This window comes from Pseudomonas lactis (genome assembly GCF_001439845.1).
GTDB lineage: Bacteria > Pseudomonadota > Gammaproteobacteria > Pseudomonadales > Pseudomonadaceae > Aquipseudomonas > Aquipseudomonas lactis.
This window is the reverse complement of sequence record NZ_JYLO01000005.1, coordinates 340,846-398,516: the sequence shown is the minus strand read 5'-3', so window position 1 is coordinate 398,516 and position 57,671 is coordinate 340,846. Positions and strand designations below refer to the sequence as shown.

Here is a 57,671-nt window from a genome sequence, read left to right as displayed (position 1 = left end):
GCCCCTTTCCATTACCCAGACGGCCGCCGCCAAGCCCTAGGAGCCCGCCATGACCGAATTCAAACGTATCCCTCCCCAAGAAGCCCAGGCCCTGCGTGAGCAAGGTGCTGTAGTCGTCGACATCCGCGACCAGCCTACTTATGCCGCCGCTCACATCACCGGCGCCCAGCATTTGGACAACGTCAACATCGCCGACTTCATCCGCGCCGCTGACCTCGATGCGCCGCTGATCGTCGCCTGCTACCACGGCAATTCCAGCCAGAGCGCAGCCGCGTATCTGATCAGCCAGGGTTTCTCCGACGTCTATAGCCTGGACGGCGGGTTTGAGCTGTGGCGTGCGACCTTTCCTGCGGAAATTTCTTCAGGCGATTCGCAATAATTTTTTTCACACCCCGCTACCCCGCGTGACGCTTGGGCTTGCGCCGTTTCTGACGAACGGCGCAGCCAAACTAATTGCGCATCGCGCCTTGACCTCCCGGATTCCGAACTATCCTTAAGCGCAGGCCATCCGAATCAGGGGAGAGCCGGTACACCGGCGTACGGGTCATCGGTAGCGTTTCAGGGTGTTCTGGGGGGAAAACAGCCATTGGCGTGCGTCAATGACTGCCAGCATCGACTGATTGATCCGGCGTCGGCTCCACGTATCGAGCGAGGTGACGACGTCATGAGTATCTTTAGCCACTTCCAACAACGCTTCGCGTCCACACAGCAGGAAGAACTCACGCTTCAGGAGTATCTCGAGCTGTGCAAACAGGACCGCAGCACCTACGCCTCTGCCGCCGAACGCCTGCTACTGGCGATTGGCGAGCCAGAACTGGTGGAAACCGCCAATAATTCGCGCCTGTCGCGGATATTTTCCAACAAGGTGATCCGCCGCTATCCGGCCTTTGAAGACTTCCATGGGATGGAAGAATGCATCGACCAGATCGTTTCCTACTTCCGCCATGCCGCCCAAGGCCTGGAAGAGAAGAAGCAGATCCTCTATCTGCTCGGCCCGGTCGGCGGCGGCAAGTCGTCCCTGGCGGAAAAGCTCAAGCAATTGATCGAGAAGGTGCCCTTCTATGCGATCAAGGGCTCGCCCGTCTTCGAGTCGCCCCTGGGCCTGTTCAACGCCACGGAAGATGGCGCAATCCTGGAGGAAGACTTTGGCATACCGCGGCGCTACCTCAACACCATCATGTCGCCCTGGGCCACCAAGCGCCTGGCCGAGTTCGGTGGTGATATCAGCCAGTTCCGCGTGGTGAAACTCTACCCGTCGATCCTCAACCAGATCGGCGTGGCCAAGACCGAACCCGGCGATGAAAACAACCAGGACATTTCGGCACTGGTGGGTAAGGTCGATATCCGCAAACTGGAAGAATTCCCGCAGAACGATGCCGATGCCTACAGCTATTCGGGCGCATTGTGCCGGGCCAACCAGGGCCTGATGGAGTTCGTGGAGATGTTCAAGGCACCGATCAAGGTGCTGCACCCACTGCTCACCGCTACCCAGGAAGGCAACTACAACAGTACTGAAGGCCTGGGGGCGATTCCGTTCACCGGGATCCTGCTGGCCCACTCCAACGAATCGGAATGGCATACCTTCCGCAACAACAAGAACAACGAAGCCTTCATCGACCGGATCTATATCGTCAAGGTGCCGTACTGCCTGCGGGTCAGCGACGAAATCAAGATCTACGACAAACTGCTGTTCAACAGTTCCCTGGCCAAGGCCCATTGCGCGCCCGACACCTTGAAGATGCTTGCCCAGTTCACCGTGCTGTCGCGCCTCAAGGAGCCGGAGAACTCCAATATCTATTCGAAGATGCGCGTCTACGATGGCGAAAACCTCAAGGACACCGATCCCAAGGCCAAGTCGATCCAGGAGTACCGTGACACAGCCGGTGTGGACGAGGGCATGAACGGTCTGTCGACGCGCTTTGCGTTCAAGATCCTGTCCAAAGTTTTCAACTTCGACCCTCACGAGATCGCCGCCAACCCGGTGCACTTGCTCTATGTGCTTGAGCAGCAGATTGAACAGGAGCAGTTCCAAGCCGAAACCCGTGAGCGCTACCTGCGCTTCCTCAAGGAATACCTGGCGCCGCGCTACATCGAGTTCATCGGCAAGGAAATCCAGACCGCTTACCTGGAGTCGTACAGCGAGTACGGCCAGAACATCTTCGACCGCTACGTGCTGTACGCCGACTTCTGGATCCAGGACCAGGAATACCGCGACCCGGAAACCGGCGAAATCCTCAACCGCGTGGCCCTCAACGAAGAACTGGAAAAGATCGAGAAACCCGCCGGCATCAGCAATCCGAAGGATTTCCGCAACGAGATCGTCAATTTCGTACTGCGTGCCCGTGCCAACAACAACGGCAAGAACCCCACTTGGCTCAGCTACGAGAAGCTGCGGGTGGTCATCGAGAAGAAAATGTTCTCCAACACCGAGGACCTGCTGCCCGTCATCAGCTTCAACGCCAAAGCCAGCAAGGAGGATCAGCAAAAACACAACGACTTCGTCACACGCATGGTCGAGCGAGGCTACACCGACAAACAGGTACGGCTGCTCTCCGAGTGGTACCTGCGGGTTCGCAAATCGCAGTAAGGCAGCGGCAAGCGCGCACTGCCAGGCATCCGGCCTGGCATGCGACCGCTTGTCCCTAAGCTTCCAGCTCGCGGCTTGAAGCTTGTAACGTGAAGCTGCCCGGAGGGCTCCCCATGAGCTATGTGATCGACCGACGCCTCAATGGCAAGAACAAGAGCACGGTAAACCGTCAGCGTTTCCTGCGGCGCTACCGTGACCACATCAAAAAGGCGGTAGAAGAGGCCGTCAGCCGCCGTTCCATCACCGACATGGAGCATGGCGAACAAATCAGCATTCCCGGCAGGGACATCGATGAACCGGTGCTTCACCATGGTCGCGGCGGCAAACAGACCGTGGTACACCCCGGCAACAAGGAATTCACCACCGGCGAACATATCCAGCGCCCACAAGGCGGCGGCGGTGGCAAAGGCCCGGGCAAGGCCGGCAACTCTGGCGAAGGCATGGATGAATTCGTGTTCCAGATCACCCAGGAAGAATTCCTCGAATTCATGTTCGAAGACCTGGAACTGCCCAACCTGGTCAAGCGCAACCTCACCGGCACCGACACCTTCAAGACCGTACGCGCAGGCATCAGCAACGAGGGCAACCCTTCGCGCATCAATATCATCCGTACCCTGCGTTCAGCCCATGCACGGCGCATCGCCCTGTCCGGTAGCAGCCGCGCCAAACTCAAGCAGGCCAAGGAAGAGTTAGCACGCTTGAAGCGCGAAGAACCGGACAACTTCGGCGATATCCAGGAAATCGAGGCGGAAATCGAAAAACTCAGCGCACGCATTCACCGCGTGCCGTTCCTCGATACCTTTGACTTGAAGTACAACCTGCTGGTCAAGCAACCCAACCCCAGCTCCAAGGCGGTGATGTTCTGCCTGATGGACGTTTCCGGCTCCATGACCCAGGCCACCAAGGACATCGCCAAGCGCTTCTTTATCCTGCTTTACCTGTTTCTGAAACGGAACTACGACAAGATTGACGTCGTGTTCATCCGCCATCACACCAGCGCCCGGGAAGTGGACGAAGAGGAGTTTTTCTACTCGCGGGAAACCGGCGGCACCATCGTTTCCAGTGCACTGAAGCTGATGCAGGAGATCATGGCCGAGCGCTACCCCGCCAACGAGTGGAACATCTACGCCGCCCAAGCCTCCGACGGCGATAACTGGAACGACGACTCGCCGATCTGCCGGGATATTTTGATCAACCAGATCATGCCGTTCGTGCAGTACTACACTTACGTCGAAATCACCCCCCGTGAGCACCAGGCCCTGTGGTTCGAATACGAGCGCATCGGCGAAGCCTTTGCCGATACGTTCGCCCAGCAGCAACTGGTCTCGGCCGGCGATATCTACCCGGTCTTCCGTGAACTCTTCCAGCGCAGGTTAGTGACATGACCGCCAAAAAAGAGAACAAGCGCCAACCCATTTCCACCGGCTCCGAGTGGACCTTTGAACTGATCCAGGCCTATGACCGGGAAATCAGCCGTATCGCGGCGGGTTATGCCCTGGACACCTACCCCAACCAGATAGAAGTCATCACCGCTGAACAGATGATGGATGCCTATGCCTCGGTGGGCATGCCCCTGGGCTATCACCATTGGTCCTACGGGAAACACTTCCTCAGTACCGAGAAGTCCTACACCCGGGGCCAGATGGGCCTGGCCTACGAGATCGTGATCAACTCCGACCCGTGCATCGCGTACCTGATGGAAGAAAACACCATCTGCATGCAGGCGCTGGTAGTGGCCCATGCCTGCTATGGGCATAACAGTTTCTTCAAGGGCAATTACCTGTTTCGCACCTGGACCGATGCCAGTTCGATCATCGATTACCTGGTGTTCGCCAAGCAATACATCATGCAGTGCGAGGAGCGCCACGGTATCGATGCGGTGGAAGACCTGTTGGACTCCTGCCATGCGCTGATGAATTACGGGGTCGATCGCTATAAGCGCCCCTATCCTATTTCTGCCGAAGAGGAGCGCCTGCGCCAGAAGGAACGCGAGGAGCACCTGCAGAAACAGATCAACGACCTGTGGCGCACCATCCCCAAGCGCGCCGACAAGAACAGCGACAAGGACAATGCACGCTTCCCCGCCGAACCGCAGGAAAACATCCTGTACTTCCTGGAAAAACACGCACCGCTGCTGGAACCCTGGCAGCGTGAAATCGTGCGCATCGTACGCAAGATCGCGCAATATTTTTATCCCCAGCGCCAAACCCAGGTGATGAACGAAGGCTGGGCTACCTTCTGGCATTACACCCTGATGAACGACCTGTACGACGAAGGCCTGGTCACTGACGGCTTTATGATGGAGTTCCTCACGTCCCACACCAGCGTGGTCTTCCAACCAGGCTTCGATAGCCCGTATTACAACGGCATCAACCCCTATGCGCTGGGTTTTGCCATGTATCGCGATATTCGCCGTATGTGCGAGCACCCCACAGAGGAAGACCGCCGCTGGTTCCCGGAAATCGCCGGCAGCGACTGGCTATCGACCATCAAGTTCGCGATGAGCAGCTTCAAGGATGAGAGTTTTATCCTGCAGTACCTGTCGCCCCAGGTGATTCGCGACCTCAAGCTGTTCAGCATCCTGGACGACGACCTCAAGGATGACCTGGTGGTGCCTGCCATCCACGACGAACCCGGCTACCGCATCATTCGCGAAACCCTGGCCGCGCAATACAACCTGGGTAACCGCGAGCCTAACGTGCAGATCTACAGCATCGACGTGCGTGGCGACCGTTCGCTGACCCTGCGTCACCAGCAGCACGACCGCAAACCCTTGGGCGAATCCACCGAGGAAGTGCTCAAGCACCTGCATCGGCTCTGGGGTTTTGATATTCATCTGGAAACCCTGCAGGGCGACCAGGTGATGAAAACCCACCATGTGCCACCGCGCAGCGATCATAACGACAACGACTACGGCCGCTTGGACATGGCCGTCGTTCATCTCTGAAACAGCAAAGCCTCCATTGGCCAGGCTCAGGCGTTATCCTGTGCCGCTAATGGAGGCTTTTTCATGAAAATCTACAAAGTCGGCGGCGCCGTACGTGATCGCCTTCTGGGCATCGAGGTCACCGATATAGACCGCGTCGTCGTTGGCGCGACGGCCGAAGAGATGCTCGCCAAAGGTTATAAACCGGTGGGCGCTGATTTCCCGGTATTTCTCGACCCGAAGAACGGTGACGAATACGCCCTCGCTCGCACCGAACGCAAGAATGGCCGGGGTTACGGCGGCTTTATATTCCATGCGAGCCCCGACGTTACGCTGGAAGAAGACCTGATCCGGCGTGACCTGACCATCAATGCCATGGCGGAGGACGACGAAGGTAATCTGACTGACCCTTACCACGGCCAACGCGACCTTGAAGCGCGTATTTTGCGGCATGTTTCTCCCGCGTTCGCCGAAGATCCCCTCCGCGTCTTGCGCGTTGCACGCTTCGCCGCGCGCTATGCGCCTCTGGGCTTCACAGTCGCCCCTGAGACCCTGGCGTTAATGCGCCAACTCAGTGAGTCCGGCGAGCTGGAGGCCCTTACCCCCGAGCGCAGCTGGAAGGAAATCTCACGGGCGCTGATGGAAGCTCAACCCCAGGTATTCATCCAAGTGCTGCGTGACTGCGACGCGCTGAAAACCTTGATGCCGGAAGTGAATGCGCTGTTCGGCGTGCCGCAGCCCGCAGCGCATCACCCGGAAATAGACACCGGCGTGCACACCTTGAGCGTGCTGGAGCAGGCCGCCCTGCACAAGCAACCGCTGAGCGTGCGCTGGGCCTGCCTGCTGCATGATTTGGGCAAAGGCCTGACGCCTGTGGATAAGTTGCCGCAGCATATTGCCCACGAGCAACGCGGCCTGAAGCTGATCAAAGCGGTGAACGAGCGTTTCAAGGTGCCGAAGGATTGCCAGGAGTTGGCCCTGCTGGTGGGGCAATATCATACCCATGGGCATCGTGCGCTGGAGCTCAAGGCCTCGACATTGCTGGAGTTGCTGCAAAGCTTCGACGTGTACCGTCGGCCGCAACGCTTTGAAGAGTTCGTGGCGGCCTGCGAAATGGACGCTCGGGGCCGCCAGGGTTTTGAGCAACGCAGTTATCCACAGGCCGATTATTTGCGCGCAGCGGCAAAGGCCGCACGCGAAGTGCCGGTAGCGCCACTGCTGGAAAAAGGCTTCAAAGGCCCCGAACTGGGCGAGGCGCTCAAGCGCGAACGACTAAACGCATTGAAAGCCTACAAGGAACAGCAAAAGCCCCCGTAGGAGCGAGCTTGCTCGCGAAGAACCTCAACGATGACGCAGCGCCCTCAGGTTTTTCGCGAGCAAGCTCGGCGCCTACAAAAGAGCTAGCGGCGTGAGTGGCTGCCCCTGCCACTCGAACGCCACAGGTGCCAGCACCTGATCAATCTGCGCGTCTCGCCACAACTGGGCCATCGTCTTGCCGGCCTCAGGATGCATACGCTGCGGCGCCATCATCGACAGCGGCCACAACACAAAGGCGTTTTTCAGAATTTCGGCTCGCGGCAGGACCAAGCCATCAAAATCGCCCACCAGATCGCCATACAACAACACATCGATATCCAGCGGCAGGCCTTTGCGGTCGGGCGCGTAGCGGCCATTGTCGGCCTCGATGGATTTCAAGCGGCGATCCAATTCCATCAACGGCAGGTCGGTATAAGCCGACACCACCAGATTGAAAAACGGCCCGCTCTTGATACCCACCGGCTGGCTTTCGAACACCGCTGAACAGCGCATATCCGTCAAAAAGCCCGCCAACGCATCCAAGCCGGCGCATAAACGAGCCTCGCGCTCGATATTGCTGCCAAGCCCGAGGTAAACCTGAGTCAACGACATCCGCGCTCGATCTCCACGCCCACGCCCTTGGCAGCCGGTACCGCGCCGGGCTTGGTCAACTTGAGGTGCAGCCAGGGAATCTGGAATTCACTCATCAGCGCTTCGGCCAGGCGCTCGGCAAAGGTTTCCACCAACTGGTACTGGGACTGCTCGGCAAAGGCCTGGATACGCGCAGACACCCTGGCGTAATCCAGTGCCAGGGTCAGGTCATCACCGGCCGCGGCTGGGCGATTATCCCAGGCGAAGCTCAGGTCCAGGCGCAGGCATTGCCGGATTCCGCGCTCCCAGTCGTAAGCCCCGATCACGGTGTCGACTTCCAGGCCTTCGATAAACACTCTGTCCAAGCACTTTTCTCCGCAGCACGACAAGGGCGCGATGCCCCGTTAGAATCAGGGCGTCCTCGCCCGGAATAGTTAGCATGTTTTGGTCACTGGCGATTTTCGCCTACCTGCTCGGCTCGCTGTCCTTCGCCATTTTGCTCAGCCGCTTGACGGGAAATCCCGACCCGCGAATGAGTGGCTCAGGCAATGCCGGCGCCACCAATATGTTGCGCCTGGCCGGCAAGAAACTCGCCGTCCTGACCTTGCTGGGCGACCTGTGCAAGGGCCTGCTGCCCGTGCTGATCGCCAGCCTCGTCGGCCTTAGCTTGCAACAGCAAGCCTGGGTGGGCCTATGTGCCGTCTTGGGCCACCTGTTCCCGTTGTACTTCCGCTTTCGCGGCGGCAAGGGCGTCGCCACGGCGGCCGGCATGCTGCTGGGCATTTACCCCCCTGCGGCGTTACTGGCCATGCTCGCCTGGCTACTGACGTTCTACCTGACCCGCACCAGCTCGCTGGCCGCGCTGATTGCTACGCCACTGACCCTACCGCTGCTGGCCTGGCAGGAACCGCAAGCACTGGTGCCGATGAGCGTACTGACACTGCTGATCGTCTGGCGTCACCGCGGCAATCTACGCGACCTGTTTGCCGGGCGCGAACGGCATTTTTAAATACCCCGCCTGGGCCCGGCGCCCTTGAACCTTACAACGGCGGCAATTGTTCCATCGGCCAGCGCGCCTGCACGCTGATCGCCAGGCTTTCGTGCTGCCCGGCCTGCAAGCGCTGGCAACCGGCGTAGGCGATCATCGCGCCGTTGTCAGTGCAGAACTCAGGGCGTGCGTAGAACACATTGCCATTCATGTCGCCGAGCATCTTTTCCAGGGAACTGCGCAACGCCTTGTTGGCACTGACGCCACCTGCGATCACCAGCCGCTTCATGCCCGCCTGTTTCAGGGCGCGCTTGCACTTGATGGTCAAAGTCTCCACCACAGCCTGCTGGAACGCCAGCGCGATGTCGCAACGGGCTTGTTGGCCGTCGTCCCCGGCGCTGACGCTCTGCTGCCAGGTGTTCAAGGCAGAGGTTTTCAAGCCGCTGAAACTGAACATCAAGCCAGGACGATCACACATCGGCCGCGGGAAGGTGTAGCGACCGGCAACGCCGTTCTCAGCCAGGCGAGCGATTTCCGGACCGCCAGGATAATTAAGCCCCATCATCTTCGCGGTTTTGTCGAACGCTTCGCCGGCAGCATCGTCCAGCGACTCGCCCAACAGCGTGTATTGGCCGATCCCATCCACCTGAACCAGCTGCGTATGCCCCCCCGAAACCAACAAAGCGACGAACGGGAACTCTGGCGGTGTTTTTTCCAGCATGGGCGCCAATAAATGGCCTTCCATATGGTGCACGCCGAGGGCAGGAATGCCCCAGGCAAAGGCCAGCGCCTGGGCGCAAGAGGCCCCAACCAGCAGGGCTCCGACCAATCCGGGCCCTGCCGTGTAGGCGATGGCATCGATCTCGGTTGCCACACAGCCGGCCTCATCCAGCACTTGGCGGATCAGCGGCAGCATGCGCTTGACGTGATCGCGGCTGGCAAGCTCCGGCACCACGCCGCCATAGGCGCGATGCAGGTCGATCTGACTGAACAGTGCATCGGCCAAAAGCCCGCGTTCACTGTCGTATAGTGCGACTCCGGTTTCGTCGCAGGAGGTTTCAAGTCCCAGTACTAGCATGGGTTTGCGCCTTGTAGAGGCTGAATTCGAAGGCGCGCATAATAGTCGCCACTCCCCCTCCCGACTAGCGGTTTTCGATCAGAGGCTTTGCATTCCGGGCAATGAGGGGTTAACATCCGCAACCCTTAAAAACCGACGACCTCAGCCGCGAATTTTTTGCGACGAGAACGTTGATTCCCGGTAATGAAAGAAGGTAGCTCTGGATGCCAGCCGTCAAAGTAAAAGAGAACGAACCCTTCGACGTAGCTCTGCGTCGTTTCAAGCGCTCCTGCGAAAAAGCCGGTGTTCTGGCTGAAGTTCGTAGCCGCGAATTTTATGAGAAGCCAACTTCTGAGCGTAAGCGCAAAGCAGCAGCCGCTGTTAAGCGTCACGCTAAGAAAGTTCAGCGCGAACAGCGCCGCGCCGTTCGTCTGTACTAATACACAGACGTTCGTAGCAAGCTTCTGCCAAGCCCGGCCCTCAGCCGGGCTGTTGGCATTTGCGGATATCGCTTGATGCTTCACCGTCGACGCCGCACACGCGACCGAGACACTGCTTCACACGTCAGGGCTGGCTCTTTTGCCAGCGGTGCACGTCTCTTCTGACGAGCCTAACAAGGCTACTGACGAGCACACCTATTCTTCAAACAGACGATCAACCGTGTCGGCTGTGCCCATCGATGCGTTTCCGAGGCCGCCATTGGCCAAGACCGGACGCCCGGGCAACATTTCCATGCCGAAGACTGATCAGAAACTACCCTCAGTGAATATTCGGCAGATACACTTCCTGATGACCCATGCAGACGATGATGATCAAGCACGCCATACGTGCGCTTGAACACGTCACGGGCCCTCATTTACACGCAGTGATGACGAGAACGCCATGGCCGGGCTGATTCCCCAGAGCTTTATTGACGACCTTCTGAACCGCACCGACATCGTCGATGTTGTCAGCTCACGCGTACAGCTGAAAAAAGCCGGCAAAAACTACACCGCCTGCTGCCCTTTCCATAAAGAAAAAACCCCATCGTTCAGCGTCAGCCCCGACAAACAGTTTTATTACTGCTTCGGTTGCGGCGCAGGCGGGAACGCCCTGGGCTTCCTGATGGACCACGACAACCTGGACTTCCCCCAGGCTGTCGAGGACCTGGCGAAAGCCGCCGGCATGGAAGTGCCCCGCGAAGAAAGTGGTCGCCCGCACAAACCCCGGCAACCCACCGATTCGCCGCTGTACCCGCTACTGACCGCCGCTGCCGACTTTTACCGCCAGGCACTCAAGAGCCATCCGCAGCGCAAGGCCGCTGTCGATTACCTCAAAGGGCGCGGCCTCACCGGCGAAATCGCTCGGGATTTTGGTCTCGGCTTCGCCCCGCCGGGCTGGGACAACCTGTATAAGCACCTGAGCAGCGACACCCTCCAGCAAAAGGCCATGATCGATGCCGGCCTGCTGGTGGAAAACGCCGAGACCGGCAAGCGCTATGACCGCTTCCGCGACCGCGTGATGTTCCCGATACGCGACAGCCGTGGCCGTATCATCGCCTTTGGCGGCCGCGTACTCGGGGACGACAAGCCCAAGTACCTGAACTCTCCGGAGACCCCGGTGTTCCACAAGGGCCAGGAACTCTACGGCCTGTTCGAAGCGCGCAAGAACAACCGCAACCTCGACGAGATCATTGTGGTTGAAGGCTATATGGACGTGATCGCCCTCGCCCAACAAGGCCTGCGCAACGCGGTCGCCACCCTCGGCACCGCCACCAGCGAAGAACATTTGAAGCGCCTGTTTCGCGTCGTGCCCAGCGTGCTGTTTTGCTTCGACGGCGACCAGGCTGGCCGCAACGCCGCCTGGCGCGCGCTCGAAGCCACGCTGCCGAGCCTGCAGGATGGGCGTCGCGCTCGCTTCCTGTTCCTGCCCGAAGGCGAAGACCCGGACACCCTGGTGCGTTCGGAAGGTACCGACGCGTTCCGCGCACGCATCAATCAACATGCGCAGCCGCTGGCGGATTATTTTTTTCAGCAACTGACCGAAGAGGCCGACCCGCGCTCCCTCGAAGGCAAGGCCCATATGGCCACCCTCGCGGCGCCGCTGATCGATAAAGTCCCGGGCGCCAACTTGCGCACACTGATGCGTCAGCGCCTGCTGGAGATCACCGGTTTGAGCGGCGAAGCCGTAAGCCAGCTGGTGCACAGCGCCCCGCAGGATGCGCCGCCAGCCTACGACCCCGGCATGGATTACGACGCCATGCCGGACTACGCTGACTTTCATCAACCTCAGGAGGCCTTCGCGCCCCAGCAGGAATGGACGCCGAAGAAGCCGGGCGCCGGCGGCAAGAAGTGGGACAAAAAGCCCTGGAGCAAAAACGGCAAACGCGGTGATCGCGATGAAGCCTACGCGCCACGCACACCCGTAGCGGTGGAAGCCCCCACACTGATTGCACTGCGCACACTGATTCACCACCCGCAATTGGCCGGCAAGGTTGAAAGTGCCGACCACTTTGCCAACGAGAGCAACACCTACGCTCAGGTGCTTATCGCACTGATCGAAGCCGTGCAGAAAAACCCTAAGCTAAACTCAATTCAGTTGATGGCTCGCTGGCATGGCACGGAACAGGGCCGTTTATTGCGGGCACTGGCGGAAAAGGAGTGGCTAATTGACGGCGACAACCTTGAACAACAGTTTTTAGACACCATTAATAGGTTATCCGCGGGTCAACACACTCAGACCCTCGATGAACTTATCAAGAGAGCGAGGCAGCCGGGATTATCGGCTGAAGAGCAAATTCAGATAGCAAAACAGATGCGCGACCTCTTAAAACAGAATGTTTACGCATCAAACCCGACCTCAGCTGGCGTGTGAGGTCATAGCTCGGGTATAATCCTCGGCTTGTTTTTTGCCCGCCAAGACCTTCAGTGGATAGGGTGTTATGTCCGGAAAAGCGCAACAGCAGTCTCGTATCAAAGAGTTGATACTTCTTGGTCGTGAGCAGGGTTACCTGACTTACGCGGAGGTCAACGACCACCTGCCTGAGGATATTTCAGATCCTGAGCAGGTGGAAGACATCATCCGCATGATTAACGACATGGGGATCAACGTATTCGAAGTCGCGCCAGATAAGGATTCCCTTATGCTGGCCGACGCTGATACCGACGAGGCCGCCGCTGAGGAAGCTGCTGCCGCGCTGGCTGCAGTAGAGACCGATATCGGCCGCACGACAGACCCGGTGCGCATGTATATGCGCGAAATGGGTACCGTCGAGCTGCTGACACGCGAAGGCGAAATCGAAATCGCCAAGCGTATCGAAGAGGGCATCCGTGAAGTGATGGGCGCTATTGCGCACTTCCCTGGCACGGTTGACCACATTCTCTCCGAGTACACCCGCGTCACCACCGAAGGTGGCCGCCTGTCCGACGTCCTGAGCGGTTATATCGACCCGGACGACGGCATTGCGCCGCCTGCCGCCGAAGTGCCGCCGCCTGTTGATGCGAAAGCCGCAAAAGCGGACGACGACACCGACGACGACGAAGCTGAAAGCAGCGACGACGAAGAAGAAGCCGAAAGCGGTCCAGACCCGGTTATCGCTGCCCAGCGCTTCGGTGCGGTTTCCGATCAAATGGAAATCACCCGCAAGGCCCTGAAAAAGCACGGTCGTGGCAACAAGCAGGCGATTGCCGAGCTGGTGGCCCTGGCTGAGCTGTTCATGCCAATCAAGCTGGTGCCCAAGCAGTTCGAAGGCCTGGTTGAGCGTGTTCGCAGTGCTCTTGAGCGTCTGCGTGCCCAAGAGCGTGCAATCATGCAGCTCTGTGTGCGTGATGCGCGCATGCCGCGTACCGATTTCCTGCGCCAGTTCCCGGGCAACGAAGTTGACGAAAGCTGGAGCGACGCACTGGCCAAGGGCAAGGCGAAATACGCCGAGGCCATTGGTCGCCTGCAGCCCGATATCATCCGTTGCCAGCAGAAGCTGACCGCGCTTGAGACCGAAACCGGCCTGACGATTGCGGAAATCAAAGACATCAACCGTCGCATGTCGATCGGTGAGGCCAAGGCCCGCCGCGCGAAGAAAGAGATGGTTGAAGCGAACTTGCGTCTGGTGATCTCCATCGCCAAGAAGTACACCAACCGTGGCCTGCAATTCCTTGATCTGATCCAGGAAGGCAACATCGGCTTGATGAAGGCGGTGGACAAGTTCGAATACCGTCGCGGCTACAAGTTCTCGACTTATGCCACCTGGTGGATCCGTCAGGCGATCACTCGCTCGATCGCCGACCAGGCCCGCACCATCCGTATTCCGGTGCACATGATCGAGACCATCAACAAGCTCAACCGTATTTCCCGGCAGATGTTGCAGGAAATGGGTCGCGAACCGACCCCGGAAGAGCTGGGCGAACGCATGGAAATGCCTGAGGATAAAATCCGTAAGGTATTGAAGATCGCTAAAGAGCCGATCTCCATGGAAACGCCGATTGGTGATGACGAAGACTCCCATCTGGGTGACTTCATCGAAGACTCGACCATGCAGTCGCCAATCGATGTCGCCACTGTTGAGAGCTTGAAAGAAGCGACTCGCGACGTACTGTCCGGCCTCACTGCCCGTGAAGCCAAGGTACTGCGCATGCGTTTCGGCATCGACATGAATACCGACCACACCCTTGAGGAAGTCGGTAAGCAGTTTGACGTGACCCGCGAGCGGATCCGCCAGATCGAAGCCAAGGCGCTGCGCAAGTTGCGCCACCCGACGCGAAGCGAGCATCTGCGCTCCTTCCTCGACGAGTGATACCAGAACCCCCGGCCCAGGCCGGGGGTTTTGCTTTCTACCGACCGCTTTCCACAGATTTACTGCCCCGCATCACCCCGCCCCCGCAATGCCCGTCTACACTCGAGACATTCCCCGTGCCATAACGAGACCGTTATGCCCAGATTGCCGACCGTGATACTGCTGTCGCTGCTGACCTGGACCGCAACGGCTGGCGCGTTGACTCTTACGGATGATGAGCGTAGCTGGTTGGCGGACCATCAGGAGCTGCGCCTCGGCGTGGACGCGTCCTGGCCTCCGTTTGAATATCGCGATGAAAATGGCCGATATCAGGGCCTGGCTGCCGATTACGTACGCTTACTCCAAGACCGTCTGGGCGTTCGAATCAAACTGATCGAACCCGTTAACTGGACCGCGGTGCTTGAACAAGCCCGCAATAACCAGCTCGACCTGCTGCCTGGCATCATGTCCACCCCCGAACGCCAGAATTTCCTGGCCTTTACACGCCCCTATCTCGACTTCCCCATTGTCATCCTGGCCCATGAAGGCGGCGCAAAACCACGCAGCCTCAAGGATTTGTACGGGCTGAAAATTGCCGTAGTGGAAAACTACGCGCCCCATGAACTGCTGCGTACCCACCATCCGGACCTGAATCTGGTGGCGATGCCCAACGTCAGTTCGACGCTGCAAGCCCTGGCCACCGATGAAGTGGATGCCGTAGTCGGCGACCTGGCCTCCAGCGTCTGGAGCCTGCGCCAACTCAAGCTCGACGGCCTGTACGTCAGCGGCGAAACGCCCTACCGCTACCAACTGGCAATGGGCGTGCCGCGGGATGAAAAAATCCTGGTGGGCATCCTGGACAAAGTCCTCGCCGACCTCAGCTCAGCCGAAACTGATGCGATCCAACAACACTGGGTCGGTAGTTTCACCGATCACCGCACCTTCTGGGCTGACCTGCTCACGTACGGCCTGCCAGCGGTGCTGCTATTGAGTACGGTGCTGGCAATCGTCATTCGGATCAATCGCCGGCTCAGCTCGGAAATTTCCCGCCGGGTCGCCCTTGAGCAAGAACTGCGAAGCAGCGAGTACCACTATCGCGGCCTGGTGGAGAGCTTGTCCGCCATCGCCTGGGAAGCAAGCATCAGCGATTTCACCTACAGCTATGTGTCGCCCCATGCCGAAGACCTGCTCGGCTATCCCCGCGCTCATTGGCTGATTCCAGGTTTCTGGCGCAACATCATCCACCCCGCCGACCTGACTCGCGCCGAGGCCTATTGCTATCGGGAAACCCGTGCAAACCGCGATCACAGTATTGATTACCGAGTCATCACCGCTGATGGCCGCTGCCTGTGGGTACGTGACATTGTCAGCCTGATCGAACACGGCCATGAGCCGGTGCTGCGCGGCCTGATGATCGACATCAGCGAAGCCAAGCGCACCGAAGAAGCCCTGCAACTGTCCGAGCAGAAATTTGCCTCGGTGTTTCAGCAGTGCCCCGACATTCTGGTGATTGCCCGGTTGTCTGATGGCTGCTTGCTGGAGGTCAACAAGGCATTCGAGGACCAGATTGGTCTACGCGCCGACGAGGTGGTGGGCAAAACCGCCCCCGACCTGAATATATGGGGTATTCAAGGGGGCGGCCCGGATTTGCTGCAACGAGTACAGACCACCAGCATCCGCAACCTGGAAATGCCGTTTCTGCGCAGCAATGGCCAGGCCTTTACCGGTCTGATCTCAGCCGAGCCGTTCCAACTCGACACCACCGAAGCCTTAGTGGTGGTGGTGCGGGACATCACCCAGCTCAAGGAAACCCAACAGCGACTGCAAACCTCCGAAGAAAAGTTTGCCAAAGCCTTCCATGCCTCCCCCGATGGCTTGCTGCTGAGCCGCCAGAGCGACGGCCTGCTGATCGAAGTAAACGAGGGTTTCAGCCACCTGACCGGCTTCACCAGCGCCTCTTCACTCGACCAATCAGCCCTGGACCTGGGCATCTGGGTCGACCTCAACGAACGCAAGCACATGCTCGAATTGATGCAGCGCGACGGTTTTGTCCGCGATTTCATCTGCCATATCCGTCGTGCCGACGGCCAGATTCGCCTGTGCGAAGTGTCCAGCCGCCCGCTGCCGATTGGCGACGAAGATTGCATGCTGACCATCGCCCGGGACATCACCGAACGCCAGTTAATGCAGGAAAAACTGCAGCAGGCCGCCACGGTGTTCGAAAGCACCGCCGAAGGCGTCTTGATCACCGACACACGGCAGAACATCAGCGCCGTCAACCGCGCCTTCACTGAGATAACCGGCTATAGCGAGGGTGAAGCCCTTGGTCATACCCCGCGTCTGCTTGCCTCCGGCCTGCATGACAGCGCGTTCTATGCGGCGATGTGGCACCAGTTGACGACCCACGGCCACTGGCAAGGTGAGATTTCCAACCGCCGTAAGAACGGCGAGGTGTATCCGAGTTGGTTGACCATCAGCGCCGTGCGTAACCGCGAACAATTGGTCACGCACTTCGTTGCCGTGTTCGCCGACATCTCCAGCCTCAAGCTGGCCCAGGCACGCCTCGACTATCAGGCCCACCACGACCCATTGACCGGCCTGCCCAATCGCACGCTGTTCGAAAACCGGCTGCAAGCCGCCCTCAACGGCCAGCAGGAAAGTGGCAAGCAGGGCGCGGTGCTGTTTCTCGACCTCGACCGGTTCAAACACATCAACGACAGCCTCGGTCACCCGGTCGGCGACCTGCTGCTCAAAGACATCGCCGTACGCCTCAAGGAGCAGTTGCGGGACGTGGACACCGTTGCTCGCTTGGGCGGCGACGAATTCATCATCCTGCTGCCCGGTTTGCAACAGGCCAGCGACGCCCAGCACTTGGCGAACAAACTGCTCGACTGCTTTACCCCGCCCTTCCAGGCCGGCGAGCATGAGTTCTTTATCAGCGCCAGTATCGGCACCAGCCTGTATCCACAGGACGGCACCGACGTGGCGACCCTGGTCAAAAATGCCGACGCCGCGATGTATCGCTCCAAAGCCAAGGGGCGTAACCGGGTCGAGCGCTATACCCGCGACCTGACTGCCCAAGCCAATGAACGCGTAGCGCTGGAGCACGAACTGCGCCGCGCCATCGAACGTGAAGAGTTGAGTCTGTATTACCAACCCAAACGCAGCCTGATCACCCAACAACTGATCGGCGCCGAAGCCTTGATCCGCTGGCATCACCCGACGCTGGGCGAGGTCCCGCCCGAGCACTTTATCGCCCTGGCCGAAGAGAACGGCACGATCCTGCAAATCGGCGACTGGGTACTGGAACAGGCCTGCCGACAACTGCACGCCTGGCAAGCGGCTTTCGAGGACTTCGGCCCCCTGTCGGTCAACCTCGCAGGCGCGCAACTGCGTCACCCCAACCTGCTGTCACGTATAGAACAACTGCTGCGCGATTACCGCCTCGAACCCGGCTGCCTGCAACTGGAAATCACCGAAAACTTCATCATGAGCCAAGCCGAAGAAGCGCTCGCGGTGTTGCACCAACTCAAGCGCCTGGGCGTACAGCTGGCGATCGACGATTTCGGCACCGGCTACTCGTCCCTCAGCTACCTCAAACGCCTGCCCCTGGACTTCCTCAAGATCGACCAATCCTTCGTCCGCGGCTTGCCCGACGACCCTCACGATGCAGCCATCGTGCGCGCCATCATCGCCCTGGGCCACAGCATGCAATTCACCATCATCGCCGAAGGCGTGGAGACCCCGGCACAACAAGCATTCCTCGCAAGCGAGGGGTGTGAACAGATGCAAGGCTACATCGTCAGCCTGCCCCTGCCGCCGGAGCTTTTTGCCGCCAGCTTCCTTCGTACACGGCATGAGGATTTTTCGGATGGCACAGTGAACAAACCATCGTTATAATCCGCGACCTACTGAGGGCCTATAGCTCAGTTGGTTAGAGCAGGGGACTCATAATCCCTTGGTCGTAGGTTCGAGTCCTACTGGGCCCACCACACAAGAAAGCCGCGCATTGCGCGGCTTTTGCGTATCTGGCCGAGTGATTTTTTCCGCAGGGCCAAGCCTGTAACATGCCTGCTCACTGCCCTCTCGCACTGGAGCTCCCCCTTGCCCGCCCTAGACGAAATCGACCGCCAACTGATCGCCGCCCTACAGCTCAACGCCCGTGAAAGCGTGGCCATGCTCGCCCGGCAGTTGGGCATCGCGCGTACCACCGTCACGTCGCGTCTGGCCCGCCTGGAAAAAACCCAGGTCATCACGGGTTACGGCGTGCGCCTGGGCCAGCGCGTTGCGGATGGTGGGTTGCAGGCTTATGTGGGCATTACCGTGCAACCCCGTTCGGGCAAAGAGGTGTTGCGCAGGCTGAGCGCCATGGCCCAGGTGCAGCAGTTGTGCGCGGTAAGTGGGGAGTTTGATTACGTGGCTTGGCTGCGCACCGATTCGCCGGAGCAACTGGACCAATTGCTGGACCAGATCGGCAGTGTCGACGGTGTAGAGAAAACCACCACCTCGATCATCCTCAGTAACAAACTGGATCGCGGACAACCAATCTGATCACTATATTCGTCATATTGACTAAAACTAGTGCAATACGACGACACATTGCGTCTTATTAACGAGCGCAACGCTCCCTAAACTGGCTGCCATCTCTTCCTATACTCAACGGGCCCTCCTCCCGCCGAGCCGTCAGTAAGGTCAGCCATGAGCATTCCGTCCAGCACCCTCAGCAAGCCCAATCGCCACCCGGGCGACGGCAAGAAACCCATCACCATCTTCGGCCCGGATTTCCCGTTTGCCTTTGATGACTGGATCGAACACCCCGCCGGGCTGGGCAGTATTCCTGCGGTTAACCATGGCGCCGAAGTGGCGATCGTCGGTGCCGGGATCGCGGGCCTGGTTGCGGCCTACGAGCTGATGAAGCTGGGGCTCAAGCCAGTGGTGTATGAAGCCTCGAAGATGGGTGGCCGCTTGCGCTCGCAGGCCTTTGAAGGCGCCGAAGGCATCATCGCCGAGCTGGGCGGCATGCGGTTCCCGGTGTCCTCCACCGCGTTCTACCATTACGTGGACAAGCTGGGGCTGGAGACCAAGCCCTTTCCCAACCCGCTCACTCCGGCGTCCGGCAGCACCGTGATCGATCTGGAAGGCCAGACCCACTACGCGCAAAAACTCGCCGACTTGCCTGCACTGTTTCAGGAAGTGGCCGATGCCTGGGCCGACGCTCTGGAAGCCGGTTCACAGTTCGGCGATATCCAGCAGGCGATCCGCGACCGCGACGTGCCTAGGCTCAAGGAGCTATGGAACAAGCTCGTGCCGCTGTGGGATGACCGTACCTTCTACGACTTCGTCGCCACCTCCAAAGCCTTCGCCAAATTGTCGTTCCACCACCGCGAGGTGTTTGGCCAGGTCGGTTTCGGTACCGGCGGCTGGGACTCTGACTTCCCCAACTCCATGCTGGAAATCTTCCGTGTGGTGATGACCAACTGCGATGATCATCAACACCTGATCGTCGGTGGCGTGGCCCAAGTGCCCATGGGCATCTGGCGCCATGTGCCGGAACGCTGCGCCCACTGGCCGGCCGGTACCAGCCTGAGCTCGCTGCATAGAGGTGCGCCACGGGCCGGCGTGAAGCGCATCGCCCACGCCGCCGATGGCCGTTTCGCCGTTACCGACAACTACGGCGACACCCGCGAATACGCGGCAGTGCTGACCACCTGCCAAAGCTGGCTGCTGACCACCCAGATCGAATGCGATGAAACCCTGTTCTCACAAAAAATGTGGATGGCCCTGGATCGCACTCGCTACATGCAGTCCTCGAAAACCTTCGTGATGGTTGACCGCCCATTCTGGAAAGACAAAGACCCACAAACCGGTCGCGACCTGATGAGCATGACCCTCACCGACCGCCTGACCCGTGGCACCTACCTGTTCGATAACGGCGACGACAAGCCGGGGGTGATCTGCCTGTCCTACTCGTGGATGAGCGACGCGCTGAAGATGCTGCCCCAGCCTATCGACAAGCGGGTGAAACTGGCCCTCGATGCACTGAAGAAGATCTACCCCAAAGTCGACATCAAGGCGCGCATCATCGGCGACCCGATCACCGTATCCTGGGAGGCCGATCCGCATTTCCTCGGGGCTTTCAAAGGCGCCTTGCCCGGCCACTATCGCTACAACCAGCGGATGTATGCGCACTTCATGCAAAAGGATATGCCTGCCGAACAACGCGGGATCTTCATCGCCGGTGATGATGTATCGTGGACGCCTGCCTGGGTCGAAGGCGCGGTACAAACCTCGCTCAACGCGGTGTGGGGGATCATGAACCACTTCGGAGGCAGCACCCACCCGCAGAACCCAGGCCCGGGCGACGTGTTCGATGAAATAGGGCCCATCGCCCTGGCAGAATAAGGAGTTGAGCATGCGTGTCGCCTTGTACCAATGCCCGCCACTGCCGCTGGATGTGGCCGCTAACCTGCAGCGCCTGCACCGGTTGGCCCATGAGGCACACGGCGCCGATGTGCTGGTGCTGCCAGAGATGTTCCTCAGCGGCTATAACATTGGCGCCGAAGCCGTTGGCGCACTGGCCGAGGCACAGGATGGGCCGTCGGCGCAGGCAATTGCCGAACTGGCGCAAGGTGCCGGGCTGGCGATTCTGTATGGCTACCCGGAGCGGGCCGACGACGGCCAGATCTACAACGCCGTGCAGTTGATTGACGCCCACGGCAAGCGCCTGTGCAACTACCGTAAGACCCACCTGTTTGGCGATCTTGATCACTCGATGTTCAGCGCCGGCCCCGATGATTTCCCGGTGGTGGAATTGAACGGGTGGAAGGTGGGCATGCTGATTTGCTACGACTTGGAGTTTCCGGAAAACACCCGGCGCCTGGCCCTGGCCGGTGCCGAACTGATCCTGGTGCCCACCGCCAATATGGTGCCGTTCGACTTTGTTGCCGACGTCACCGTACGGGCGCGCGCCTTTGAAAACCAATGTTTCGTGGCCTATGCCAACTACTGCGGGCACGAAGGCGAGATTCACTACTGCGGGCAAAGCAGCATTGCCGCGCCGGACGGCCAGCGAATTGCCCAGGCCGGCCTGGATGAAGCCTTGATCGTCGGCACCCTGGAGCGCCAATCGATATTCGACGCCCGAGCCGCCAACCACTACCTGCAAGACCGTCGCGCCGAACTCTACGGCGCACTGCACAAGCCCTGACCCATTGGGTTTGCTAGCATAGGCACTTCCCACGCCTCGGAAGTGCCCATGCCTGCGCCGGTTCACCCTCATCCCGTTCACCTGACCCTCGCCAATGGCCTGCGGGTTTGCCTGCGCCATGCGCCACGCTTGAAGCGCTGCGCCGCCGTTTTACAGGTGGCTGCCGGCAGCCATGACGTGCCATTGGCTTGGCCTGGGCTGGCGCATTTTCTTGAGCACTTGTTGTTTCTCGGTACCGAGCGTTTTCCAGCCGGCGAAGGGCTGATGGCCTACGTGCAGCGACACGGCGGGCAGGTCAATGCCAGCACCCGTGAGCGCATCACCGAGTTTTTCTTTGAACTGCCGGTGCCGGTATTTGCAGACGGGCTGATGCGGTTGGCGGATATGCTGACGCACCCACGCCTGAACCTCGACGATCAACAGCGTGAGCGCGAAGTGCTCGACGCGGAGTTCATCGCCTGGTCCCAGGATGCCAAGGCCCAACAACAAGTGGCGCTGCTGCAAGGCTTGGCAGCGGATCATCCGTTGCGCGGTTTTCATGCCGGCAACCGCGACAGCCTGCCGGTGGAAAGCGAGGCCTTTCAGCAAGCCTTGCGCGGGTTCCACGCACACTTTTATCAAAGCGGGCAGATGACTTTGAGCCTTGCCGGCCCACAATCGCTGACAGACCTGCAGGCCATGGCCCAGCAGTTCAGTGACCAACTGACACCCGGGCCATTGCACCCGCAGGCCGCTCCACCGGCCTTGATGCAAGGCTCGGCACGCCGCTATCAACACGTCGCCGGCCAACACCTGCATCAAGTCATTACCTGTAACGCGCCGCGGGAAGCGCTGGCGTTTCTCTGCACCTGGCTCAACGCCTCGGCCCCCGGCGGGCTGTTCGCCGAACTGCAAGCACAACGACTGGCCATCGCGCTGCAGGCGTCCGTGCTGTACCAGTTTGCGGATCAAGCCGTGCTGGATATCCACTTCACTCTCGGCAGCGAGCGCGAACCGGCCACGCAGATCGAAGAGTTACTGCACGACTGGCTGAGTTTCTTCGCACACAGCGACTGGACAGCGTTACGCGAAGAATTCGCCTTGCTCAATGCTCGCCAGCAACAGGTCCAAGGCGCCCTAGTCTTGGCGCGCAACGACGCCCACGACTTGTCGGAACAAGGCGCCGCTGCCCTCAGGGCCATGCTCGATTCACTGCACCTGCCCGCCTCCCGGCACCCTTGGCAACTGCCGCCTAACAATCCTTTTCTTCGTGCGCCCGCCAAGGAAGAACGCGCCGGCCTGATTCGCGGCCAAACCAGCGCCCATCGTGGCTTGCGTACCTTTGCCCAGGATCGCTCACGGGGCCGACGGGAGCTGTCGGCGCTGACCTTCAGCCAGGCGTTGGCGGATGACACGGGCGAAGGTGCGCTGTACCTGCACTGGCGGTTTGACTCGGCGGTACCCACCGGGCTGGAAAGCCTGTTGCGGCCGTTGTGCGAACAGGCACGGCAGGCGGGCGTCGAGTTGTCTTGCGAAACGATCGCCACTGACTGGCAGGTGAAGATGCACGGCCTCCACGAGCCCATGCCGGCGGTGCTCGAAGCGTTGGCGCGGTGCCTGAGTGGCTCGGATGAACCGTCGCCCGCTCCCGCGCCGATGATCGCCATCCGGGAACTGCTCAAGGCGTTGCCTGCTTGCTGTGCCGGTGTTCAACCCGAGCCTCAGGGGACGACAGCGTCCTGGGCCACAGCACGCTGGCAGGGGCTGGGCGCAGGTCTGCCCGCCGCCTGTGAAGCGGCGATCAAAGCCGCAGCGGCCCGGTTGCCTGGGCAACCGGCAACTCAGCCTTTCACACCTCAGGCCCTTGACGGACAAAAGCGCTGGCACGCAGTCAACACCGAATCCAGCGAGGCGGCGCTACTGCTATTTTGCCCAGCACCGACGCGATCTCTCGCCGATGAAGCCAACTGGCGCTTGCTCGCGCATGTGCTCCAGGGGCCGTTCTACCAGCGCCTGAGAGTCGAATTGCAAATCGGCTACGCCGTGTTCAGCGGCATCCGACCAATCAACGGCCAAACCGGCCTGCTGTTTGGGGTGCAATCGCCCAGCACTTCCCTGGACGGCATCGTCGAACAGTTGCAGGCCTTCCTGAGGCAACTGCCGTCGTTGATCGAGCGCTGCCCCGACTTGGGTAACCAGGCCCTCGCGCAGCAGTTCTCGGCCCAGACGCTGCCCATCAACGAAGCTGCCGAGTTGCTCTGGCATGCGCACTTGGCAGGTCATTCGTCGGGTTATCTGGATCAGCTTCAACAGTTGATTCAACAGCGCACACGCGAGGATGTGCAGCACGCCGCGCACCAACTCAATGACGCAGCAGGCGGCTGGCGCTGCGTGGCCAACGGGCCGCGTATCAACGACGACTGGCAAGCAGCGCCGTGATCATTGCCAACCCTGCAACAGGCTTTCTCCACCGAGACAGCGCTAACTTGAATAAAATTGCGTAACATTGCGCAGCAATATCTGAACATCTCCAATGGGAGGTGGACTATATGTATTACTTGGTAGTGAACGTCCCATCCCTTGATAGGAGTAAGAATATGACCTGGTCCAAACCTGCTTACACTGATCTGCGTATTGGTTTCGAAGTCACCATGTACTTCGCCAGCCGTTGATTGGCTGAGTGATACAACGCCTCGGTTCGCCCGGGGCGTTTTTGTTTTGAGCTGTGCTTGATGGAGCGATCATGTTTGTCCAGATTCTAGGTTCCGCCGCCGGCGGTGGCTTCCCGCAGTGGAACTGCAACTGCGTGAACTGCGCAGGTTTTCGTGATGGCAGCCTGCGGGCCCACGCGCGTACCCAGTCGTCCATCGCGATCTCCGACGATGGCGTGAACTGGGTGCTCTGCAATGCCTCGCCGGATATCCGCGCGCAGCTCCAGGGCTTTGCGCCCATGCAACCGGGCCGCGCCCTGCGCGATACCGGCATCAGCGCAATCATCCTGATGGACAGTCAGATCGACCACACCACCGGCCTGCTGAGCCTGCGCGAAGGCTGCCCACACCAGGTGTGGTGCACCGACATGGTCCACGAAGACCTGAGCACAGGGTTCCCGTTGTTCACCATGCTGACCCACTGGAACGGTGGCCTGGCCTGGAACCGCATCGAGCTGGACGCCAGCTTCACCATCCCGGCCTGCCCCAACCTGCGCTTCACCCCGCTGCCGTTGCGCAGCGCCGCGCCGCCCTATTCGCCGCACCGCTTCGATCCGCACCCCGGTGACAACATCGGCCTGATCGTCGAAGACCTGCGCACCGGCGGCAAACTGTTCTACGCCCCTGGGCTGGGCAAGGTCGACGCGCCGCTGTTGGATATCATGGCCGGCAGTGACTGCCTGCTGGTCGACGGCACGATGTGGAACGACGATGAAATGCAGCGCCGTGGCGTCGGCACCCGCACCGGGCGTGAGATGGGCCACCTGGCCCAGAACGGCCCCGGCGGCATGCTTGAAGTGCTGGAGCAACTGCCCAAGCAGCGCAAAGTGCTTATCCACATCAACAACACTAACCCGATCCTCGATGAAGACTCTCCCGAGCGAGCGGAGCTGGTGCGGCGCAATGTCGAAGTGGCTTACGACGGCATGAGCATTGAATTGTAGGAGCGATCGAAATGACCGACACACCGTTGAGCAGGGCTGAGTTCGAAGCGGCCCTGCGCGCCAAGGGCGCCTACTACCATATCCATCACCCCTACCATGTGGCGATGTACGAAGGCCGCGCCAGCCGTGAGCAGATCCAGGGCTGGGTCGCCAATCGCTTCTACTATCAGGTGAATATCCCGCTGAAAGACGCGGCGATCCTGGCCAACTGCCCAGACCGTGAAATCCGTCGCGAATGGATTCAGCGTCTGCTCGACCATGACGGCGCGCCCGGTGAAGACGGCGGTATCGAAGCCTGGCTGCGCCTGGGCCAGGCTGTAGGTCTGGACCCCGACCAATTGCGCTCTCAAGAGCTGGTGCTACCCGGCGTGCGCTTCGCCGTGGACGCCTATGTCAACTTCGCCCGCCGCGCCAGTTGGCAAGAAGCCGCCAGCAGCTCGCTGACCGAGCTGTTCGCGCCGCAAATCCACCAGTCGCGCCTCGACAGTTGGCCCCAGCATTACCCGTGGATCGACCCGGCCGGTTACGAGTACTTCCGCACACGCCTGGGCCAGGCCCGTCGCGATGTGGAACACGGCTTGGCGATCACCCTGCAGCACTACACCACCCGCGAGGGGCAGGAGCGCATGCTGGAAATTCTCCAGTTCAAACTGGACATCCTGTGGAGCATGCTGGACGCCATGAGCATGGCCTACGAACTCAAACGCCCGCCCTATCACAGCGTGACCGAGCAGCGGGTATGGCATAAAGGGATCACCCTATGAGCTTTGATCGCAGCAACACCCCGAACTGGCGCCCGGGCTACCGCTTCCAATACGAGCCGGCGCAAAAAGGCCACGTGTTGCTCTACCCCGAAGGCATGATCAAGCTCAACGACAGCGCCGCATTGATCGGTGGCCTGATCGACGGCGAGCGCGATGTGGCGGCCATTATTGCCGAGCTGGACAAGCAGTTCCCCGGCGTGCCGGAGCTGGGTGACGACATCGAGCAATTCATGGAGGTCGCCCGTGCTGAGCACTGGATCACCCTTGCCTGAGAAGCCCGCCATCGGCCTGCCGCTGTGGCTGCTGGCCGAGCTGACCTATCGCTGCCCGTTGCAGTGCCCGTATTGCTCCAACCCGCTGGATTTCGCCGAGCAGGGCAAGGAGCTGAGCACCGAACAATGGATCAAGGTTTTTCGCGAAGCCCGTGAAATGGGCGCGGCGCAGCTGGGGTTTTCCGGCGGTGAGCCGCTGGTGCGCCAGGACCTGGCCGAACTGATCGGTGAGGCGCGCAAGCTGGGTTTCTACACCAACCTGATCACCTCTGGCATTGGCCTCACCGAGCAAAAAATCAGCGACTTCAAGAAAGCCGGCCTGGACCATATCCAGATCAGCTTCCAGGCCAGTGACGAGCAGGTAAACAACCTGCTGGCCGGCTCGAAAAAAGCCTTCGCGCAAAAACTGGAAATGGCCCGAGCGGTAAAAGCCCACGGCTACCCGATGGTGCTGAACTTCGTGACCCATCGGCACAATATCGACAAGATCGACCGCATCATCGAACTGTGCATTGCGCTGGAAGCGGATTTCGTCGAGCTCGCCACCTGCCAGTTCTACGGTTGGGCGCAGCTCAATCGCGTGGGCTTGCTGCCCACCCGCGAGCAGTTGGTGCGCGCCGAACGCATCACCAATGAATACCGCGCCAAGCTGGAAGCCGAAGGCCACCCGTGCAAGCTGATCTTCGTGACACCGGACTATTACGAAGAGCGCCCCAAAGCCTGCATGAACGGCTGGGGCAGCATCTTCCTGACCGTCACACCCGACGGCACCGCCCTGCCTTGTCACGGCGCAAGGCAGATGCCGGTGCAGTTTCCCAATGTGCGCGACCACAGCATGCAGCACATCTGGTACGACTCATTTGGCTTCAATCGCTTTCGTGGCTACGACTGGATGCCCGAGCCGTGCCGTTCATGCGACGAAAAAGAAAAGGACTTCGGCGGCTGCCGTTGCCAGGCCTTCATGCTCACCGGTGACGCCAGCAACGCCGACCCGGTATGCAGCAAATCCGAGCAGCACGGCATCATCCTTCAGGCGCGGGAAGAGGCCGAACAGGCCACCCAGACCATCGAGCAACTGGCCTTTCGCAATGAGCGCAACTCAAGGCTCATTGCAAAAGGCTGAGGACCTCAACGCTTGGCGATGATGTACACCGCGTGGATGATGCCAGGGAAGTAACCGCACAGGGTCAGCAGGATATTCAGCCAGAAGGCACCGCCGAAGCCTACTTGCAGGAACACACCCAATGGCGGCAGCAGAATGGCGATGATGATACGAATGATGTCCATGGGTCAGCTCCAGAAAATCGGCTCGTGTGAGCCGTGTAGCTAATCGACATTGGCGGTTCGTGAGGGTTCAGTGGATTCTGGCATTGGGCCATCTCAGGCCAGAATCTCCAGCCCATGTTTTTGCACGATGCTCAATAACTTGAGCGCCATGCCACTGGGCCGTTTCTCTCCCGACTCCCATTTTTTGACCGTGGACGCGCTGGTGTTCAGGTAGCGGGCGAATACAGGTTGGCTGACATGGCTGCTTTCCCGTAGTTGCTTGATCTGTTCGGCAGGGATTTGGTCTGGCATGGATAAACATGCCTCATCATATTCTCGCAGAGTGGTTTTGCTGATGGCGCCGACAGCATGAAGCGCTTTGGCTGACTCGTGAATGGACTCAAACGCCTCGCTTTTATACTTTTTGGTCATGATGTATCTCCACAAACTCCTTGAGTCTCATAAAAACATACCACCCAGTGGTATAGATTGAAAGTCGAGCACGTCGTACCCCATCGGCAGTCCTTGCCGACGCCCGCTAAAAAACCACTGTTTCCAGAGAGACTCAATCAACGTTTTCACACCAGAAATTACCCAGACAAAAAAACGCCCCCAGCCAAAAGAATCAGGCTGGAGGCGCCGCGTATGCCGCGAGACGGTTCAGGAAACTGGGGTCAAACGGCGATGCCCTTGCGGCATTGCACTTGAGCGGTGCGCACCCGAGAAAAGGCGCGGGCAAGCCGCAGCAGCATTTCGTCGATGTGGGTTTTGCTGATGTTCAGCGCAGGGGTAAAGCGCAGGCAGTCAGGTTGTGAGGCGGTGAGAATCAGACCTTCGTGCAGCGCGGCCTTGACCACTGCTGCGGCGCAATCGTCCGACAGTGTCAGGCCCCAAAGCAGCCCGTTGCCGCGCAAGGGCCCATGGTCGTAACGGTAGGCCAGGCGGGCAAGGCCTTCTGCCAGGTACAAGCCGGATTCGCGCAGATGCTCGAGAAAGCCGTTCGCCAATACAGCGTCGAGTACCGCGATACCCGCAGATGCCATCAGCGCATTGCCATGATGCGTACCGTCCAACTCGCCCGGTTCGAAGCAACAGGCAGTACCACGCGCCAGCAGCGCCGCCAGGGGCACGCCACCGCCGAGGCCTTTGCCCAGGGCAATGATGTCGGCGCGCACGCCGTATTGTTGTTCGGCCAGCAAGCTGCCACAGCGGCCCACACCGGTTTGCACTTCGTCGAAGATCAGCAGGATCCCCAGCTCACGACACAGGCGTTCGACGCCCTTGAGGTAATGTTCGGTCGCGGGGATGACACCGCCGCCGCTTTGTATCGGCTCCAGCATGATAGCGACGGTCTGCGCATCCACCGCTGCATGCAGGGCCGGCAGATCGTTGAACGGCACCTGGCTGAAACCTGGCAACTGCGGTTCGAAACGGTTTTCGCAGGCCACATCCGACGCCGACATCGCCCCCAAGCTACGGCCATGACAGCCGTTGCTTACGGTGATGATGTGGTAAGCGCCACCGCGATGCAGTTGGCCCCACTTGCGTGCCAACCTGATGGCCGCTTCACAGGCTTCGGCACCGCTGTTGAGCAAATAGGCCTGGTCGCTGCCGGTGTGGTGGCACAGACGGTCGACGAGGTCCAGTTGCGCGCGGTTGTGCAAGCCCAGGCCGGGGTTGATCACGGTGAGCATCTGTTCGGCAATGGCGTCGCGCACGGCCTGGGGACTGTGGCCCAGGCTGTTGGCGCCGCCGCCTTGACTGAAATCCAGATAGGCGCGGTCGTCAGCGTCCGAAAGCCAGGAGCCGTGCCCCTGCACAAATACTTGGGGCGGGCGCGCCACAGTGGGCATCAGGCACTGGCTGGAAACCTCTGCACGCGGGGCATGCACAACCAGGTCATCCAGACTCGGCGCAGAGCGACGGAACAAGTTCACACTTCACCCCCACTGGCAACCTGACCTTGGTCGATGCCGCCTGCCAATGAGGCCTTCAGATTTTTTGCCTTGCCTATGTAAACGCTATCAACAAAAACGCTGTTCATTGTCCGATCCGGCCCTGTAAGCCCTGCGAATAGGCGCTAGACTAGGCGCCTCGGGGGCCAGCGGCCATTTCGATTTTCCAGCTTTTTCGATAAGCAAACCTTATGGATTTCAAGCAACTGCGTTATTTCGTCGCGGTGTATGAGGAAGGCCACGTAGGCCGTGCCGCGGAGCGTCTGTCCATCTCCCAGCCAGCGCTGTCGCAACAGATTCGCCAACTGGAACAGAACCTCGACGTCAGCCTGTTCGAACGCAGCAGCAAGCGCCTGTTGCCGACCCTGGCGGCCCACACCTTATACAACCACGCATTGCCGCTGATTGATGGCATGCAGCAAGCCGTGGAGGCGCTGCGCAATTTCAAGGGCCAAGCCATGCGCACCCTGGCCATCGGCGTGCTGCAAACCGTGCACACCAGCCTGGTACCACAGATGCTTGAGCGCGTGCGCAAAGCCCAGCCCCATCTAGTGGTGCAGATCTACGAGCTGACCGGGCTTGAGATTGAGCGGCGGTTGCTCAATGGCTCACTCGATATTGGCATCAGCTACCTGCCACCCCGCCAGCCGGGCCTGCATGGCGTGCTGCTGTATGAAGACGAGTTGAAGGTAGTGATTCCTGAAGACCACCCCTTGCGCGAGTTCAAGAAAGTCTCGCTCAAACAAGCCGCCGAATTACCGATGTTGCTGCTGGGGGAAGAGTTTCAGGTTCGGCAGATCTGGCAAGGCCAACTGTCCAACCTCGGGCGGCGCCCGCAAGTGCAGGCGGAGCTCAATACCATGGTGGGCATTCTCGACAGCCTGCCTCACACCCGCTTGGCGACAGTGCTGCCTGGGCGCTCCCAGGACGAACACAACAGCAAGGCGCTGCTGTGGAAACCCTTGAGCGAGCCCAGGGTAGCGCTGAAAGTCGGGCTGGTATGCCGCGATGTGCAACGCCAGCAGGCGACGGTGGCGTTGCTGCGCACCCTGCTGGAAGACGTGATGAATGCCCCGCCGGCAAGCGCCTGACTTTTTCGCGGGCAAAAGAAAACCCCGCCGAAGCGGGGCTTTGCAGACTGTTTCCCTGACATCCATTTCACTCCGCCATCCTGGCAGAATCCTACGTGTCCGTGTTGTTGCTTTGCGCTTCCTGCGCGACGTCCATGTGAAGTAGATTAGCCGTGGATCCAATGTGGCGATAGAGGACGATTAGCAGCACGTCATGTAAGAGAATGCTTACACGCCCTCCGCGCCCTTAAAACAGGGCTTCATCCATCAGGAACAGTGATTCGCTACCGGCTTTTACCGACGCACTCAACGAGTGGATACGCGGCAACAGACGGGCAAAGTAGAAGCGTGCAGTTCCCAGTTTGCTGGCGTAGAAATCCTCCTCACCCTCTTTGCCCAACGCCGCCTTGGCCATGCGCGCCCACATATAGGCATAGGCCATGTAGCCGAACGCATGCAGGTATTCCACCGAGGCCGCGCCGATTTCATTGGCGTTGCTCTTGGCGCGGTCCAGCACCCAGGCCGTCAGCTCATCGAGGTTATCCACAGCCGCACTCAGCGGCGTGGTGAACTCGGCCAACTCAGGGCCCGATGCGGCGATGAACTGGCGGATCTCATCGGCGAACAAGGTATAGAACGCACCGCCGCTACCGACGATCTTGCGGCCCATCAGGTCCAGGGCCTGAATGCCGTTGGTGCCTTCGTAGATCTGGGTGATGCGCACGTCACGCACCAGTTGCTCCTGGCCCCACTCGCGGATGTAACCGTGGCCACCAAACACCTGCTGGCCGAGTACGGTGGTTTCCAGGCCCAGGTCGGTGAGGAACGCCTTGGCAACCGGGGTCAGCAACGCCACCAGGTTATCGGCACGCTCGCGGGCCTGGGCATCGTCACTGAACTTGGCAATGTCCAACTGCGTCGCCACGTAGGTGGAGAACGCCCGGCCGCCTTCGTTCGCCGCCTTCATGGTCAGCAACATGCGACGCACATCCGGATGCACGATGATCGGGTCTGCCGGCTTGTCCTTGGCCTGCGCGCCTAGCGGGGAACGGCTTTGCAGACGGTCGCGGGCATATTCAATCGCGTTCTGATAGGAGCGCTCGCCCGATGCCAAGCCCTGAATGCCAACACCCAGTCGCTCATAGTTCATCATGGTGAACATCGCCGCCAAGCCACGGTTGGGCTCACCAACCAAGTAGCCCACGGCTTCGTCGAAGTTCATCACACAGGTGGCGGAGGCCTGGATGCCCATCTTGTGCTCAATGGAACCGCAGTTCACCGGGTTACGCGCGCCCAGGCTGCCATCGGCATTCACCAAAAACTTCGGTACCAGGAACAGCGAGATGCCCTTGGGCCCGGCCGGTGCGTCCGGCAGTTTGGCCAGCACCAGGTGGATGATGTTGTCGGTGAGGTCGTGCTCGCCGCCGGTGATGAAGATCTTGGTGCCGCTGACCTTGTAGGAACCGTCCGCCTGAGGCTCGGCCTTGGTGCGGATCATCCCCAGGTCGGTACCGGCATGGGCTTCCGTCAGGCACATGGAACCGGCCCACTCACCGGAATACATCTTCGGCAGGTAGGTGGCCTTGAGTGCTTCACTGGCGTGGGTGTTGATGGAGACACAGGCGCCGGAGGTCAACATCGGGTACAGGCCGAAGGCCAGGCTCGACGAGTTGATCATTTCTTCAACCTGCGCCGACACCGCCTTGGGCATGCCCATGCCGCCGTAGGTCGGGTCGCCGCCCACACCCACCCAGCCGCCTTCGGCGTAGGTGCTGTAGGCCTGGGGGAAACCGTCGGGCGTCGTGACGGCGCCGCCTGCCCAATGGCAGCCTTGCTCATCGCCGCCGCGGCTGAGTGGGGCGATGGATTTGGCGGTGACTTTGCCGGCCTCCTCCAGGATCGCCTCGACAGTTTCGGCGTCAACGCTGTCTGCCAATGCCGGTAACTGGGCCCAAGTATTAGCGACCTCAAAAACTTCGTTGAGGACGAAGCGCATATCACGCAACGGCGCTTTGTAATCAGCCATGGCAAACCTCGTGAGAACGTGAAAAATGATTCGATAGGATCGGTTTTACAGGCGTCGAGTGTACCCGAACAACTTTTAAGACACATAGGGTCCGTTCGTGACCATTAAGTATTTATAAGTCACATACAAACCATTGTGGGAGCGGGCTTGCTCGCGAATGCGGCGTGTCAGTCGCTACATCTTTGACTGTACCAGCGCATTCGCGGGCAAGCCCGCTCCCGCATTTTGACCCCGAGCAATCAGTGACCTCTACAGTGCAAAGGCCTGCGCCGGTAAGCTCATCAGGCATTCGCTCCCCGCCTCCACCGCAGCACGGTGCATGGCCGTACGCGGCAACAGGCGCTTGAAATAAAAGTCGCAGGTCGCAAGCTTCGCCTGGGCAAACCCTGGGTCATCCTGGGCTTGCGCCGTGATCGCCATGCGCAACCACAAGTAGGCAAGGATGATGTAACCGCTGTACATCAGGTAATCCATCGCCGCAGCGCCCACTTCGTCAGGGTTTTTCATCGCCGCCGTGCCGACCTTCAGGGTCAGCTCGCCCCACTGCTGGTTCAGCTCATTGAGCTGCGTCACATGGGCCTTGAGTTGCGCATGCTCGGCATTGGCCGCGCAGAACTTATGCACAATTTTGGTAAACCCACGCAGCAACTTGCCCTGGCTGCCCAATACCTTGCGCCCGAGCAGGTCCAGAGCCTGGATGCCGTTGGTGCCTTCATAGATCGGCGCAATCCGTGCGTCACGGGCCAGTTGCTCCATGCCCCACTCACGAATATAGCCATGGCCACCGAATACCTGCATGCCGTGGTTGGTCACCTCCAGGCCGGTTTCGGTCATGAAGGCTTTGCAGATCGGCGTGAGGAAGGCCAACAGGTCCTCGGCTTCCTGGCGTTGGCCGGCGTCGCTGCCCAGGTGCGCGGTATCGAGCAGTTGCGCGGTGAAATAGGTCAAGGCGCGGTTGCCTTCGTTGAAGGCTTTCATGGTCAGCAACATGCGACGGACATCGGCGTGCACGATGATCGGGTCGGCGGCTTTCTCCGGGGCCTTGGCACCGGTCAGCGAGCGCATCTGCAAACGGTCGTTGGCGTACTTGATCGCGCCCTGGAAGCTCGCCTCGCCGTTGCACAGGCCCTGCATGCCGGTGCCCAGGCGCGCGTGGTTCATCATGGTGAACATGCAGTTGAGGCCCTTGTTCGCCTCGCCAATCAAAAAGCCCTTGGCGCCATCGAAGTTCAACACGCAGGTGGCCGAGGCCTTGATGCCCATCTTGTGTTCGATGGAGCCGCAGTGCACCGCATTGCGCTCGCCGGAGTCGGCATGGAACTTGGGCACGATAAACAATGAGATGCCCTTGGTGCCCGCCGGTGCGTCCGGCAGCTTGGCCAGCACCAGGTGGATGATATTGGCGCTCATGTCGTGCTCACCGGCCGAGATGAAGATCTTGCTGCCGGTGACCGCGTAACTGCCGTCCGCCTGTGGCACGGCGCGGGTCTTGATCAAGCCCAGGTCGGTGCCGCAGTGGGCTTCGGTCAGGCACATGGTGCCGGTCCATTCGCCGGCGGTGAGTTTGCTCAGGTAGGTGGCTTTCTGTTCGTCGGTGCCGTGAGCGTGGATGGCCGACATCGCGCCGTGGGTCAGGCCTGGGTACATGCCCCAGGAGGTGTTGCTGGAGCCGATCATCTCGCTCAGCACCAGGCCCAGGGAATGGGGCAGGCCCTGGCCACCGTAGGCCGGGTCTGCCGCCACGCCATGCCAGCCACCCTCAACATACTGGGCAAAGGCTTGCTTGAAGCCTTTGGGCGTGGTCACCACGCCATTATCGAAATGGCAGCCCTCTTCATCGCCGCTGCGATTGAGCGGCGCGAGTACGTTTTCGCAGAATCTGGCGCCTTCTTCGAGGATCGCACTGACCATGTCCGGGCTGGCATCCGTGGCGCCAAGGGCCGCATAGTGGCCGTGGAAATCGAATACGGTGTCGATAAGAAAGCGCATGTCGCGCAAGGGAGCTTTGTACTCAGGCATGGCAATGTCTCCGGCAGCAGATAGGGTTAACCTACTGCCGGCCATGGCCGTGGACAATCACTGTAGCGCTGCTGAATACAGCGCCATTACTCAACCGGCAGCGCTTTGCATGCGCACCGCGCCACGGCGGGTTTGCCCGGCCGCGACCACACAATTACGCCCCGCCCCCTTGGCGGCGTACAACGCCTGGTCGGCGGACTTGAGCACCTCGTCGGGGCTACGCTGCTCGGCCTGGCGCTCGGCCACGCCGATGCTTACCGTCACCGACACACTGGATGCTCCGCTGCCCGTACGGCGTTGGCGGCCTTGATGGTCGTCCTGGGGGCGGTCCGGGTTGCGCAACTTGATGTCGTAGCTGGCGATGATCTCGCGGATCTCCTCCAGGTGCGGCATGCACTCATCCAAAGTCTTGCCGGCAAACACCACGGCAAACTCTTCACCGCCGTAACGGTAAGCCCGCCCACCACCGCTGACCTTGGACAGCTTGCTCGCCACCAGGCGCAGCACCTGGTCGCCCACGTCGTGGCCGTGGGTGTCATTGAAACGCTTGAAGTGATCGACGTCGCTCATCGCCAGCACATAGTTACGCCCCAGCCGCTGCATGCGCTCGTTGAGCGCACGGCGCCCCGGCAAGCCGGTGAGTTCATCACGGAACGCCATTTGATACGCCTCGTGTGCCACCCCCGCAGCGATCATCAGCATCACCTGGCTGCACATGATGTTGAGGGTGAACGGCAAGATGAACGTTTGCGGCAACATCCAGAACATCCCCAGCAGCCCCACCAGTTGCGCGGCGTGCAGCGGGCGCGGCTGGTACCAGTATTGGGCGGCCAGAGTGAGAAAGCCGATCAGGAACATCGGGTACGAGAGTTGGATCAGGCTCATCCACGCGCCGTGCAGCATCGGCCAGCGAATCTCCGCCAACCAGCCCAGCAAAGCCTGGGGAAAACTCTGCTCCAAGGCCAGCGCCACACTGCCCACCGCCAGCAGCACCGCGCAGCGGGCGACGAAGTCACGGAACAGATGGGTCTTTTCCTGCCACAGCGCATAGATGCTGAACAGCAAGGGCAACAGCAGGCAACACAGGTGGAACACCACCGCAGCGTCTTCACGCACGCGGCCGTTGTCACGGTAGAAGTCGGTCTGGGTATCCAGCAGGAAATAGGCGACGTACACCGTGACCATCAGGAACAGTTCACGCTGGCGTCGATACACCGCGCAATAGGCACCGCCAAGCAACAGGACCAGGGTGGGCAACACGTTGAACAGCGAGGTGAAGAAGACGCTGAGGTCCTTGACGTACGCAGCCGAGAGCCCGGCCAGCAACAGCAGCAGCGAAGGGAGAAAATGGCTGAAACGTACAGCGGACACGCGTGACAAGGGTAAAACTCCGACCCGCAAACAAATAATGGCACTGTGCCTCTAAGCGGTCAGTTAAGCACAACCGACCGGGCATGTATCACATTGCCATCACTGTAACGGCAGCTCATCGCAATCCCTGAGTGCATCACTGCGGTTTTTTATGCGCGCCTTCTGTAGGAGCGAGCTTGCTCGCGAAAATGTCACCGGCACCGCGTTTAATCAGGCCGCCCGCATTATCGTTAGCGGCCTTCGCGAGCAAGCTCGCTCCTACAGGAGTGCAAAAAAACCGCCGCGTCCCGAAGGAGGCGGCGGTTTTTTTCAACAACCCGGTAAGGCTTAGTAAGCCAGGCCGAAGTCTTCTTCTTTCATGTCCATCAGGTTGTTGGCGCCCGACAGCATGGTTGCCACGTGGGTGCGGGTACGCGGCAGGATGCGCTGGAAGTAGAAGCGCGCAGTCTGCAATTTGGCGGTGTAGAACGCCTCTTCGCTGGTGCCAGCGGCCAGTTTCTCGGCGGCCAGGCGTGCCATGTCGGCCCAGAAGTAAGCCAGGCACGCGTAACCGGAGTACATCAGGTAGTCCACCGAAGCGGCGCCGACTTCTTCACGGTCTTTCATCGCGGCCATGCCGACCTTCATGGTCAACTCGCCCCACTCTTTGTTCAGTGCCGCCAGCGGTGCAACGAACTCTTTGACCGCTTCGTTGCCTTCGTTGGCTTGGCAGAACTTGTGCACGATCTTGGTGAAGCCCTTGAGCGCTTCGCCTTGGGTCATCAGCACTTTACGGCCGAGCAGGTCCAGCGCCTGAATGCCGGTGGTGCCTTCGTACAGCATCGAAATGCGGCTGTCGCGAACGTTCTGCTCCATGCCCCACTCAGCGATAAAGCCGTGGCCACCGTAGATCTGCACGCCGTGGTTGGCCGATTCAAAACCGACTTCGGTCATGAACGCCTTGGCGATCGGGGTCATGAAGGCCAACAGGGCATCGGCCTGCTTCTTGGCTTCGTCGTCGGTGCCGTACTTGACGATGTCCACTTGCTTGGCGGTGAAATACACCATCGCACGGTTACCTTCGGCGAAGGCTTTCATGGTCAGCAGCATGCGGCGTACGTCAGGGTGCACGATGATCGGGTCAGCGGCTTTGTCCGGTGCTTTCGGGCCGGTCAGGGAGCGCATTTGCAGGCGATCACGCGCATATTTCAAGCCGCCCTGGAAGCCGATCTCGGCGTGGGCCAGGCCTTGCAGCGCGGTGCCCAGGCGAGCGGTGTTCATAAAGGTGAACATGCAGTTCAGGCCTTTGTTCGCCGGGCCGATCAGGAAACCGGTGGCCGCGTCGAAGTTCATCACGCAGGTGGCGTTGCCGTGGATGCCCATCTTGTGTTCCAGGGAACCACAGGTGACCGCGTTGCGCTCGCCCACCGAACCATCGGCGTTGGGCAGGAACTTGGGCACGATAAACAGCGAGATACCTTTGGTGCCAGCCGGTGCGTCCGGCAGGCGGGCCAGTACGATGTGGACGATGTTGTCGGCCATGTCGTGTTCGCCGGCCGAGATGAAGATCTTGGTACCGGAGACTTTGTAGGAACCGTCAGCCTGAGGCTCGGCCTTGGTGCGCAGCATGCCCAGGTCGGTGCCGCAGTGTGGCTCGGTCAGGCACATGGTGCCGGTCCATTCGCCCGACACCAGCTTGGTCAGGTAAGCGTCTTGCTGCTCGGGGGTGCCGTGCTCGGAAATGGTGTTCATCGCGCCATGGGACAGGCCAGGGTACATGCCCCACGACCAGTTGGCTTCGCCGACCATTTCGCTCACAGCCAGGCCCAGGGATTCCGGCAGGCCTTGGCCACCGTGCTCCACGTCGTGGGCCAGGCTTGGCCAGCCGCCTTCGACGAATTGTTTGTAGGCTTCTTTGAAACCTGCTGGGGTTTTAACGCCTGACTCACTCCAGGTACACCCTTCGATGTCGCCCACGCGGTTCAAGGGTGCCAGTACTTGCTCACAGAACTTGGCGCCTTCTTCGAGGATGGCGTCGACCATGTCCGGGGTAGCGTCCTGGCAAGCCGGCAGGCTCTGATAGTGCGCTTCATAACCGAGCAGTTCGTCACGAACGAAGCGAATATCACGCAAGGGGGCCTTGTAGTCAGGCATAGCGATAAACCTCTGCTGATGTAGCTGGGATGAACAACCGCGTGGATTTGTTATGGCGGTCAAACAGGTGTTTGAAACATACGTTTACGACCCAGGGTTGTCAAGCGTCGGCCAGATGCCGTTTGTCTTGACGCGGGTCAGCGTCAGGCGCGGTAAGGCCTGAGGCGAGATGCCTCATGATTTAAGGACGAACAGAATGTCGCAGAACGATTGTGGGAGCTGGCTTGCCTGCGATGCAGGCGCCAGGGTGTATCAGGCAGTACGCGTTGATGCTATCGCAGGCAAGCCAGCTCCCACAGGAGAGCGGGCGTGCGATAGAGACGTTAAGCGTAGGTATCGATCAAGGTACCGAGCATTTCACCCGAAGCCTTGGCGACTTTCGCCCCCAGCTCGACTTGAAACTTGCCCTGGGCCATTTCCACCATGTTGCTTGCCGAGTTGGACGCTTGGGCGCGGTCATTGGCTTGCAGACGGTCGCTTTGCGCGGCCGATGGCTGGGTGGTCGCGGCGCTGGCAATCTTGCCGGCCGCCTGGTCGACACGGTTCTGCCCGGTCTGAATGCTGCTCAGGCCCGAATAAAACGCGCTGCTTCCAGAGATGTCCATGGCGTAAGCCTGCCTTTGAGAAAATCGTGAAGCCCGATTGAACCAGACATCCTGGCAAAAGGCCCGTCAAAAACACTAATGGCATATTGCCTTAGCGATAGCCAAAATCAGTCAAGCAGGTCCAGCTCCAGGTACTCGGCCACTGCGGCGGCCCCGGCATGTTTGAGTTTCGGCACTCGCCCCAGGCAAGGCGCGGGCAGGCGCTCAGCCAGGGTGGCGAGGTTTTCTTCCAGACGGGAGGTCTTGGGGTCGATGATATTTGCCACCCAGCCCGCCAGCGGCAAGCCATCCCGTGCGATGGCTTCGGCGGTGAGCAACGCGTGGCTGATGCACCCCAGGCGCACGCCTACCACCAGGATCACCGGCAGTTTGAGCGCCATGGCCAGGTCCGACAGGTTGGCCTGGTCGGCCAAGGGCACGCGCCAACCGCCCGCCCCTTCGATCAAAGTGAAGTCCGCGCCCCGTGCCAGGATCTGCTGCATCGGTTTGAGCAGCGATTGCACCGTGAGCCCGACGCCCGCCTCGCGCGCCGCCAGATGCGGCGCGATAGCCGGCTCGAAGGCCACCGGGTTGACTTCGGCATAACTGAGCGGCACGGAACACTCGGCCAGCAGCGCCAACGCATCGGCATTGCGCAACCCCTTGGCCGTCAGTTGGCAGCCCGACGCCACCGGCTTTCCGGCGGCCGTGCTTTTGCCGGCGAGCCTGGCGGCATGCAACAGGCCGGCGGCGATGGTGGTCTTGCCAACATCGGTGTCTGTACCGGTGATGAAGTACGCGGCGCTCATAGCGGTTTCTCCAGTACGGCATACACCACTTGGTAAGTGGCGGGCAGGCCCTGGGCCTGGCGGAACTGCTCGTAGGCCTCTACCAGCGCGACAATCCGCGCACGGCCCGTCAACCCTCCCGGGCGGCCTGGGTTGAGGTTGTGGGCGCCCAATGCCTTGAGCTCATGGGTCAGGCTGCGCACATCCGGGTAATGCAACACATGGGGCTGTCGCTCCAGGCTGATCACGCGCAAACCACTGGCTGCACACAGTTGCTGATAAGCCTCGAAGGTGCGGAAGCGATTGACGTGGACCAGGCCGTCCGCCGCCCGCCAACTTTCGCGCAACTCATCCAGGGTGCCTACGCACAGGCTGGCAAAGGCCAGCACGCCACCTGGTCGCAGCACACGCTGGGCTTCGCTGAGCACCGCATCAAAATGGGCACACCACTGCACCGCGAGGCTGGAGAAGAGCAGCTCGAAGCCGTCAGCTGCAAGCGGCAAGCGTTCTGCATCACCGGCTATAAAGTGCGCGGCGCCACCCAGCGGACGCGCGTGGTTGAGCATGCCCTCGGCAATGTCCAGCGCCACACCTTGGCTCCCGGGCAAACGCTCGCCCAATACGCGGCTGAAGTAACCCGTGCCGCAGCCCATGTCCAGCCAACGCTGGGGCACCAGACCGTGCGGCAAGCGGCCGAGCAGTTCATGCCCGACCGCACGCTGCAACTCGGCGACGCTGTCGTAACTGGCCGCCGCACGGGAGAACGAGGCCGCGACCTGGCGCTTGTCCGGCAAGCCCCCAGGCAAGGGCGGGTGGGATAGGTCAGTCATCAACACACTCATGCAAAAAAGCCTGGATAGCACCGGCTACTCCGTGAGGGTCTTCCAGAAGAAACGCGTGACCGGCCTGTTCAATCAGGCCGATTTCCACATCGGGAAGCAAGGCCAGCAGGTCGCTGGCGGCTTCGGCAGGCACTAGCTCATCCAGGCCGGCAAACAGGTGCAACTGTGGGCCGCGAAAAGCCTGCAAGGCCGCCCGCGTATCCAGTTGGGCCAGCAGTTCCAGGCCGGGCATCAAGACGCTGGGGGAGGTATTCGGCGCGCCGCTGACCAATAACCGCGACAAGCCCCGCGTGTCCTCGGCACCCTTGGCGCACAACAGGCCAAAACGCTTGAGCGTGACCTGGGAATCGGCATGGCAGCCGGCCAGAAATGCATCGAAGGTTTCAGCAGGCATCCCGTGAGGCCAGCCATCATGGGCGACGAAACACGGGTTGCTCGCCAGGGTCAGCAAACCGCAGCACCGCTCGCCACGGCGCGCCGCCAACTCGGACGCGAGCATGCCGCCCAGCGACCAGCCCCCAAGCCAGGCGTTGTCCGGCAGCGTCGCATCGAGTTCGTCGAGCCATTCACCGAGTTCGCTGGCCTCAAGCGCCGGCAAGGGTTCGATCTGTACCTGCAAGTGCTCGTTCAGGCCATGCAACGCGGCGGCCAACGGTTCCAGCGGTGACACACCCAGGCCCCAGCCCGGTAGCAGGATCAGTCGATTACGCATGGCCAGACTCCGAGTCGCCTAATAAGCGAAAACACGCTTGCAACCCTTCTAACAGTAGCTGCACCTGCGCTTCGCTGTGGGCTGCCGTCAATGTCACCCGCAGACGGGCACTGCCGGCCGGCACGGTCGGTGGGCGAATGGCAGTCACCATCAGGCCGCGCTCGCGCAGCATCTGCGACAGGCGCAGTGCCCGGGCGCTGTCGCCAATCAGGATCGGTTGGATCGGCGTAAAGCTGTCCATCAACGCCAGGCCTATCTGCTCGGCGCCGCGACGGAACTGGCGGATCAACGCGTTGAGGTGCTCGCGTCGCCACTGTTCGCTGCGCAGCAGTTCCAGGCTTTTGAGGGTGGCGCAGGCCAGTGCCGGTGGCTGGCTGGTGGTGTAGATATACGGACGGGCGAATTGGATCAGGCTCTCGATCAAGTCCTCACTGCCGGCCACAAAGGCCCCGGCAGTGCCGAACGCTTTGCCCAAGGTGCCAACCAGCACGGGCACGTCGTCCTGGCTCAAGCCGAAATGCTCGACGATACCGCCGCCATTGGCGCCCAGCGGGCCGAAACCATGGGCGTCATCCACCATCAGCCAGGCCCCTTTGGCCCGGGTTTCACGGGCCAGCGCGGGCAGGTCGGCAAGGTCGCCGTCCATACTGAACACACCGTCGGTGACCACCAAGGTATTGCCGGTGGCTTTCTCCAGGCGCTTGGCCAGGCTGCCCGCGTCGTTATGCAAGTAGCGGTTGAAACGCGCACCGGACAGCAAGCCGGCATCCAGCAAAGACGCGTGGTTAAGCCGGTCTTCCAGTACCGTATCGCCCTGCCCCACCAGCGCCGTGACCGCGCCGAGGTTGGCCATGTAGCCGGTGGTGAACAGCAAGGCACGCGGGCGACCGGTCAAGTCAGCCAGGGCTTCTTCTAGTTCATGGTGCGGCGTGGCGTGGCCCACCACCAAATGCGAAGCGCCACCGCCCACGCCCCAACGGGACGCACCGGCGCGCCAGGCTTCGATCACTTGCGGGTGATTGGCAAGGCCCAGGTAATCGTTATTGCAGAAGGCCAACAACGGTTGCCCGTCCACCACCACCTGCGGGCCTTGGGGGCTCTGCAGCAAGGGGCGCTGGCGGTAAAGATGGTCGGCACGGCGGGCAGCGAGGCGCGCGGCGAGATCGAAAGACATGCTGGCCTCGATTTAACAGGTTCAACTGCGTCCAATGTGGGAGCTGGCTTGCCTGCGATAGCGGTCCTTCTGACACTTCTACGCTGAAAGTGCCGCCGTCATCGCAGGCAAGCCAGCTCCTACACTGGGATGCATTCCAAAGGTGGTTACACCACAGCGTTGTAGAACTGCTCGCTGCTCTTTTGCTCCACCAACGCCTGCTCGATCGCCGCCTGGTGCACTTCGTCGGCATGCTCTTCACGGGCTTCGGGCAAGATGCCCAGGCGTGCGAACAGTTGCATGTCTTTGTCAGCCTGGGGGTTGGCGGTGGTCAGCAGTTTGTCGCCGTAGAAGATCGAGTTGGCGCCGGCAAAAAACGCCAGGGCCTGCATCTGCTCGTTCATGGCTTCGCGGCCGGCCGACAGGCGCACGTGGGACTGCGGCATCAGGATGCGCGCCACCGCCAACATGCGGATGAAATCGAAGGGGTCGATGTCATCGGCGTTTTCCAACGGCGTACCCGCTACCTTCACCAGCATGTTGATCGGTACCGATTCCGGATGCTCCGGCAGGTTGGCCAGTTGGATCAGCAAGTTGGCGCGGTCATCGAGAGATTCGCCCATGCCGAGGATGCCGCCCGAGCAGATCTTCATCCCCGAATCACGCACATACGCCAGGGTTTGCAGGCGCTCGCTGTAGGTGCGGGTGGTGATGATCGAGCCGTAGAACTCCGGCGACGTGTCGAGGTTGTGGTTGTAGTAGTCCAGGCCGGCCTGGGCCAGGGCTTCGGTCTGGTCCTGGTCGAGGCGACCGAGGGTCATGCAGGTTTCCAGGCCCATGGCCTTCACGCCTTTGACCATTTCCAGCACGTAGGGCATGTCTTTGGCCGATGGATGTTTCCACGCCGCGCCCATGCAGAAACGCGTCGAACCGATGGCCTTGGCGCGAGCGGCCTCCTCGAGGACCTTCTGCACCTCCATCAGTTTCTCTTTTTCCAGGCCAGTGTTGTAGTGGCCTGACTGCGGACAATATTTGCAATCTTCCGGGCAGGCGCCGGTCTTGATCGACAGCAGGGTCGAGACCTGCACGCGGTTGGCGTCGAAATGCGCGCGGTGCACGGTCTGCGCCTGGAACAACAGGTCGTTGAAGGGCTGCACGAACAGGGCTTTGACTTCAGCTAAAGACCAATCGTGACGCAGGGTGGCAGAGGTGCTGGCGCTCATGGGCGATTCCTTGATTATGCTTTGGCAAGCGCTGTGGGTAGGGCAATACCCACAGGCACGACACGGATGCTCGGCATATTTAAGGAAGATTCATGCACTGTCAACCTGAGTACAATCACCAAGTTTACATCTGGTTAAAAAGCATACAACCCTGTCTGATTTGCGATGAGAGCACCGAATCAGCCGAGGCCGTGTGCAGCGCCTGCGAAACAGAGTTGCCATGGCTGATGGACCAATGCGAGCGCTGCGCACTGCCCTTGCCCATGGATGGGTTGATCTGCGGCCAGTGCCAAAAAACAGCCTCCGGCCTTTCACCAAGTGGTCGCGCCATGGACCTACAGTTTTCCCGTGGATACCCTGGTCAGCCGCTTCAAGCATCAGGCGCGTTGGCCGCTGGGGCATCTGTTGGCGCGCCTGCTGGGGCAGCACTTGCAACATCGCCTCGATAACGCCGAACTGGAGCGCCCCGACTGCCTGCTGCCCGTGCCCATGGCGCGTAAACGCCTGCGCGAACGCGGCTTTAATCAAGCGTTGATGCTGGCCCGCTGGCTCAGTCACGCCCTAGACATTCCCGTTGATGAACATGCGCTGCTGCGCCCCCATGAAACCGTGGCGCAGCAAGACCTCGATGCCAAGACCCGCAAACGCAACCTGCTCAACGCCTTCGCCCTGGCCCCCGGCATCCAGGTTGCCGGGCAACATCTGGCGCTGGTAGACGACGTCCTCACCACCGGCGCCACGGCCCACAGCCTGGCGCGCTTGTTGATAAACGCCGGCGCCCGCCAGGTGGACGTGTATTGCCTGGCCCGTACGCCCAAACCCGGCAGCTGACTTGACTCCCCCGCGCCAGCGCGGCAACGTCGGCGCATCTCACCCAAGCGTATCTGCCATGTCTGTGCCCAGCCCTCTCAACCAACACATCATCCGCCGCCCTCAGCGTATTGCCTTGCTGGGGCACATCGCCGAGCAGGGTTCCATCACCCGTGCGGCCAAGAGTGCCGGGTTGAGTTACAAGGCCGCCTGGGACGCCATTGACGAGCTGAACAACCTGGCGCAAAAACCGCTGGTGCAACGCAGCGTCGGCGGCAAGGGCGGTGGCGGCGCCAAACTGACGCAAGAAGGAGAGCGGGTGCTGCGCCTTTATCAGCGTCTGCAACTGCTTCAGGCCGAGATCCTTGGCTCGGACGAAGCGGCCAGCGACTTCAGCCTGCTGGGCCGCTTGATGCTGCGCACCAGCGCGCGCAACCAGTTGCACGGCCAGGTCAGCGCCATAGAGAGCCATGGCCACAACGACATGATCCGCCTGCAATTGGCTGGCGGCCTGCATCTGGATGCACAGATCACCCACGACAGCACCCTGCGCCTGGAACTGCAGACTGGTGTGGAAGTGGTCGCGCTGATCAAGGCCGGATGGCTTGAATTATTGGCGGAGGGGCAAACCGAAACACTTGGACACAATTGCATGAGCGGTGTGATCGAGACCATTCTCGCCGCCGAAGACGGCCCCAGCGAGGTGCGTATCGCCCTGCCCAACGGCCAAGTGTTGTGCGCACTGGCGCAGCCCGTCGCACTCAAGGCCATCGACGCAGCGCAGGGCCAGCCGATCCGCGTGCAGTTTGCACCCAGCCATGTGTTGCTCGGCACCCCGGTGTAACGGGCCCGCGTCTTCAAGCTGCAACAATTCGGTCACAAGCGCTGCTTAAGGTGTCTGCAAAAACCTTAAGGAGCCTGTGATGAGCCTATTAGAAGAAAACCAAGCCACCGACCTTGAACAGATGGTGGGCCTGACCCGCCGTCGCTTTATCGGCGCAGGCGCCTTGTGCGGCGCCGCGATGTTCCTCGGCGGTAACCTGCTGAGCCGTAGCGCCCTGGCGGTGAATGCCGCTTCCGCCAGCCCGCTGCTGGGGTTCACCAGCATCGCCGCCGCCACCAGCGACACCATCACCCTGCCACCGGGCTACAGCGCTTCGGTGCTGATCAGTTGGGGCCAGCCCCTGCACAAGCACGCCCCAGCCTTCGACCCGTCCGGCCATGGCACCGCCAAGGCCCAGGAACAACAGTTCGGCGACAACAACGACGGCATGAGCCTGTTTCCATTCTCCGGCGACGACAACCGCGCGCTGATGGCGATCAACAACGAATACACCAACTACCGCTACCTCTACGCCCACGGCGGCGCGCCGCAATCGGCCGAAGACGTGCGCAAGGCCCTGGCCAGCGAAGGCGTGTCGGTGATCGAAGTACGCCGCCAGGGTGACACTTGGCAGTTCGTCCAGGACTCGCGCTACAACCGACGCATCCACGGCAATTCACCGCTCCGCTTGAGTGGCCCTGCTGCCGGCCATGATTGGCTGAAAACCAGCGCCGACAAGACCGGCAAAAAAGTCCTCGGCACGTTCCAGAACTGCGCTAACGGCAAGACGCCGTGGGGCACTTACCTGACCTGCGAAGAAAACTTCACCGATTGCTTTGGCAGCAGCAACCCGCAGCAAACCTTCGACGCCGGGCAGAAGCGCTACGGCGTGGTGGCCGCCAGCAAGGACATCAACTGGCATCAGCACGACCCGCGCTTTGACATGGCCAAGAACCCCAACGAACTCAATCGCCATGGCTGGGTGGTGGAAATCGACCCGTTCGATCCGCAATCCACCCCGGTCAAGCGCACGGCCCTGGGCCGCTTCAAGCACGAGAACGCAGCCCTCGCCGAAACCCGTGACGGCCGCGCCGTGGTGTACATGGGCGACGATGAGCGTGGTGAATTCATCTACAAGTTCGTCAGCCGCGACCAGATCAACCACAACAACCCCAAGGCCAACAAAGACCTGCTCGACCACGGCACCTTGTACGTGGCGATCTTCGACGCGGGCGACGGCAACGCCGACCACCCCAAGGGCAAAGGCCAGTGGGTTGAACTCACCCATGGCAAAAACGGCATCGACGCCAGCAGCGGGTTCGCCAACCAGGCCGAGGTGCTGATTCACGCGCGCCTGGCCGCCAGCGTGGTGAAAGCCACACGCATGGACCGCCCGGAATGGATCGTGGTCAGCCCCACCGACGGCCAGGTCTACTGCACCCTGACCAACAACGCCAAGCGCGGCGAAGAGGGCCAGCCGGTGGGCGGCCCCAACCCACGGGAGAAGAACGTCTACGGCCAGATCCTGCGCTGGAAAGCCGACGCCGATAACCACGGTGCCACGGACTTCACTTGGGACCTGTTCGTGGTGGCCGGCAACCCCGGCGTACATGCCGGCAACCCCAAGGGCGGCTCGTCCAACATCAACCCGCAAAACATGTTCAACAGCCCCGACGGCCTGGGCTTCGACAAAGCCGGGCGCCTGTGGATCCTCACCGATGGCGACTACAGCAACGCCGGCGACTTTGCGGGCATGGGCAATAACCAGATGCTGTGTGCCGACCCGAGCACCGGTGAAATCCGTCGTTTCATGGTGGGACCGGTGGCGTGTGAAGTGACGGGGATCAGTTTTTCGCCGGACCAGAAGACGCTGTTCGTGGGCATTCAACACCCAGGGGAAACCGGTGGTTCGACCTGGCCGGAACACCTGCCCAACGGCAAGCCGCGCTCCTCGGTGATGGCGATTCGGCGGGATGACGGCGGGATCGTAGGCGCCTGATAGACCGCTATCGCAGGCAAGCCAGCTCCCACATCTCGATGTGTAAATACATGCCAGTGTGGGAGCTGGCTTGCCTGCGAAGGCGTCCGCACAGCCACCGCCTATCTATGCTGTTACCATACCCGGCCGGACGCGGCGCCCTGCTGCGCGCAGGAGTTCGCATGGCCCACCCGTTTGAAACACTCACCCCAGACCTGGTGCTCGACGCCGTCGAAAGCATCGGTTTCCTCAGCGACGCGCGAGTTCTGGCGCTCAACAGCTACGAAAACCGTGTGTACCAAGTGGGCATCGAAGACGCCGAACCACTGATCGCCAAGTTCTATCGCCCCCAGCGCTGGACCAACGAGGCGATCCTGGAAGAACACCGCTTCACCTTCGAACTGGCCGAGTGCGATGTACCGGTGGTCGCCCCGTTGGTCCACAACGGCGAGAGCCTGTTCGAACACGCAGGTTTCCGCTTCACCCTGTTCCCCCGCCGTGGCGGCCGCGCGCCGGAGCCTGGCAACCTCGATCAGCTTTATCGGCTTGGGCAACTGCTCGGGCGTTTGCACGCGGTGGGCTCCACCCGCCCGTTCGAACACCGCGAAGCCCTGGGGGTGAAGAATTTCGGTCACGACTCCCTTACCACCCTGCTTGAAGGCAACTTCATTCCCAAAAGCCTGTTGCCGGCCTATGAGTCCGTAGCCCGCGACCTGCTCAAGCGTGTGGAAGAGGTTTACAAGGCCACGCCGCACAAGAACATCCGCATGCACGGTGACTGCCACCCCGGCAACATGATGTGCCGCGACGAAATGTTCCATATCGTCGACCTGGATGACTGCCGCATGGGCCCGGCGGTGCAAGACCTGTGGATGATGCTGGCTGGCGACCGCCAGGAATGCCTGGGCCAGCTCTCGGAGCTGATGGATGGCTACCAGGAATTCCACGACTTCGACCCGCGCGAACTGGCGCTGATCGAACCGCTGCGCGCCCTGCGCCTGATGCACTACAGTGCCTGGCTGGCGCGACGCTGGGACGACCCCGCATTCCCCCATAGCTTTCCGTGGTTTGGCAGCGAGCGGTATTGGGGTGATCAGGTGCTGGCATTGCGCGAACAACTGTCGGCGCTCAATGAAGAACCGCTGAAGCTCTTCTGAGCAACACGACGCTCTCCTGTAGGAGCTAGCTTGCTCGCGAAAAACCCGAGAGCGCCATTGGGTGACAGGCCTGCCGCATTATCGTTGACGATCTTCGCGAGCAAGCGCGCTCCTACAAAAAGCGGCGCCCATTGTCTGACAAATATCCTTACAATTGCGCTTTGTTAGCTGCCTAAGCAAGGATTCTGCAATGCAAGCCGCCAACCCTCGCAAGGGGTACATCCTGGGCCTGAGCGCCTATGTCATCTGGGGTCTGTTCCCGCTCTACTTCAAAGCCATCGCCAGCGTGCCTGCCGCCGAGATCATCGTGCACCGTGTGTTGTGGTCGGCACTGTTCGGTGGGCTGTTGCTGATGGTGTGGAAACACCCCGGCTGGTTTCGCGAGCTGCGCGACAACCCCAAGCGCCTGGCGATCCTGGCCCTCAGTGGTTCGTTGATCGCCGCTAACTGGCTGACCTATGTGTGGTCGGTAAACACCGGGCGCATGCTCGAAGCGAGCCTGGGTTACTACATCAACCCGCTGGTAAATGTGCTGCTGGGCATGCTGATCCTCGGCGAGCGCCTGCGCCGTTTGCAATGGGTGGCTGTCGGGTTGGCTGCGGCGGGTGTGGCGCAGCAGGTGTGGCAGGTTGGTAGCCTGCCGTGGGTGTCGCTGGCGCTGGCGTTGACGTTCGGTTTCTACGGTTTGATCCGCAAGCAGGCGCCGGTCAAGGCGCTGCCAGGGCTGGTGGTGGAAACCTGGATGCTGGTACCCATTGCCATCGCCTGGTTGCTGTTCAACCCGACCGCCCACAGCGCGCAACTGGCGTTCTGGAGCACCTCCGAGGCCTGGTGGCTGGTGGCCGCAGGCCCGGTGACGCTGATTCCCCTGGTGTGCTTCAACGCCGCTGCACGGCATTTACCCTACACCGCCCTGGGCTTTTTGCAGTACGTGGCGCCGACGCTGGTGTTGCTCGAAGCCGTGCTGTTGTTCGGTGAACACCTGGCGCCGAGCACGTTGATCGCCTTCGCCTTTATCTGGGCCGGGCTGGTGGTGTACAGCCTGGATGCCTGGATGACCGTGCGCAAACGCTGATCAAATAACGTACAAACCTCTGCAAGCCACAGCATTCGTGGCTTGCAGCGTTCCACCCCAAGGTTATCCACAACCTGATCCCCGCCATTTGTGCACAAGCCCTTGAAACTGCTCGTTTTTTGCTCAACTTGCGCAGATGCCCGGCGGGCGTGGCCTGGCGTCGGGTCTCTACAGGTTATCCACAGGCCCATGCAAGATTTCGATGCATAACCCTGTGGATCGTTACTCCTCCTGACGTAACTCCACCATCAAGTCATCGGCCAAGGTTTCCAAAGCCTCTTGCAAGGTTTCCAACGACAGCGTGGCCGGCACTTGCAACAACGCCTCGGCGTTGAACAGCGGATCACCACTCATGGGCGCCGGGCGCACATCGGTGCTCAGGCGTTCCAGGTTGACACCCTGCTGGCTCAACAGCGCGGTGATCTCGCGCACGATGCCCGAGCGATCATTGCCCACCAGGGTCATCAGGATCGGCTTGGACGCCGATGCCTGGCCGCTGCTGCCCTCACCCACCAACACGCGAATGCCGTGGGTGGATAAATCCTCCAACGATCCCACCAATGCCTGGCGCTGCTCGCTCGGCACACTGACCCGCAGAATCCCGGCAAACTGCCCGGCCATGTGCGCCATGCGGCTTTCCAGCCAGTTACCACCATGGCTGGCAATGTTCTGCGCGATGCGTTCAACCAGGCCGGGTTTGTCGGCGGCGATAATAGTGAGTACAAGATGGTCCATGGCGAAATACCTCGGTGCTATTCCTGTAGGAGCGAGCTTGCTCGCGAAGGTCGTCAACGATAACGCGAAAAAACTGACACTTGCGGTGCTCTCAGGTTTTTCGCGAGCAAGCTCGCTCCTACAAAGTGGACGCGCGGTCGCTCGAAGACAAATCGTGTACCATTTTGATATTTATCTGGAACAATCTAATAGTTTTTTGAGAACATCCGGTTCTCCGCTGTGACCGTACGACCAAAGTGGGTCGCTAAACGACGTATTTAGTCTAATTTTCACAACCGCAAGTCATCATGTAGTATGCCCAACCGTGCACTACATAATGAAAATCTGAAAAAGCGCATAAGCTCCGCAGAGTGAGGCAAGCAATGACTGAACACGTTCAAGTCGGTGGCCTGCAGGTCGCCAAAGTCCTGTTCGACTTCGTGAACAACGAAGCCATTCCCGGTACCGGCATCACTGCCGACCAGTTCTGGGCCGGTGCCGACAAGGTCATCCATGACCTGGCCCCGAAGAACAAAGCCCTACTCGCCAAACGCGACGACTTCCAGGCGCGGATCGATACCTGGCACCAGACCCACGCAGGCCAGGCCCATGACCCGGTGGCCTACAAAGCCTTCCTGCAAGACATCGGCTACCTGCTGCCAGAAGCCGCAGACTTCCAGGCCTCGACCCAAAACGTCGATGACGAGATCGCACGCATGGCCGGCCCACAGCTGGTCGTGCCGGTGATGAATGCCCGTTTCGCCCTCAATGCCTCGAATGCGCGCTGGGGCTCGCTGTACGACGCGCTGTATGGCACCGACGCCATCAGCGAAGCCAACGGCGCCGAGAAGGGCAAGGGCTACAACAAAGTGCGTGGGGACAAGGTCATTGCCTTCGCCCGCGCCTTCCTCGACGAAGCCGCACCGCTCAGCGCCGGCAGCCACGTCGATTCCACCGGCTACAAGATCGTCGATGGCAAGCTGATCGTGAGCCTCAAAGGCGGCAGCAACAGCGGCCTGCGTGACGATGCCCAGTTGATCGGTTTCCAGGGCCCTGCGGCCGAGCCGATTGCAATCTTGCTCAAGCACAATGGCCTGCACTTCGAAATCCAGATCGACGCCAGCACCCCAGTCGGCCAGACCGACGCTGCCGGCGTCAAAGACGTGCTGATGGAAGCCGCGCTGACCACCATCATGGACTGCGAAGACTCCGTCGCCGCCGTGGATGCCGATGACAAAGTGGTGATCTACCGCAACTGGCTCGGCCTGATGAAGGGCGACCTGGCCGAAGAAGTGGCCAAGGGTGGCCAGACCTTCACCCGCACCATGAACCCTGACCGCGTCTACACCGGCGTGGATGGCAGCGACGTGACCCTGCACGGCCGTTCGCTGTTGTTCGTGCGCAACGTTGGCCACTTGATGACCATCGATGCGATCCTCGATAAAGACGGCAACGAAGTGCCCGAAGGCATCCTCGACGGCCTGATCACCAGCCTGGCGGCGATCCACAGCCTCAACGGCAACAACACCCGCAAGAACAGCCGCACCGGTTCTGTGTACATTGTGAAACCGAAGATGCACGGCCCGGAAGAAGCCGCGTTCACCAACGAACTGTTCGGTCGCATCGAAGAGGTGCTGAACCTGGCGCGCAACACCCTCAAGGTCGGGATCATGGACGAGGAGCGCCGCACCACGGTCAACCTCAAGGCCTGCATCAAGGCGGCCAGCGAGCGTGTGGTGTTTATCAACACCGGTTTCCTCGACCGCACCGGCGATGAAATCCACACCTCCATGGAAGCCGGCGCGATGGTGCGCAAGGCGGCCATGAAGGCAGAAAAATGGATCGGCGCCTATGAGAACTGGAACGTCGATATCGGCCTGAGCACTGGCCTGCAAGGTCGTGCACAGATCGGTAAGGGCATGTGGGCCATGCCCGACCTGATGGCAGCGATGCTCGAACAGAAAATCGCTCACCCACTGGCCGGCGCCAACACCGCCTGGGTACCTTCGCCAACCGCCGCGGCCTTGCATGCGTTGCACTATCACAAGGTCGATGTGTTTGCCCGCCAGGCCGAACTGGCCAAGCGCGAGCGCGCCTCGGTGGACGATATCCTCACCATTCCTTTGGCCAGCAACACCGATTGGTCCGAAGAAGAGATCCGCAACGAACTGGACAACAACGCCCAGGGCATCCTTGGCTATGTGGTGCGCTGGATCGACCAGGGTGTGGGCTGCTCCAAGGTGCCGGACATCAACGATGTCGGCCTGATGGAAGACCGCGCCACCCTGCGTATTTCCAGCCAGCACATCGCCAACTGGCTGCGCCACGGCATCGTCAACGAAGCCCAAGTGATGGAAAGCCTCAAGCGCATGGCGCCGGTGGTAGACCGTCAGAATGCCGGGGATGCGTTGTACCGCCCACTGGCTCCGGATTTCGACAGCAACATCGCGTTCCAGGCAGCGGTGGAGTTGGTGATTGAAGGGACCAAGCAGCCTAATGGCTATACCGAGCCGGTGTTGCACCGCAGGCGTCGGGAGTTCAAGGCCAAGAACGGCCTGTAATGGTAGGAGCGAGCTTGCTCGCGAAAAACGTTAACGATAACGCAGGCACCTTGGACAAACGCGGTGCCTGTGCATTCTTCGCGAGCAAGCTCGCTCCTACAGATGCAAAAAAGCCCTGATCGAAAGATCGGGGCTTTTTAGTTCTTAGGTCGAATGTACTGACGCCTTCGCGAGCAAGCCCGCTCCCACATTTGACTGCATTCAGTCGGGTAAGAATGCGGTCGAATGTGGGAGCGGGCTTGCTCGCGAAGAGGCCATCACACTCACCACAAGAATCAGGCAACCATCCCCAACTCCCGCTTCACCAACTTCGCCAACTTCACGCTATCAATCGGCTTGAGCAAGAAATCCACCACGCTCAAATGCATCGCATCAATCACATCCGGCGCTTCCGCGTCCCCCGACATGATGATGATCGGCAACGCCGCACGGGTGGACTCACGCACCTGGCGGATCAATTCCAGGCCATTGCTGGGCGCCATGCGCAGGTCGGTGATCAACAAACCGATGGAACTGTGCGTCTTCAACAACTCCCACGCTGCCTCGCCACTTTCGGCTGTCATGCAGCGAATACCGTCGAGCCCAAGGATTTCCGCCAACAGTTCACGCGCGTCCTTGTCGTCGTCCACGATCAATACGCGTTGGGGGGGTAAGTCGGGCTCCAGCATCACGGCGCTCAGCGCCTCGCGCTCGGCATCACTCAAAATATCGTGGTCGGACATACGTTTCTCAGCAGTTCTCATCAATCTCCCAGCACACTCGTCAGACATCTGCGGAAGGGCGATCAATGTGCACTTCGTCGGAAAGTTTGCCTAGTGGGCGTTCTACGGGTTTTGGACGATTGTCATGTAAGGTTTTTCCCTAGTTTTGCGCGGTATTCCTCGACCTAGACTTACGTCCAATGGGCACCCACCGCGCAGGAGTCGACCATGCAGCACGATAACGACAAAAACACTGCGGTCACTGTTATGAGTAAAGCTGATGCATTCGCACAGGCGGGTAAAACCGCGGTGTTGCAGAACATCCACGGCACCCTGCAATTCCTGCAACGCTTCCCGCCGTTCAACCAGATGGAACAGGCGCACCTGGCCTTCCTGGTGGAACAGTGCCAGCTGCGTTTCTACGGCCCTGGCGACAGCATCCTCAAACCGTCGGGCGGCCCGGTCGAGCATTTTTATATCGTCAAACAGGGGCGGGTCGTGGGCGAGCGCCCAGACTCGGCGGACACCACCTTTGAAATCGCCACCGGCGAATGCTTCCCCCTCGCCGCCTTGCTGGGTGAACGCGCGACCCGCACAGAACACAAAGCCGCTGAAGACACCTTTTGCCTGCAACTGAACAAGCCGGCCTTTATCAAGCTGTTCGCGCTGTCCAGCCCGTTTCGTGATTTCGCCTTGCGCGGGGTCAGCAGCCTGCTCGACCAGGTCAACCAGCAGGTACAGCAAAAAGCCGTGGAAACCCTCGGCACCCAATACTCCTTGAATACCCGCCTGGGTGAATTGGCCATGCGCCACCCGGTCACCTGCAGCCCGCACACGCCGTTGCGCGAAGCGGTGACTTTGATGCACGAACAGCAGGTCGGCAGCATTGTGATCGTCAACGAACACAAGGCGCCCCTGGGCATCTTCACCCTGCGCGATCTGCGCCAGGTGGTCGCCGATGGCACCAGCGACTTCAGCCAGAGCATTGCCGGGCACATGACCCAGGCACCGTTTTACTTGAGCCCGGAGCACAGCGCATTCGACGCAGCTATCGCCATGACCGAGCGGCATATCGCCCATGTGTGCCTGGTGCAAGACCAGCGCCTGTGTGGCGTGGTCTCCGAGCGTGACTTGTTCTCCCTGCAGCGCGTGGACCTGGTGCACCTGGCCCGCACCATCCGCAACGCCCCCCGGGTGGAAAACCTGGTGGCGATTCGCGGTGAAATCGGCCAGTTGGTGGAGCGCATGCTCGCCCATGGCGCGTCGTCCACCCAGATCACCCACATCATCACGCTGCTCAACGACCACACCGTGTGCCGGGTGATCGAGTTGACCCTCGCGGAAAAAGGCGACCCCGGCGTGCCTTTCAGTTGGCTGTGTTTTGGCAGCGAAGGCCGCCGCGAACAAACGCTGTACACCGACCAGGACAACGGCATCCTGTTCGAGGCCAAGGACGCCGTCGAAGCCGCCGACTTTCGTGGCCGCTTGCTGCCTCTGGCGCAGCACATCAACCAAAGCCTGGCGCTGTGCGGCTTCAGCCTGTGCAAGGGCAATATCATGGCCGGCAACCCCGAGCTGTGCTTGTCCCGCGTGGAGTGGGCGCGGCGCTTCGGCGCGTTCATTCGTGAGGCGACGCCAGAAAACCTGCTGGGCTCAAGCATCTATTTTGACTTGCGCGTGGTGTGGGGCGACGAGCGCGGTTGCGAGCAACTGCGCCAGGGCATTCTCGATCAGGTGGCGGATAACCGCTTGTTCCAACGTATGTTGGCCGAGAACGCACTGCTACGACGCCCGCCGGTGGGGCGTTTCCGCGAGTTCGTGCTGACCCGCAAAAATGGCGAAAAAGCCACCCTCGACCTCAAGGTGCAGGGCCTCACGCCCTTTGTAGACGGCGCGCGCCTGTTGGCCCTGGCCCATGGCATCCACGCCAACAACACCCTGGAACGCCTGCGCCAATTGGTGGACAAGGCCGTGATCGAGCCCCTGGATGGCGCCGCCTATGAAGAGGCCTACCACTTTATCCAGCAGACCCGCATGCAGCAGCATCAATTGCAGACCCGCGAGAACCTGCCCTATTCCAACCGCGTCGACCCCGACAGCCTCAACCACCTGGACAGGCGCATCCTGCGTGAGTCCCTGCGCCAGGCCCAACGCCTGCAAAGCAGCCTGAGCTTGCGGTATCAGCTGTGAGTTTGTTTGGCTGGCTGCGCGCCAAAAAGCCTGGGCTCAACGCTGCGCAACAGCAGCGCCTGGAGCAGTTACCCAAGCCCGCCGAGCTGGGCAACGGCCCAATGCGCAGCCAGCGCTGGGTGGTGGTGGACCTGGAAACCAGCGGCCTGAACCTTCACCGCGACCAGGTGCTGTCGATCGGCGCCGTGGTCATCGAAGACGGTGCGGTGGATTTTTCCCAGCTGTTCGAACGCACGCTGCAACGCACCGACACCAAGCTCAGCCCCAGTGTGCTGATCCACGGGCTGGGGCCCAGTGCAATCGCCGCCGGCAGTGACCCGGCCGAAGCGTTGCTGGATTTCATGGCGTTCGTGGGCGACAGCCCTCTGCTAGCTTTTCATGCGCCGTTTGATCAACACATGCTGTGCCGGGCGCTCAAGGACAGCCTGGGGTATCGCCTGGCCCATCCATTCCTGGATGTGGCAGACCTGGCCCCGCTGTTGTGCCCAGAGGCGCATATCCGCGAGGCCGGGCTGGATGATTGGCTCAACCACTTCAGGCTACAGGCCGGAGAACGCCATCACGCCAGCGCCGATGCATTGGCGACGGCGGAGCTGATGCTGATCCTGTTCAGCCGTGCGCGGCAGCAACAGATCGCCACGCCCCAGGCGCTGCAAGCGCGTTTGGCCCAATGGAAACGGCGCAAACAGGCGCCATCGTTTTAATCTCATCTCCCGACAGACGCCAATTGCGCCCACCCCACGCCTCTGCGACAATCGCGAATAATTCTCGTTAGTTTAAACCTCTTGTTTATTCGGTGATGCCTTGTCGTCGGTCCAGACCCCACGCAGTGAGCTTGTTGGTGCGTTATATCGCGACCACCGTGGCTGGCTGTTGGCTTGGCTGCGACGCAATGTGGCGTGCCCGAGTCGTGCCGAAGACCTGAGCCAGGACACCTTCATGCGCCTGCTGGGCCGTGATGAGTTGCGCGAGCCCCGCGAACCGCGGGCGTTCCTGGTGGCCATCGCCAAGGGTTTGCTGTTCGACTACTTCCGTCGTGCGGCTTTGGAGCAGGCCTACCTCACCGAATTGATGCTGATCCCGGAAAGCGAGCAGCCTTCGCCGGAAGCACAGCAACTGATCCTCGAAGACCTCAAGGCCATCGACCGCCTGCTCGGCAAACTGTCGAGCAAGGCCCGCGCCGCGTTTCTCTATAACCGCCTCGACGGCCTGGGCCACGCCGAAATCGCCCAGCGCCTGGGCGTGTCAGTGCCCCGCGTGCGCCAATACCTGGCCCAGGGCATTCGCCAGTGCTACATCGCACTGTATGGCGAGCCGTCGTGACCGCCATCGGCTCCAAACCGGTGTCGTCGCGCGTGCTGGATGCCGCGATTGCCTGGCAACTGTCCCTCGACTCGGGCGACGGCAGCGCGGTGGAACGGGAAGAGTTCAGCAAGTGGCTGGCCAGCGATGAGGAACATGCGCGCGCCTGGCGCCAGTTGGGCATGCTCGACCAGCGTTTCAGCGTGGCCTCAGGCCCGGCCCGGGCGGCGCTGCTGCAATCGCGCCACGGCATTCGCCAGCGCGTGCGCAAACTGGGCCGGGGCCTGGCCAGTATCGTGCTGGTGTGCGGCCTGGCGCTGTTTGCCGGTGAGCGTTACGTACCTATCCACTATTGGCTGGCCGACCAGCGCACTGCTACCGGTGAACAGCGCACGCTGAAGCTGGCGGACGGCACGCGAATAAACCTCAACACCCACAGCGCCATTGATGTGCGCTTCGACGAAACACGCCGCTTGATCGTGTTGCAGGCAGGCGAAATTCTCGTCGAGACCGGCCACGACGATTCGCGCCCGTTCTACGTGCAAACCCGCGACGGCAGTCTGCGGGCGCTGGGTACCCGGTTTATCGTCAAGCGCGAAGACGACGCGACGCGCTTGAGTGTTTTGCAGTCAGCCGTGGCCGCCCAGCCCGAGGCGTTGCACCAGGAACAGGTGTTCAAGGCGGGCCAGCAGGTGCTGATGCGCAGCGACGGCCTTGGCCCGCTGCTGGCCGTCACCCCGGCAACCGATGCCTGGACCCGCGGCATGCTGGTGGTCGACAACGCCCGGCTGGGGGATGTGATCGAGGAATTGGCGCGCTATCGCACCGGCTACCTGGGTGTGGATAAGTCCGTGGCCGATCTGCGCATCACCGGCAGTTTCCCGCTGCACGACACCACGTTGGCATTGAATGCGCTGTTGCCGACCTTGCCGGTGCAGATCGAGCAGCACACGCCGTGGTGGGTGACCGTCCAGGGTAAGCCTTAGGTCCTGCAGTGCCTGGGCGATTGCTATCGCAGGCAAGCCAGCTCCCACATTTTGAATTGCGAACACCATCAACTGTGAGAGCTGACTTGCCTGCGATGAGGCCATCAAGCACACCTGCGAAAAATATTTTCACCCAGCCCTATCACTTTTCGATTCTCGCTCG

The 57,671-nt window shown here is 60.7% G+C and carries 49 protein-coding genes, 1 tRNA gene and 1 pseudogene (1 of these 51 running past the window's edge); 33 read left to right on the top strand and 18 right to left on the bottom strand.

The window, feature by feature from the left end:
* From TX24_RS10710 to TX24_RS10685, 6 genes are all read left to right on the top strand, one after another.
* Positions 1-40, top strand: the end of a protein-coding gene (locus TX24_RS10710; protein WP_057710300.1) for a symmetrical bis(5'-nucleosyl)-tetraphosphatase. 812 nt of this gene lie to the left of the window's left edge; 40 of the gene's 852 nt are visible here — the last part of the coding sequence; its start codon lies off the left edge, out of view; the stop codon is at positions 38-40.
* A 9-nt stretch (positions 41-49) separates the two neighbouring features.
* On the top strand, positions 50-379 hold the full coding sequence (gene glpE, locus TX24_RS10705; protein ID WP_032895035.1) for a thiosulfate sulfurtransferase GlpE: 330 nt from the start codon (positions 50-52) through the stop codon (positions 377-379).
* A gap of 285 nt (positions 380-664) precedes the next feature.
* Complete coding sequence (locus TX24_RS10700; protein ID WP_003194732.1) at positions 665-2,587, top strand: PrkA family serine protein kinase; 1,923 nt, start codon at positions 665-667, stop codon at positions 2,585-2,587.
* 113 nt (positions 2,588-2,700) lie between these two features.
* On the top strand, positions 2,701-3,972 hold the full coding sequence (locus TX24_RS10695; RefSeq protein ID WP_003194735.1) for a YeaH/YhbH family protein: 1,272 nt from the start codon (positions 2,701-2,703) through the stop codon (positions 3,970-3,972).
* Positions 3,969-5,534, top strand: coding sequence for a SpoVR family protein (locus tag TX24_RS10690; RefSeq protein ID WP_003194736.1), 1,566 nt, complete (start codon positions 3,969-3,971; stop codon positions 5,532-5,534). The genes TX24_RS10695 and TX24_RS10690 overlap by 4 nt, the downstream gene beginning before the upstream one ends.
* 63 nt (positions 5,535-5,597) lie before the next feature.
* On the top strand, positions 5,598-6,830 hold the full coding sequence (locus TX24_RS10685) for a multifunctional CCA addition/repair protein (RefSeq protein WP_057710299.1): 1,233 nt from the start codon (positions 5,598-5,600) through the stop codon (positions 6,828-6,830).
* 72 nt (positions 6,831-6,902) lie between these two features.
* On the opposite strand, the gene folK is transcribed toward TX24_RS10685, so the two are convergent.
* Positions 6,903-7,421 (bottom strand): 2-amino-4-hydroxy-6-hydroxymethyldihydropteridine diphosphokinase, encoded by a 519-nt coding sequence (folK, locus tag TX24_RS10680; RefSeq protein WP_044269459.1) that lies wholly within the window; start codon positions 7,419-7,421, stop codon positions 6,903-6,905.
* On the bottom strand, positions 7,412-7,765 hold the full coding sequence (folB, locus tag TX24_RS10675; RefSeq protein WP_057710298.1) for a dihydroneopterin aldolase: 354 nt from the start codon (positions 7,763-7,765) through the stop codon (positions 7,412-7,414). Before folB ends, folK begins: the two co-directional genes overlap by 10 nt.
* A gap of 74 nt (positions 7,766-7,839) precedes the next feature.
* Between folB and plsY the strand changes: the two genes are divergently transcribed.
* Positions 7,840-8,409, top strand: coding sequence for a glycerol-3-phosphate 1-O-acyltransferase PlsY (gene plsY / locus TX24_RS10670; RefSeq protein ID WP_032895027.1), 570 nt, complete (start codon positions 7,840-7,842; stop codon positions 8,407-8,409).
* Positions 8,410-8,440: 31 nt separating this feature from the next.
* Here plsY and tsaD read toward each other — a convergent pair whose 3' ends face one another.
* Positions 8,441-9,466 carry a tRNA (adenosine(37)-N6)-threonylcarbamoyltransferase complex transferase subunit TsaD gene (gene tsaD, locus TX24_RS10665; protein WP_003194748.1) on the bottom strand — a complete coding sequence of 342 codons (1,026 nt, stop codon included), beginning with the start codon at positions 9,464-9,466 and terminating at the stop codon, positions 8,441-8,443.
* A 203-nt stretch (positions 9,467-9,669) separates the two neighbouring features.
* Between tsaD and rpsU the strand changes: the two genes are divergently transcribed.
* The 14 genes from rpsU (at position 9,670) to pqqE (ending at position 27,192) form a co-directional block, all read left to right on the top strand.
* A complete protein-coding gene (gene rpsU, locus TX24_RS30680) occupies positions 9,670-9,885 on the top strand; it encodes a 30S ribosomal protein S21 (RefSeq protein WP_002551877.1) in 216 nt (71 codons plus the stop codon).
* Between the two features lie 442 nt (positions 9,886-10,327).
* Entirely contained in the window at positions 10,328-12,298 is a 1,971-nt protein-coding gene (gene dnaG / locus TX24_RS10655) for a DNA primase (RefSeq protein ID WP_057710297.1), read from the top strand.
* 67 nt (positions 12,299-12,365) lie between these two features.
* Positions 12,366-14,213: an RNA polymerase sigma factor RpoD gene (gene rpoD / locus TX24_RS10650; RefSeq protein WP_003194751.1), complete on the top strand. Its 1,848-nt coding sequence runs from the start codon at positions 12,366-12,368 to the stop codon at positions 14,211-14,213.
* Between the two features lie 135 nt (positions 14,214-14,348).
* Positions 14,349-18,092: a bifunctional diguanylate cyclase/phosphodiesterase gene (locus TX24_RS10645; protein ID WP_057710296.1), complete on the top strand. Its 3,744-nt coding sequence runs from the start codon at positions 14,349-14,351 to the stop codon at positions 18,090-18,092.
* Positions 18,093-18,107: 15 nt separating this feature from the next.
* Positions 18,108-18,184, top strand: a tRNA-Ile gene (locus tag TX24_RS10640).
* Positions 18,185-18,296: 112 nt separating this feature from the next.
* Positions 18,297-18,743 carry an Lrp/AsnC family transcriptional regulator gene (locus tag TX24_RS10635; protein WP_003194755.1) on the top strand — a complete coding sequence of 149 codons (447 nt, stop codon included), beginning with the start codon at positions 18,297-18,299 and terminating at the stop codon, positions 18,741-18,743.
* Positions 18,744-18,890: 147 nt separating this feature from the next.
* Positions 18,891-20,594, top strand: coding sequence for a flavin monoamine oxidase family protein (locus TX24_RS10630; RefSeq protein ID WP_003194758.1), 1,704 nt, complete (start codon positions 18,891-18,893; stop codon positions 20,592-20,594).
* Positions 20,595-20,604: 10 nt separating this feature from the next.
* Complete coding sequence (locus TX24_RS10625) at positions 20,605-21,399, top strand: carbon-nitrogen hydrolase family protein (RefSeq protein WP_044271734.1); 795 nt, start codon at positions 20,605-20,607, stop codon at positions 21,397-21,399.
* Between the two features lie 48 nt (positions 21,400-21,447).
* A complete protein-coding gene (gene pqqF / locus TX24_RS10620; protein ID WP_082628795.1) occupies positions 21,448-23,817 on the top strand; it encodes a pyrroloquinoline quinone biosynthesis protein PqqF in 2,370 nt (789 codons plus the stop codon).
* Between the two features lie 158 nt (positions 23,818-23,975).
* On the top strand, positions 23,976-24,050 hold the full coding sequence (pqqA, locus tag TX24_RS30675; protein WP_003194766.1) for a pyrroloquinoline quinone precursor peptide PqqA: 75 nt from the start codon (positions 23,976-23,978) through the stop codon (positions 24,048-24,050).
* A 71-nt stretch (positions 24,051-24,121) separates the two neighbouring features.
* Positions 24,122-25,033: a pyrroloquinoline quinone biosynthesis protein PqqB gene (gene pqqB / locus TX24_RS10615; RefSeq protein ID WP_057710295.1), complete on the top strand. Its 912-nt coding sequence runs from the start codon at positions 24,122-24,124 to the stop codon at positions 25,031-25,033.
* Between the two features lie 11 nt (positions 25,034-25,044).
* Positions 25,045-25,797: a pyrroloquinoline-quinone synthase PqqC gene (gene pqqC, locus TX24_RS10610; RefSeq protein ID WP_047711927.1), complete on the top strand. Its 753-nt coding sequence runs from the start codon at positions 25,045-25,047 to the stop codon at positions 25,795-25,797.
* The gene (pqqD, locus tag TX24_RS10605; protein WP_047711928.1) at positions 25,794-26,069 is read left to right on the top strand and encodes a pyrroloquinoline quinone biosynthesis peptide chaperone PqqD; all 276 of its coding nucleotides are present in this window, start codon (positions 25,794-25,796) and stop codon (positions 26,067-26,069) included. The genes pqqC and pqqD overlap by 4 nt, the downstream gene beginning before the upstream one ends.
* On the top strand, positions 26,062-27,192 hold the full coding sequence (gene pqqE / locus TX24_RS10600; RefSeq protein ID WP_019817403.1) for a pyrroloquinoline quinone biosynthesis protein PqqE: 1,131 nt from the start codon (positions 26,062-26,064) through the stop codon (positions 27,190-27,192). The genes pqqD and pqqE overlap by 8 nt, the downstream gene beginning before the upstream one ends.
* A gap of 5 nt (positions 27,193-27,197) precedes the next feature.
* Here pqqE and TX24_RS30670 read toward each other — a convergent pair whose 3' ends face one another.
* The 3 genes from TX24_RS30670 to TX24_RS10590 form a co-directional block, all read right to left on the bottom strand.
* On the bottom strand, positions 27,198-27,356 hold the full coding sequence (locus TX24_RS30670) for a YqaE/Pmp3 family membrane protein (protein ID WP_003194776.1): 159 nt from the start codon (positions 27,354-27,356) through the stop codon (positions 27,198-27,200).
* A 93-nt stretch (positions 27,357-27,449) separates the two neighbouring features.
* Positions 27,450-27,767, bottom strand: a complete 318-nt coding sequence (locus tag TX24_RS10595; RefSeq protein WP_034133912.1) for a helix-turn-helix domain-containing protein — start codon at positions 27,765-27,767, stop codon at positions 27,450-27,452.
* A 242-nt stretch (positions 27,768-28,009) separates the two neighbouring features.
* Positions 28,010-29,272, bottom strand: a complete 1,263-nt coding sequence (locus TX24_RS10590; RefSeq protein WP_057710294.1) for an aspartate aminotransferase family protein — start codon at positions 29,270-29,272, stop codon at positions 28,010-28,012.
* A 209-nt stretch (positions 29,273-29,481) separates the two neighbouring features.
* On the opposite strand from TX24_RS10590, the gene TX24_RS10585 reads away from it, so the two are divergent.
* The gene (locus tag TX24_RS10585) at positions 29,482-30,381 is read left to right on the top strand and encodes a LysR family transcriptional regulator (RefSeq protein WP_032895007.1); all 900 of its coding nucleotides are present in this window, start codon (positions 29,482-29,484) and stop codon (positions 30,379-30,381) included.
* Between the two features lie 226 nt (positions 30,382-30,607).
* Here the strand turns inward: TX24_RS10585 and TX24_RS10580 are convergent, their stop codons facing one another.
* From TX24_RS10580 to bioB, 10 genes are all read right to left on the bottom strand, one after another.
* A complete protein-coding gene (locus TX24_RS10580) occupies positions 30,608-32,386 on the bottom strand; it encodes an acyl-CoA dehydrogenase C-terminal domain-containing protein (RefSeq protein ID WP_044271741.1) in 1,779 nt (592 codons plus the stop codon).
* 249 nt (positions 32,387-32,635) lie between these two features.
* On the bottom strand, positions 32,636-34,405 hold the full coding sequence (locus TX24_RS10575; RefSeq protein WP_057710293.1) for an acyl-CoA dehydrogenase C-terminal domain-containing protein: 1,770 nt from the start codon (positions 34,403-34,405) through the stop codon (positions 32,636-32,638).
* A 90-nt stretch (positions 34,406-34,495) separates the two neighbouring features.
* Positions 34,496-35,785 carry a GGDEF domain-containing protein gene (locus tag TX24_RS10570; RefSeq protein ID WP_057710292.1) on the bottom strand — a complete coding sequence of 430 codons (1,290 nt, stop codon included), beginning with the start codon at positions 35,783-35,785 and terminating at the stop codon, positions 34,496-34,498.
* A 318-nt stretch (positions 35,786-36,103) separates the two neighbouring features.
* On the bottom strand, positions 36,104-37,909 hold the full coding sequence (locus TX24_RS10565; protein WP_020302163.1) for a phenylacyl-CoA dehydrogenase: 1,806 nt from the start codon (positions 37,907-37,909) through the stop codon (positions 36,104-36,106).
* Between the two features lie 323 nt (positions 37,910-38,232).
* Entirely contained in the window at positions 38,233-38,514 is a 282-nt protein-coding gene (locus tag TX24_RS10560) for a hypothetical protein (protein WP_057710291.1), read from the bottom strand.
* A 107-nt stretch (positions 38,515-38,621) separates the two neighbouring features.
* Entirely contained in the window at positions 38,622-39,302 is a 681-nt protein-coding gene (gene bioD, locus TX24_RS10555; RefSeq protein WP_047711931.1) for a dethiobiotin synthase, read from the bottom strand.
* Positions 39,299-40,111: a malonyl-ACP O-methyltransferase BioC gene (gene bioC / locus TX24_RS10550; RefSeq protein WP_057710290.1), complete on the bottom strand. Its 813-nt coding sequence runs from the start codon at positions 40,109-40,111 to the stop codon at positions 39,299-39,301. The genes bioD and bioC overlap by 4 nt, the downstream gene beginning before the upstream one ends.
* Entirely contained in the window at positions 40,104-40,835 is a 732-nt protein-coding gene (locus TX24_RS10545; protein ID WP_057710289.1) for an alpha/beta fold hydrolase, read from the bottom strand. Before TX24_RS10545 ends, bioC begins: the two co-directional genes overlap by 8 nt.
* Complete coding sequence (gene bioF / locus TX24_RS10540) at positions 40,828-42,009, bottom strand: 8-amino-7-oxononanoate synthase (RefSeq protein WP_047711933.1); 1,182 nt, start codon at positions 42,007-42,009, stop codon at positions 40,828-40,830. The genes TX24_RS10545 and bioF overlap by 8 nt, the downstream gene beginning before the upstream one ends.
* 146 nt (positions 42,010-42,155) lie before the next feature.
* Positions 42,156-43,211, bottom strand: a complete 1,056-nt coding sequence (gene bioB / locus TX24_RS10535; RefSeq protein WP_014720209.1) for a biotin synthase BioB — start codon at positions 43,209-43,211, stop codon at positions 42,156-42,158.
* Between the two features lie 92 nt (positions 43,212-43,303).
* On the opposite strand from bioB, the pseudogene TX24_RS10530 reads away from it, so the two are divergent.
* The 5 genes and pseudogenes from TX24_RS10530 to rarD all read left to right on the top strand — a co-directional run bounded on the left by TX24_RS10530 (position 43,304) and on the right by rarD (position 49,054).
* Positions 43,304-44,042, top strand: a pseudogene (locus TX24_RS10530) (double zinc ribbon domain-containing protein).
* Between the two features lie 58 nt (positions 44,043-44,100).
* Positions 44,101-44,865: a TOBE domain-containing protein gene (locus TX24_RS10525; RefSeq protein WP_047711935.1), complete on the top strand. Its 765-nt coding sequence runs from the start codon at positions 44,101-44,103 to the stop codon at positions 44,863-44,865.
* A 79-nt stretch (positions 44,866-44,944) separates the two neighbouring features.
* Positions 44,945-46,843, top strand: a complete 1,899-nt coding sequence (locus TX24_RS10520; protein ID WP_057710288.1) for a PhoX family protein — start codon at positions 44,945-44,947, stop codon at positions 46,841-46,843.
* A 161-nt stretch (positions 46,844-47,004) separates the two neighbouring features.
* The gene (locus TX24_RS10515; RefSeq protein ID WP_003194811.1) at positions 47,005-47,979 is read left to right on the top strand and encodes a serine/threonine protein kinase; all 975 of its coding nucleotides are present in this window, start codon (positions 47,005-47,007) and stop codon (positions 47,977-47,979) included.
* 190 nt (positions 47,980-48,169) lie between these two features.
* Positions 48,170-49,054 carry an EamA family transporter RarD gene (gene rarD / locus TX24_RS10510; RefSeq protein WP_044271758.1) on the top strand — a complete coding sequence of 295 codons (885 nt, stop codon included), beginning with the start codon at positions 48,170-48,172 and terminating at the stop codon, positions 49,052-49,054.
* Between the two features lie 222 nt (positions 49,055-49,276).
* Here rarD and TX24_RS10505 read toward each other — a convergent pair whose 3' ends face one another.
* Complete coding sequence (locus TX24_RS10505; protein WP_044271762.1) at positions 49,277-49,789, bottom strand: glycine cleavage system transcriptional repressor; 513 nt, start codon at positions 49,787-49,789, stop codon at positions 49,277-49,279.
* Between TX24_RS10505 and TX24_RS31830 the strand changes: the two genes are divergently transcribed.
* Together TX24_RS31830 and TX24_RS10500 are read left to right on the top strand one after the other, a co-directional pair.
* A complete protein-coding gene (locus tag TX24_RS31830) occupies positions 49,788-50,012 on the top strand; it encodes a hypothetical protein (protein WP_125970770.1) in 225 nt (74 codons plus the stop codon). The genes TX24_RS10505 and TX24_RS31830 overlap by 2 nt on opposite strands.
* 139 nt (positions 50,013-50,151) lie before the next feature.
* Positions 50,152-52,329 (top strand): malate synthase G, encoded by a 2,178-nt coding sequence (locus tag TX24_RS10500; RefSeq protein WP_044271764.1) that lies wholly within the window; start codon positions 50,152-50,154, stop codon positions 52,327-52,329.
* Positions 52,330-52,604: 275 nt separating this feature from the next.
* On the opposite strand, the gene TX24_RS10495 is transcribed toward TX24_RS10500, so the two are convergent.
* Entirely contained in the window at positions 52,605-53,051 is a 447-nt protein-coding gene (locus TX24_RS10495) for a response regulator (RefSeq protein ID WP_044271766.1), read from the bottom strand.
* Between the two features lie 246 nt (positions 53,052-53,297).
* Between TX24_RS10495 and TX24_RS10490 the strand changes: the two genes are divergently transcribed.
* The 4 genes from TX24_RS10490 (at position 53,298) to TX24_RS10475 (ending at position 57,508) form a co-directional block, all read left to right on the top strand.
* Positions 53,298-55,220 (top strand): putative nucleotidyltransferase substrate binding domain-containing protein, encoded by a 1,923-nt coding sequence (locus tag TX24_RS10490; RefSeq protein ID WP_044272105.1) that lies wholly within the window; start codon positions 53,298-53,300, stop codon positions 55,218-55,220.
* Positions 55,217-55,924, top strand: a complete 708-nt coding sequence (locus TX24_RS10485) for a 3'-5' exonuclease (RefSeq protein ID WP_057710287.1) — start codon at positions 55,217-55,219, stop codon at positions 55,922-55,924. Before TX24_RS10490 ends, TX24_RS10485 begins: the two co-directional genes overlap by 4 nt.
* 100 nt (positions 55,925-56,024) lie before the next feature.
* Positions 56,025-56,543 carry an RNA polymerase sigma factor gene (locus TX24_RS10480; RefSeq protein ID WP_003194824.1) on the top strand — a complete coding sequence of 173 codons (519 nt, stop codon included), beginning with the start codon at positions 56,025-56,027 and terminating at the stop codon, positions 56,541-56,543.
* Complete coding sequence (locus TX24_RS10475) at positions 56,540-57,508, top strand: FecR domain-containing protein (RefSeq protein WP_047711939.1); 969 nt, start codon at positions 56,540-56,542, stop codon at positions 57,506-57,508. The genes TX24_RS10480 and TX24_RS10475 overlap by 4 nt, the downstream gene beginning before the upstream one ends.
* Positions 57,509-57,671 lie beyond the last annotated feature (163 nt).

Bases quoted from the DNA above. Each gene is read 5' to 3' on its own strand.
- TX24_RS10580 (WP_044271741.1), bottom strand. From the start codon at position 32,386: ATGGCTGATTACAAAGCGCCGTTGCGTGATATGCGCTTCGTCCTCAAC.
- TX24_RS10645 (WP_057710296.1), top strand. From the start codon at position 14,349: ATGCCCAGATTGCCGACCGTGATACTGCTGTCGCTGCTGACCTGGACC.
- glpE (WP_032895035.1), top strand. From the start codon at position 50: ATGACCGAATTCAAACGTATCCCTCCCCAAGAAGCCCAGGCCCTGCGT.
- tsaD (WP_003194748.1), bottom strand. From the start codon at position 9,466: ATGCTAGTACTGGGACTTGAAACCTCCTGCGACGAAACCGGAGTCGCA.
- bioF (WP_047711933.1), bottom strand. From the start codon at position 42,009: ATGTCTTTCGATCTCGCCGCGCGCCTCGCTGCCCGCCGTGCCGACCAT.
- TX24_RS10565 (WP_020302163.1), bottom strand. From the start codon at position 37,909: ATGCCTGACTACAAGGCCCCCTTGCGTGATATTCGCTTCGTTCGTGAC.
- TX24_RS10520 (WP_057710288.1), top strand. From the start codon at position 44,945: ATGAGCCTATTAGAAGAAAACCAAGCCACCGACCTTGAACAGATGGTG.
- TX24_RS10575 (WP_057710293.1), bottom strand. From the start codon at position 34,405: ATGCCTGAGTACAAAGCTCCCTTGCGCGACATGCGCTTTCTTATCGAC.
- TX24_RS10560 (WP_057710291.1), bottom strand. From the start codon at position 38,514: ATGGACATCTCTGGAAGCAGCGCGTTTTATTCGGGCCTGAGCAGCATT.
- TX24_RS10505 (WP_044271762.1), bottom strand. From the start codon at position 49,789: ATGGACCATCTTGTACTCACTATTATCGCCGCCGACAAACCCGGCCTG.
- plsY (WP_032895027.1), top strand. From the start codon at position 7,840: ATGTTTTGGTCACTGGCGATTTTCGCCTACCTGCTCGGCTCGCTGTCC.
- pqqD (WP_047711928.1), top strand. From the start codon at position 25,794: ATGAGCTTTGATCGCAGCAACACCCCGAACTGGCGCCCGGGCTACCGC.
- TX24_RS30670 (WP_003194776.1), bottom strand. From the start codon at position 27,356: ATGGACATCATTCGTATCATCATCGCCATTCTGCTGCCGCCATTGGGT.
- TX24_RS10690 (WP_003194736.1), top strand. From the start codon at position 3,969: ATGACCGCCAAAAAAGAGAACAAGCGCCAACCCATTTCCACCGGCTCC.
- TX24_RS10595 (WP_034133912.1), bottom strand. From the start codon at position 27,767: ATGACCAAAAAGTATAAAAGCGAGGCGTTTGAGTCCATTCACGAGTCA.
- TX24_RS10685 (WP_057710299.1), top strand. From the start codon at position 5,598: ATGAAAATCTACAAAGTCGGCGGCGCCGTACGTGATCGCCTTCTGGGC.
- TX24_RS10625 (WP_044271734.1), top strand. From the start codon at position 20,605: ATGCGTGTCGCCTTGTACCAATGCCCGCCACTGCCGCTGGATGTGGCC.
- bioB (WP_014720209.1), bottom strand. From the start codon at position 43,211: ATGAGCGCCAGCACCTCTGCCACCCTGCGTCACGATTGGTCTTTAGCT.
- dnaG (WP_057710297.1), top strand. From the start codon at position 10,328: ATGGCCGGGCTGATTCCCCAGAGCTTTATTGACGACCTTCTGAACCGC.
- TX24_RS10525 (WP_047711935.1), top strand. From the start codon at position 44,101: ATGTCTGTGCCCAGCCCTCTCAACCAACACATCATCCGCCGCCCTCAG.
- TX24_RS10495 (WP_044271766.1), bottom strand. From the start codon at position 53,051: ATGTCCGACCACGATATTTTGAGTGATGCCGAGCGCGAGGCGCTGAGC.
- bioC (WP_057710290.1), bottom strand. From the start codon at position 40,111: ATGACTGACCTATCCCACCCGCCCTTGCCTGGGGGCTTGCCGGACAAG.
- rarD (WP_044271758.1), top strand. From the start codon at position 48,170: ATGCAAGCCGCCAACCCTCGCAAGGGGTACATCCTGGGCCTGAGCGCC.
- TX24_RS10545 (WP_057710289.1), bottom strand. From the start codon at position 40,835: ATGCGTAATCGACTGATCCTGCTACCGGGCTGGGGCCTGGGTGTGTCA.
- TX24_RS10630 (WP_003194758.1), top strand. From the start codon at position 18,891: ATGAGCATTCCGTCCAGCACCCTCAGCAAGCCCAATCGCCACCCGGGC.
- TX24_RS10585 (WP_032895007.1), top strand. From the start codon at position 29,482: ATGGATTTCAAGCAACTGCGTTATTTCGTCGCGGTGTATGAGGAAGGC.
- folK (WP_044269459.1), bottom strand. From the start codon at position 7,421: ATGTCGTTGACTCAGGTTTACCTCGGGCTTGGCAGCAATATCGAGCGC.
- TX24_RS10500 (WP_044271764.1), top strand. From the start codon at position 50,152: ATGACTGAACACGTTCAAGTCGGTGGCCTGCAGGTCGCCAAAGTCCTG.
- TX24_RS10700 (WP_003194732.1), top strand. From the start codon at position 665: ATGAGTATCTTTAGCCACTTCCAACAACGCTTCGCGTCCACACAGCAG.
- TX24_RS31830 (WP_125970770.1), top strand. From the start codon at position 49,788: ATGGCGAAATACCTCGGTGCTATTCCTGTAGGAGCGAGCTTGCTCGCG.
- TX24_RS10515 (WP_003194811.1), top strand. From the start codon at position 47,005: ATGGCCCACCCGTTTGAAACACTCACCCCAGACCTGGTGCTCGACGCC.
- bioD (WP_047711931.1), bottom strand. From the start codon at position 39,302: ATGAGCGCCGCGTACTTCATCACCGGTACAGACACCGATGTTGGCAAG.
- TX24_RS10695 (WP_003194735.1), top strand. From the start codon at position 2,701: ATGAGCTATGTGATCGACCGACGCCTCAATGGCAAGAACAAGAGCACG.
- pqqB (WP_057710295.1), top strand. From the start codon at position 24,122: ATGTTTGTCCAGATTCTAGGTTCCGCCGCCGGCGGTGGCTTCCCGCAG.
- rpsU (WP_002551877.1), top strand. From the start codon at position 9,670: ATGCCAGCCGTCAAAGTAAAAGAGAACGAACCCTTCGACGTAGCTCTG.
- pqqF (WP_082628795.1), top strand. From the start codon at position 21,448: ATGCCTGCGCCGGTTCACCCTCATCCCGTTCACCTGACCCTCGCCAAT.
- TX24_RS10490 (WP_044272105.1), top strand. From the start codon at position 53,298: ATGAGTAAAGCTGATGCATTCGCACAGGCGGGTAAAACCGCGGTGTTG.
- pqqC (WP_047711927.1), top strand. From the start codon at position 25,045: ATGACCGACACACCGTTGAGCAGGGCTGAGTTCGAAGCGGCCCTGCGC.
- rpoD (WP_003194751.1), top strand. From the start codon at position 12,366: ATGTCCGGAAAAGCGCAACAGCAGTCTCGTATCAAAGAGTTGATACTT.